This is a genomic window from Mucilaginibacter terrigena (assembly GCF_004168255.1).
In the GTDB taxonomy this organism is placed as follows: domain Bacteria; phylum Bacteroidota; class Bacteroidia; order Sphingobacteriales; family Sphingobacteriaceae; genus Mucilaginibacter; species Mucilaginibacter terrigena.
The window spans coordinates 1-57,671 of sequence record NZ_SEWG01000003.1 but is presented as its reverse complement, the minus strand read 5'-3'; the positions used below and the strand labels follow the sequence as shown (position 1 = coordinate 57,671).

Below are 57,671 nucleotides of genomic sequence, written 5' to 3'. Positions count from 1 at the left end.
CCGCTTTTGTAGTTTGCTCCGCGATGTTCAATATTACATAAGCGCGTTTTGCAACTACCTTAACGGTATGCTGCAGCAACTCTATTTTTTCGCTGTCGCTTAAAACACTTGCTTCGCCCAGCGATCCGCCTAAAATAATGCCGCTTGCCCCGGCTTCTATTTGTGCCTCGATATTTTTATCAAAGGCTTCAAAATCAAGTTTATCATCATCTGTAAACTTTGTGGTTACCGCGGGGAAAACCCCTTTCCAAATTACACTCATATATGCCCCCTCTAAATCTCCTCCGCTGGTTAGCGGAGAGCTTTTTTAATGTTAATATTTACGTTCATACTCAATTCTTTCTTATACACCTTCAGCCGTTTTCAAAGTTCTCTCCTACGGGTAGTCCCGATAGCTATCGGGATGGGTGGGGTTTTACTTACTCAACCTTAACAGCATTACGCCGTGCGGGGCTACCTTAACCGTATAGCTGCTACCGGTGGTTATCACATTTTTCTGGCGCCATACATCGCGTATCTTGGTCAGTCCTTGCAAACCGTTCTCGTTGCGTTTTAGGGTGATGGCTTGATACTTATCTGATGTGTTGAAAATACCTACCGCTTTGCCGTCATCTGCCAGATCTTTTATCCATACCTGGTGATTATCGGTTTTTATGGCCTGTGTTGCTTCTTTGCCCAGTGCATCCTGGTCAATTGCCAATACCTCGTCATTAGTAAGCAGGTTAAGCGTAAATTTGTCCAGCTTACCCATATCGCAGCCAATCAACAATGGCGACGAAAGCAGGCTCCACAAACTAATGTGCGTGTATTGTTCATCAGGAGTTAAGCGGGTATTATGCTGGCTATCTCCCCAGCCCACTTTACCTACAATCAACATATCCGGGTCGTTAAAATATCCGGGCCCGGCATGCGGTGCTGCAGGCATCTGGCTAAAGCCAATATCGGCCATGCTTTTCCAGGTATCGGTAATATCGCCTGTTGTGCGCCAGCTGTTGCCGCCAACCTCGGCGCCCCAGTTCCACACCTCGCCCATGCCGTACTGGCAAAAGCTATACATAATATCGCGCGGAATTTTATCTAATGATGCGCGCATTACCTGGTAAGGCTTTTTCATATCATCAAGTGTAAGGTTTTTTGGCGCTACTTCGGTGTACGAGCACCAATCGTATTTCAAGTAATCTATACCCCAGTCGCCATAGGTTTTGGCATCCTGGTCTTCGTGCTGCCAGCTGCCTAAATAACCACCACAGGTACGCGGGCCGGGCGACGAATAAATGCCCATTTTTAACCCCAGGCTATGTACATAATCGGTAGTGGCCTTCATATCCGGGAACTTTTGGTTGGTTACAATTTCGCCGTTTGCCGCACGGTTTTCGGCCTCCCATCCATCATCAATATTAATATAGTTCCAGCCGTGGGCGCTTAGCTTATCTATCATGGTTTTAGCAGCTACGCGCACCCTTTCGTCATTGATAGATAACCCGAAAGCGTTCCAGCTGTTCCAACCAAGCGCCGGGGTAAGGCCTATCAGGTCGCCAATTTTTATAGTGAATTTTTTTGTGCTGGTTCCCAGGCTGTTTTTGACAGTTATGGTAACAGGGTAGTTACCCTTTTGGTTAACCACACCACTAATTATACCCGTTTTGGCATCAAGCTTTAAACCGTTTGGCAGGCCTTTAGCCATATAAGTAAGCGGTTTTTGCCCGCTGGCAGGCACCAGGTACAGGAAAGGGTTGCCCGGCCTTGCACCATAAACACCGGGGCCGTTAACCTTAGGCGTAAGGGCCGGTGCCGGGGTAAGTATATAGGGCGTACCATCTGTTTTAGTGATGCTTTTGCCCGATCTGTCTTCGGTAAAAGTATAGCTAATTACGTATGATTTTTGCGCCAGACGGGCCACGTTGAAGTTATAGGTAAAAGGTTTGCCTGCTGTAAAAGCGGCATCGTTTGTTTTGTTGTAAATAACGGCGTTGGTTTCGGGGTCGGTTACTTTAAAAGTAAGCTTTCCTTTGTAGGCATAATTGCTGGTTGTGGTAAGTTTAATGGATTTGCTTAGGGTATTACCTGCGCCATAATTAAAATCGGCATCGGTATTAACGCTCACCGGGTCCATTACATCGGCCATAGCCAGGGTAAATTTATCGCCATACAGGCCGCCATCGCCGCCGGTATCAAAAATGCGCACGGCCAGCACATTTTGCTTATCCCATAAAATGGCAGGGTTATTAGCCGCTATGGTATAGCTGCGTGGCCCGTAGTGCCCGGTTTTAATATCGCCCCCGTAACCCCCGTATTTAGCTATCAATTGCCCGTTAAGGTAAACTTCGTCGTTATCGTCAACATCGTTTAGGGTAATGCGTAAGCTATCTTTTAAAAATGCTTTTTCTTTTAATGATGACGGGATAACCAGGTGCAGCCTGTACCAGCCAAAGCCGTTAACATCCGCATAGCCCTGCTTTTCCCAGGTGTGCGCCAGGCTTACGGGTTTCCAGCTGGCATCGTTATAGCCCGGCTGCGCCCATTGTATCGAATCGCCAATGGCAAACTTCCAGCCCTTATCAATGGAAATTTCCTGTGCTGCAGCCCCTGTTATAAAGGCCGCAGCCAGGCAGATCAGTAAAAAAAGTCGTTTCATCATAGCACTATTGGTTTGATTTGGTTTACTGTCAAACTTACATTTTTATATATTACCTCGCTATCAATTCAATATATTTTACCTGCTCAGGGAACCACACCGTCATTTCGCCTTTGCCGCGGTTAGCCCAGCAATAATACGGGATGGCCGTCAGGGTTTTGTTTTGGGTGGTAACCGTTTGTGCCGCCTCGTCGATATTAACACTTTTTACATCGGCCTTTAACACGGTTACGCCATTAAGCAGTGTTGGCTCGTAAGCCGTGGTGAACGTTGTATTTTGCGGGATGATGATGTTACCTGCCTTGCCGTCGTTATCCTTCCACTCGGCGCAGTACATAATGGGGCCGCGCTGCAGGGCTATTTTACCGGCATCATCCGGCAGTTTATCATTGGCGATAACGCGCTGTACATTCATGGGCAGGTTCATTTCTACCTTATCGCCTTTTTTCCATTTGCGGCTGATCACCGCGTAGCCTTTTTCTATTTGATAATTGATGGCTTTACCGTTCAGCTTTATTTCTACCTTTTGATTTACAGGTGTTTGATAACTGTACAGATCTGAAGGGATAGCCTGGTTTTGCGCCCAGCCCGGTATGCGGATCTTTAGGTTAAGGTCCATACTGCTTGCCGGGTCAATAGTAAAGGCCAGCCCTCCATCCCAGGGGTAGTTATTTTGCTGGGTGATCTTTAAGTCCTTATTATTTACTTTCATGTCACCCGTGCCGCTAATGAACAGGTTTACATATATATCCCTGCCATTTTGCGCGTAAATATATCCGGGGATAGATGGCATCAGCCTAACCACATTGGTAGGACAGCACGAACAGGTGAACCATCCGGCGCGCTCCCGCTCAATATCAGGGTGGTTAAAATTATCATGTATCTGCATGGCATTGGTGTAGAAAAACGATTTGCCATCCAGCCCAACGCCCGAGATCAAACCGTTGTAAAGAGTTTTCTCCAACACATCGATATACTTCGATTCGCCATGCAGCAAAAACATACGCTGGTTCCAAAACACGTTGCCAATAGCGGCGCAGGTTTCGTTGTATGCAGTTGCATTTGGCAATTCGTAATTATCGCCAAAGCGCTCTCCATCGCCGACAGCCCCTATACTACCCTGCACGTACATTTTTTTGCCCACCATATTGTTCCATATCTTATCTATAGCGGCCAGGTACTGTTTGTCGCCGGTCAGGGCAGCCACATCGGCCATACCCGAGTACAGGTACATGGCGCGTACGGCGTGGCCTTCGGCCTCGGTTTGATCGATTACGGGTTTATCATCCTGCCAGTAAACGCCGTTTTCGGTAACTATTTTACTCTTTTTATTATACTCCTTATGCCCGCGCTCGTCTATAAAAAACTTGGCCAGGTCCAGGTATTCCTTTTTACCGGTGATGCGGTACAACTTTACCAGGCCCATCTCAACCACCTGGTGGCCCGGTGCCACATGCCTTTTCCCCGGCCCGAAGGTGCGCACCAGCAAATCGGCATTTTTAAGCGCTATATTTAGGAAGTTTCGCTTGCCGGTAGCCAAAAAATGGGCTGCCGCGCCCTCATACATATGGCCTGCATTATATAATTCGTGGCTGTTTTCCTGCTCTTTTTCCCAGCGCTGTTTGCCAAGCCAGGGGCCAACGTGCAGCGGGTCGATGGTGCGGGCGGTGTACAGGTAGCCGTCGGGTTCCTGCGCGTTGCCAATGATGGTGATCATCGAATCTACGTAATGATCAAGCTTTTTATCAGGGTGCAATGCCAGCGAATAGGATGCGCCTTCTATGGTTTTGTAGATATCGGTATCATCAAACGGGTAGGTAGTGCAGAATTTACCTTGGCGCTCGGCCGCCATCTGGAAATTTTTTACCCTGCCGGTGCTCTCACAGCGCGCAAACGAGGCGGGTATGGTTACCGTACGGTTAGTTTCGATGCGCTGGTTCCAGAAACGGTCGGTAAGCTTTACGTTGGTAAAGGTCACCGGCTGTATGGGATAATCCTGTTTTTGGGCGAAGGCGGCGAGGCTACAGCATGTAAAAATTACCAGACAAAACTTTTTCATGGGCGATGAATTTTGAATTTTAAAGCTACCCAAAAGTACAGGAATAATACATCCAAGTACCCGTTTTTTTACCAACTATTGCCCATATATTACCATAATTTATTTATATAAGATAAAAGTAAAGATAAAATATTGGCATTCATCTTTCCATATTCATTTATGCAGATCCTGCCCGTAATTCTTCACCAAAGTTAGATCTGTTCCGGATAAAAAAATTATCATTCTCATTATCAACATAATACAATATAAGATAGTACTATGTATTGCATAATACTATATAAAACATATATCTTTACAGAAATTTAAAATACATCCCAAAATGAAAGCAAAACATTCTTTTAAAATCGCCATACTTGCCGGCTTTTTTTTGATGGCAGGCGGCAGGGTAGCCCTGGCCCAGTGCGACAAAACCGCCACCCTGACCGCATCAGCTACCAGTTACCTGGATGCACAGGGCACCATTATAAAAACGGTAGATGCCGGCGCTGTTATTAGTATTACCAAAACCGACCTGACCATTACCCCCGACAGCGACCACGCCATGAGCGGCAAGATCACCTCTGCAACCTGCGACTGGAAAGTACCTTTTAAAGAAGGCAAAACGGTTGTTAAAGCAGTTATGAGCAAGGATGGCACCGACGAAAAACATGTTACAGTAACCATTGATGGCAAAGATGGCAAGGTGGCCCTGACATTTGAGGCTGAGGAAATGCCGGGGAAAAAGATCCAGGTAGTGGCCGATAAATTTGAATAATTAAACCCTTACATATCAACAAAAATGAAATCGAAATTTACTTTTAGAACATTACTGCTCAATATGTTGCTTTTTGCGGCAGGCAGTACGGCGGCTTTTGCACAATGCGATAAAGCAGTTACTCTAACTTCGTCATCTACCAACTATATTAATCGGGAAGGCGAAGTAAGGACCAAAGACGAAGAAGTTACGGTCACCATCAACAAAACCGAGCTAACCATTATCCCCGGTGATGTCGACAAAAAAATGACGGGCCCTATATCCTCTAATACCTGCGAATGGAAGGTGCCTTTTAAAGAAGGCAAAAGCGTTATTAAAGCCCTGCTTACCCGCGATGGTGCAGACAGGCACGCCACTGTAACCATTGAAGGAAAAGATGGAAAAGTTACCATGACCTTTGAGGCCGAAGAAACAATGGGCAGGAAGATACAAGTAGTTGCCGATAAGTTTGAATAATTAATTGGTATTGCTTTTTTGGATGGCGGGACGATGGAGTGCATCTCCCGCTATTTTTATTTTAGCCTTTACATTGGTAGTAAAATATGTGCCCGGTGATAATTTGTATTAATAAAACCTTATATTAGGATTATAAAATTATAACCCCATATGAAAAGAAAATTTTTTACAACAGCGCTGTTATCATGCTGCCTTATAATATGCCTGGCAGCTGTTTATGCCGATATCAACGGCAAATGGATCGGCTCTATCAACACCCCTGATGGCAATGCTATCCAGGTATCGTACGATTTTAAGGCTGACGGCGAAAAACTTACCGGTACAGCAACATCGCAAATGGGCGAAGTGCCTATTGAAAATGGTAAGATAAAAGGCGACGATTTTTCGTTCAGCGTAAATGTATCAGGTACCGATTATCCGCATAAGGGTAAGGTTTATGCCGATTCGTGCGCTTTAGATATTGATTTTGGCGGCAGCGGTTCGCACTTTATTGTAAAGCGCGCTAAATAGTTCGCTTACATTAAATAACTTAAAGCCCTGCCAACCCGGCAGGGCTTTTTTGCGTATTGTATTTAAACAAGTGCATTTAATGCTTGTTATAAAAATTGCAACGCTTACCTTTGCGCCAAATGTTACAACGTTTAACCGCATACTTATTAATTGTATCCCTGGTGTCGGCCAACTTTTCGCGCTTTTTTATATACGCGGGCTTTGAGCTGAACAGGAACTACATCGCGACGAAACTTTGTGAAAACCGTGATAAACCCCAGCTGCATTGTAACGGTAAGTGCTACTTCATGAAAAAAGTAAAGCAAGCCCAGGAAAAGCAGAACACCGACGAAAGGCAGGCCCAAAAAAACCTGTTCCAGGAAGCTAACTACAGCCAGCCTGCCCGCATCAAATTCTATTCGGTTTTATTATCGGTAACCAAAGTTCCAAACTACCGTATCCAACTGCCGGAGCAATCCCGCAACATCTTCCAACCCCCGAGGCACGCATAAAAACATCTCTATTATTTACTACAGTTTAAGGTGTCGGCTTGTGCCTGTACCTGCTATGCTTTTGCATGCGCTGTAATTTATTTATGCCCCAATGTATTTTGGGTATCCCTTACATTTTTATGAAAATATCTACACTATTATATATAATGCTATGCATTATGCCTGCCCTGTGTTTTGGGCAAGCCAACCTGCACGGCACCGTTACCGATGCCCGAACGCACGAAGCCGTGGCCGGGGTAGTAATAAGCAACGCCGCCAATGGCAAAATGCTTACTACTACCAATGCTAAAGGTAAATTTACCCTACCAACTGATACTGTTAAAACCCTGCGTTTTGCCATGATAGGTTTTAACGATAAAATTTATACTGTTAATGGCGCTGCTTCTATTGAGGTTACACTGGAACCTTCAACCATCGATCTGCAGCAGGTGGTTATCACCGCCAGCCGCCAGCGACAGGCCCGGCAGGATGCGCCAATCGCCATCAGCAAAATAAACGCCACTCAGATCCACGATACCAAAGCAACCGCGCTTTACCAGTTGCTAAATAAGGTTACGGGTGTTTACATGGTAGACCTGGGGAACGAGCAGCATACCATGGCCATCCGCCAGCCCATTACCTACAATGCTTTATATTTATATATGGAGGATGGCCTGCCTATCCGCCCTACGGGGATCTTTAACCATAACTCGCTTTACGAGATAAACATGAGCGGAGTGCGCGATATTGAGGTAATTAAAGGCCCGGCATCGTCGTTATATGGCAGTAACGCCATTGGCGGGGCTATTAATTTTATTACACAGGGGCCGCCTGCCGGCTATGCAGGTAACGTATCGGTTCAGGGTAATAATTTTAATTACCGCCGTGTTGATGCCGACGGTGGCTTCAGCTCCGGCAAGTTTGGGCTGTATGTGGGCGGCTACATTGCCAAACAGCGCGACGGCTGGCAGGATTACAGCGATTTTGACAAATACTCGGGCAATTTTAAAACCACTTATGATTTTGATGCCGCTACGCGATTGACCACATCCGTTGCTTACAACTATCTTAACACACAAACACCTGGTAGTTTGGATAGCGCAAAGTTTTACAGCAGGGCTTACGGTGCAAACCAGCGTTTTACCTACCGTAGGGTAAAAGCCTTCAGGGCCAATACCAAACTGGAACATACCTGGAGCGATAAAAGCAGCAGTTTTATAACCCTGTTTTACCGCAATAATTCTACCGCGCAGCTGCCAAGCTATTACATTTCGGATGTAAGGGATAACGCGGGGAACTACCTCAGCTCGAACGGGCAGGAAAACGACCAAAGTTTTCATAGTTTGGGTTTGCTGGCGCAGCATAGGCAGGACATCGACTTCCTGCATTCGAGGTTGATTGTGGGTGTTTATGCCGATAACAGCCCGAGCAGCTACTACGCTAAGTTTTTGGATATCCAAAAGGATGTGGCCAATAACTTTTACACCGGCTACACCAATACCGGTAATTACATCGATAACTATCGCATCAAATTATTCAATACCGCCGCTTATGCCCAGTACGAGATAAAGCCCACCGAACCCTTACGCATTGTGATGGGTTTACGGTACGACCGCATCCACTATAACTTTACCAACGGTATTGCCGCGGGCAGCACCAAATACAAACAGCAGGAAACGAACGATTTTAATATTGTGGCCCCTAAACTTGGGCTTACCTACAACTTTGGTAACAACAAAGGCTTGTATGCAAATTACAGCGTGGGCTTTCAGCCACCCGAAACCGGCGACCTGTACAGCGCCCGCCAGCTTACCCCACTAAAACAAGCTACTTTTAACAATTACGAAGCCGGCGGCTGGTTCACCGCGCTGAATAAGAAGATTTACGTAGAGGTAACTGTATACGACCTGGAAGGCCGTAACGAGATCATCAACCAGTTGCTGCCCGATAATACCACTCAAAACCAAAACGCGGGCGCAACCCGCCACCGCGGCGTGGAGTATTCGGTAGCTTATGCGCCGGTAAGCGAGCTTAGCTTCAGGTTTAGCGGCACCAATGCCAAACATACTTATGTTGATTACAGCGAGGTGGCAACTAATTTTAGTACAGGCGCAAGTACCGTTACGGTTTACAACGGCAACCGCATGAACAACGCTCCGGCATGGATAGCCAACTCCGAGCTTACCTACAAGCCAGCCTACATTAATGGCTTCAGGATAGCGGGCGAGTGGCAGCACATCAATTCGTACTTTACCAACCCGGCCAATACCAAAACGTATTCGGGTTATGATATTTTTAATTTCCGTACCGGGTTCGATGTAAAAAGCGGTGCGCTTAAGGGCGCCGGGATATGGTTTAACGTATTAAATGTTACCAATAAATTATACGCTACCACGGTGATCAGCAATCAGTATGGCGATACATACACCGCAGCGCCGCCACGGGTTTACACGCTGGGCATCAGTTACTCATTTGCAAAACAATAACATGGCAACAGCAAAACAAAATTTTTATAAATGGCATAGGATATTGGGCTTAACAGCCCTTATCCCTGTTATGATGTGGACGCTGAGCGGCTTATCGCATCCGTTCATGTCAAACTGGTTCAGGCCGTCCATAGCGCTTGAGGTTTACAAACCTGCGCCTGTTAAAACAAAACCTACATTATCTATAAAACAGGTGCTCGATAAAAACGGTATAAACAGCTTTATCAACTTTGGGCAGGTGAGGTTTAATAACGATGCCCGGTACCAGGTTTTGGGCATGGATAGTGTGTACAATTACTATTCGGCCAATACCGGCGCTTTATTGCCAAATGGTGATAAGCTTTACGCTACCTACCTGGCCCGGTATTTTACGCAGGACAGCACCTCCAAAATAAAGTCCATCACCCTGCAAAAAACCTTCGACGGGCATTACCAGCCTATTAACCACCTGCTGCCCGTTTGGAAGGTAGCCTTTGACCGTTCCGACGGTATGGATATTTATATCGAGACCGGGCAAAGCCGCATGGGTACGTTTAACAATAACACCCGTAAGGCGATGCTTACTGTATTTGAGCAGTTGCATACCTGGGAGTTTTTGGCGGATATCGGAGGCGACCAGTTCAGGAATATAGTGCTGCTGGTTATTGTTAGCGTGATGTTTTTATCGCTATTGAGCGGACTTACCATTTACGGCCTGTTCTGGAAAAAGTTTAAGGCGGCAACCCAAAACCGCCGGGCCGATAAACGTAAGGACACGCGCTTTGTGCATCGCTTTCACCGGCAAATTGGGCTGATCGTTTCCTTTGTGATGTTTACTTTCATCATCAGCGGGGCATTTCACCTGGTAGTCAAACTGCATAACGCCGGGGCTGGGCAAAAAACTTATACTCAGCATATAGATAGTAAAAACCTTTTGTTTGATAACATTTTATTGCCCGTTGCAGATACCTCGCTCAAAAACATCAACGTGGTAAAATTTAACGACAGTACTTATTACCAGGTAAGCGATGTAAAGAAGAATGTGCACTACTTTAATACCATAACCGGTACCCGATTGGCTGACGGCGATACGCTATACGCACGGTGGCTGGCAAATATTTACCATGCAGATAACAATGCGGAAAAAGTTTACGGTAAAACCGAGATTACCCAGATCCGCCAGTTTGATAACGAATACGGCTTTATAAACAAGCGCCTGCCCGTGCAAAAGGTAGCCTACCCCAACGGCGAGAGCTGGTATATAGAAACCACCACATCGCAGCTGGCCACAAAAGTTGCGGGTATTGACCGCGCCGAGGGCATTTCTTTTATATTTTTACACAAGTATTTTGGCATGAGTTGGGCCGGCAAAAACATCCGCGATGTGGTAAGCATGCTGGCCGCGCTGGGTGTCCTGGTGGTATCACTTTTCGGCTTTGCCGCGTTTATTAAAAACAAATAATTATGAAAAAAGCATTCATTATATTATCCATCGCAGGGCTGCTCACAGGAGTAGCCGCTTGCGATAACAGCCCTAAAACACCAACCAAAGAGGCTGCCAAACCAAAAGGCAAATATTATTGCACCATGCACCCGGACGTAACAGCCGACAAGCCCGGCACCTGCAGCAAATGCGGTATGGACCTGGTGGAAAGGGATGAGAAGTAAGTTGTAAGTCTGAAGTTCGAAGTCGGAAGTCCGTGGCAGCTGCAGGGTGTTCTGCGAGATACCCCCACAGCAAAAAAAGACGGAAAATGTTCACGTTCACGATACACAACCAGCATGAAAAAAACGTGAACAACTGATAATCAGCAACTTTGTCTTTGAAATACTGTCAGAATAGTGACACCATGGGTTAACAAAATTTTACTATAGATGGCGCGGGATTAGCGCAGCGTACCCAATTGTAATTGAGTTAAGTTCAGCGACGTGGCAATCTCAGCATGGCCTATGAGATTGCCACGCTATCGCTCGCAATGACATAGTTTTATAGCTACTATCTATCCCGAGAGTCACCGGTTCAGGAACCTAAAACAGTCACTCCTCTTTCCAGAACAGGGTGTTGGGGTGAAACTGCTTCCACGAGCGCCAGTATTCCTGGTAGGCCTGTATGCCGGCCAATTGGCTGCCTTTATACGAGCCGGCGGTGCACAGTCCTTTCCAATCCCATATGGATGAAGTTTCGTCATCGGTAAGATGGCCATCCGCATTCACCTGGAAATGCAGCGGCATGCCGTTAACAGTACTGTTCCAGGCGTGGTAGTTCATGCTGTCCTTTTCCATGGCTATCAGCAGGCTGGTATTTTTTATCTTATCGTTATAGGTACGTTTGCGCACCATGGCCCGCCAGTCGTAAGCTTTTGGCTGCCCTTCCACAATTACCCCTATCATCCAGCTTTTGCGCATCAGCGAATCTTTGTTCTTCAGTGTGCTATCCTTATCAACCGCTTGTTTGCGGTCGTAATCCTTCAGGTCGGCATAATCGTTTGTATAGATGGCATCGGGCTGTAATATTTGCGAACCGGGGTATTTGCTTAGCCAGGCGCCCAGGGTTAACTGTTCGTAGGGTACTTCGGCCAGCTGCGCGCCTTTAAGCTTGCCAACCGCGGCTTTACCGGTAGACTGGTACCACCAGGTTTTTGTAGCGTTATCCTCAATAATAGCGTTGTAATGCCTTGCCCCCACCAGCCTGAAGGTTTGGGTATTGCCGTTGATAACGGGATCGTAAACGCGGCCGGTGCGGCACATGGTGCAATAGGTAACCAGTATAGGTTTACCGGCAATATTATCCTGTACCTTATGGTGATAGCCCAAATAAATAATAGGATAAGCTTTGGCCACGCCTTTATATACCACGCCTATAACCAGGTAACTGTGCGGCACGCGGCTTTTTATCGCGTTAGCAAAAGCAACCTTACGGGTTTCCTTAAACATGATCTCGGCCTTATACACCTTGTCGCTATAATAAAAACTTACGAGGCAAAGGGCAAGCACGCCTACTTTTATGGCTTTTTGTTTGGTGGTATCTTTAATAAAGTAAAAAGCCATGTAGGCTAATATCATCACAGCGCCCACAATGCGCAGCGGCTGTACCACCTTTTCGAGGTAGTAACAAAAAGTTATGGCGTTAAGGTCCTGGCTGCCGGGGAAAGGCATCAGCAGGTAAGCATGTATCAGTCCCGGAACAAGGATCAGTATAATACCGGCCCAAAAAAGGGAGGGTTTGGTTTTTTTGTTCATGCTTATCCTTAAAGGCTTGTTATAGTATTGGTTAATCGGGTTTGTAAGCCTAAATTATAAAAGATAATTAATATCCAATAGCCTTAAAGCACCGCTGTTTAATTTATATAATTACACGCCCTGGTACCTTTTCCATTTTTACTTTATGCTTACGCGATTGCGTTTTGATTGCCGTAATTTTATATCAAATATTAAGGAATATGAAGATAGAGATCTGGAGCGACGTGATGTGCCCGTTCTGTTACATTGGTAAACGCAGGTTTGAAGATGCGCTGCAGCAATTCGCGCATAAGGATGAGGTTGAGATAGAATGGAAAAGCTTCCAGCTTAACCCCGGTATGATCACCGACCCATCGGTAAACATCAGCCAATACCTGGCCGACGCAAAGGGCTGGACGCTTGATTACGCCCAGCAGATGAACAACCATGTTACCCAAATGGCCGCCGAAGTTGGCCTTGAATATCATATGGATAAGGCTGTTGTTGCCAACAGTTTTAACGCGCACCGCTTTAGCCACCTGGCCAAAAAGCACGGCCTGGGCGATGCCGCCGAAGAAGCGCTTTTCCGCGCGTATTTTACAGATGGTAAAAATATTGACGATACCGCTACGCTGGCACAATTGGGGACTGGCATTGGCCTTGATGCCGGAGAAATAAATAAAACCCTTGCTACTGATGCCTACGCCGATGATGTAAAACATGATGTTGCCGAAGCACAGTATTTAGGCATACAAGGTGTCCCGTTTTTTGTAATGAACAGCAAATACGCGGTATCGGGCGCGCAGGCGGTACCTGTATTTTCGCAAACGCTTGAAAAAGCCTTTGGCGAGTGGCATGATGAACGGGCAAAACCAAAATTTGATATTATTGAAGGCCCAACCTGCGGCCCCGATGGCGATTGCTGATAATGCCGGTTAAATTTCTGTGAGGTTAACGCTAACTTATATGCTAATCAGCCGTATAAGTGAATTAATTTCTTTTCGGCAACTTAATCAGCACGAAATAAATTATATTTATACCCTAATTAATTTGATAACTATATGAATAAACTCTACTATAAATTATTTGTGGTGCTGTTTTTGGGTGTTGCTATAAGCGGTTGCAAACTGGATGCCCCTGTTTACCCTGCTGATACTATTTATACCCCACCCGCCGGCGGAGGTGGCGGAGGTGGCAATACCGCGAGCAGCAGGACCATTACTTACACGGTTGACGGAAAGTCGACAACGTTAAAAAACAATGTTATTTTCCAGGTTTATACGCCTGAGCAGAAACCACCTGATGGCGCCATACAAATTGCCGGCGGTGCAAGCGTTACAGAGCTATTCTCCCTGTTAGCAAACATTACCGGTAAAGGTACTTTTAACGCCGACATTATTGCCGTAGGCACATCATTGGTTGGCGACGGTACCGTTACGGTAACAGAATACAGCGCTACCGCCAATTCTAAAGGAACTATTGCGGGTACATTCACCGGTGAACTGATCGATATTTCGGGCGATGGTGAGACTAAAAAAACCGTTACGGGTAGTTTCAGTATAAAAATGTAAGCCATTAGGCAGCAGTAATTTCACATAAATAGTTCGTATCTTAGTGTTAGCAAAACACTAAGAGCGAATTTTTGGAATCAACCGCGTCCTATACCTTTTCCCGTACAACCCTGCGCATTGCCGTGGGCGTAATGTTTTTTATGGCGGGTGTATGCTTTGCCAGCTGGGCATCGCGTATAGCAACCATCCAGCAAAATCTTAATTTAAGCGATGCCGGGCTTGGCGGTGTTTTATTTGCACTGCCGGTTGGCTTGATGTGCTCGCTGCCATTTTCGGGCTGGGTAATCACCCGTATAGGCAGCCGTAATTTGCTTATCAGCGCCCTGGTGGTTTACAGCCTCTCGCTGGTGTCGTTAGGCATAGCCGAAAATACCGTTCAGTTAGTTATTTGCCTGCTGTTGTTTGGTTTTTCCAGCAACGCGGTCAATATTTCTGTCAATACCCAGGCAGTAGCCGCCGAAGAATTATACAAACGCCCTATCCTGGCCTCCTTTCACGGCTTATGGAGCCTTGCCGGGTTTACCGGGGCCGCTATAGGCACTTTTATGATAGGTAACCACGTTATCCCGTTCAAGCATTTCAGCCTTATTATGGCTATAGTTTTGATCTCGGTTATCTTTACATCAAGGTATTTAAAGAACGACAAGCCCGCCAGCGCCGGGCCGGTATTTGTAATGCCCGATAACTCGCTGATAAAACTGGGTATCATCGCCTTTTGCTCGATGATATGCGAGGGCGCGATGTTTGACTGGAGCGTTATCTATTTCAAAAAAGTTGTGCTTGCCCAAAACGCTTTGATGGGTGCAGGATATACGGCATTTATGCTTACCATGGCCACCGGCCGCTTTGTTGCCGACCAGTTTGCCCACCGCTTTGGCTTAAAACGCACCCTGCAGATCAGCGGGATGCTCACTGCCACGGGTTTACTTACCGCGGTAGCGTTCCCATATTTATACACTGCCTTGTTTGGGTTTTTATTGGTAGGGTTTGGCGTATCATCGGTAGTGCCGCTGGTTTACAGCGCGGCGGGTAAATCAAAAACCATGTCGCCGGGCGTTGCGCTGGCGGCGGTATCAACCATCGGCTTTATGGGGTTTTTAATCGGCCCGCCAATTATCGGGTTTGTTGCCGGGATTGCTACCCTGCGCGCATCGTTTACACTGATAGCCGCTATGGGCATTTGCGTAACCATATTCGCTACCAAGGCTAAAATTTAACCCTAACCTTCGTTCAGGTCGGCTTCGTTTGGGTTTAAAACATACTCGAAGTTCTCGTACCCGTTATGAAAAATAAATTTTATCCGCTCGTGCGGTAAATTAATATCCAGCGAAATAGCGCCTAAGGTCGACGGCAGGTTATCCCTTATTAATTTCAGGTCGGTTACGTGTGGCATCTCTATCGCGATGTCGCCATCGCGGGGTTCTATCTTCCAGTCCTTAAGGCCGGCGCTTTTTAGTATATCCAACCATTTTTGCTGATACGCGTTCATAAGCTTGTTGTTTGATTGTAGAACAGGCGGGGTAGTATTAAGTTTTTGGAATGTGAGCACCTCTTTGTCATGCTGAACGATAGTGAAGCATCTATTCGCCGACATGCAATTTGAATAAGCACAGTTTGCTAATAGATCCTTCGCTATCGCTCAGGAAGACAAGAAGAATAATGCGCGAATTTAGTGGGCCTCGTAGTTAAACCCCTCCCTGCATTGCACTCATCCCAACTCACCCCTCCCAAGGGAGGGAATTTTGATTTTACTACCTCCCCGGCGTTATATACTTACCGTACACGGCCAGGGGCGCCAGGCGGTTCTCGAACAATATATTGGGGCTATTAAAAAATTTTATAAAATCCTGCTCGCTTACCTGGCCGGGGTATGGGGCGTAGTAATGGTCGGGCCGGCCGTTGCGCCATGCCATAACGTATGATGTTTTATGTTTGGCTATGGTTGGTAGTAATACCTTTGTCCACCAGTCGGCCTGTGGTATTTGCTCATAGCCGGTTTCGGGCAGGCAAACCAGCTTGTGTGTTTTAGCCGCAATTGCATCCAGTATACCTAAACGCATATCCAGTTTCTTTTGATAATCGGGCACGCTTTTGTAGCAATAATTGTCAAAACCAATAAAATCCGCATAATCGTTACCGGGGTAGCGCAGCATAAAATCGGCCTCGCTGTTAAAATCCGCTACTGAGAATACCACAAGCAGGTTATGCAGTTTTTTGGTATTGCGCATGTAATCGATGGTAAAGCGCCAAAGCTCCTTAAATTCTTCGGGGGTGCTGGTATTGGCGCACCACCAGAACCAGTTGCCCGTAAGCTCATGAAACGGCCTGAACAATATGGGGATGGCTTCGCCATCGGCGCCTTTAAGTTCGGCCATGTAATTGGCCCCTTTTTCGAGCCATTTTACATAAACATCGTGGTAAGCGCCGCCGGGCAGCAGGTCCTTAACGGTGCGGTTGGTGGTATCCCAGGCGGTTTTACCGTTGGTAGGGTTATCCATATGCCAGCAAAAGGTGTTGATACCGCCGCGGTCGTAAGCTTCGCGCACCAGTTTTTTCTGCAGCTTAAACGGGATGCCGTTGATATCACGTGTGCTATCGTGCTCTATTTTTGCCAGGTCCCAGCCGTATAATGCGGGGTACGATCCGGTTACGCTCTTTACATCCGACCGGTTTGGCTCATAGCACCAGCCCACACCGTATGCGGTAGCATCGTGATGGCCAAATATGGCCCCGGCACCAACCAGGCGCTGCATACTGTAAAACAGTTGTTTGGTTTCGTGGGTAGCCTGCTTATCGCAGGGGTTATATAATTGTGCCATAGCAGGCAGACTGCAAATTAACAGCATACCGGCAATAACGTAAGTATAAATGTTTTTCATATCGCAAATTTTGATCCTGTTTTAAATTATTTCCCTTCGGCTACTAAAAATACACTTCCGCGGGCAGGTATGGTAACAATTATTCCGCCTGCTATGGCCGCGCTGTTCGCAGCAATGGTTTTATAGCTTGCCGGGCCGCCCGATTCGCCCGTGGGGCCGTTTCCGTTCACGTAAACCTTTCGCGAGAAGGGGGCGTTATCCGTACCGCCGTTTAGCGTGTAATAGTAGTATTTGCTACCGGCCGCAAAGTTTTTGATATTAACAGTAACTACCCTATCCAAACTGCTGCGGTTTACCAGCACCACCCCGGCCTGGCCCGACAGGAACGAAGATCCGTAACTGATAATATCCGGGCTGCCCGTTACCGACGAGCTCACCATGCGGTCGCCAAAGTACTTCTGGAAAAAATACATATAGTAAAACGCGGGCCGCGCGTTCCAGGCGGGTGCGCCGGGCTCGTCGCTTTTATTGCTGAACAGGCCGTGGTCGTTGCCGTTATCCCAGCTGTTAGCCAGATCCCAGCGACTGGCCATGCTGTACTGGTTTTTGATCAATTCGCCCAGCACCATTACCGCGTGTACCCCGGCTACGTTTGATACCATTTGCTTAGAGCCCGTCGAAAAAATATTCCACTCATCCAGCGCTACCGGCTTTTGCGGCAAGCCCGCCTTGTCGAGCGAGTTTTTTACCCAGTTCATCATATCCGAGGTTACATTTGCCGGAGTGGCCAGTATCACTTCGGGCGATGAGTTTTGCATGTAAGGCGTGTAATAGTTATGCACTACATAAAAATCGGGCGAGGTGCCGGATGTCGCCATAGCGTTACTGTTCCAGGTTGGTATTATGGTAGATGTGTTGTTCTTTTCGTCGGCTTCAGTAGTTACCATGCCCAACTTAAAGCCCGTGTTACCCACCTCGGCAGCCGCCTTCCGCATCGAATCGGCAAAGATCTTAAAGTGGATGCCGTAGATAGCGCCATTTAATATCGTCGGCTGCCCATCTTTATTATCCGCAGGGTTTATGCGGTAACCGGCTTCCCAGTTGCCATAATTTTCGTTGCCAACTTCCCAGTATTTGGTGCGGCCATTATCGTACCGTACCCAATCGGCTGCTAAATGTGCGGCGGCCTCGGCGGGCTTATCGCCTGTACCGTAGCGGGCATAACCGTAGTTAACGGTAATTAGCCCGGTGCTGTTGGTTTGCTGCAATACTTTGTAATAATTATCAAGGGTAAAGGTCCAGTCGGCGGTGTTGTTGCCATACCAGTAACCTGCATCGTTTTCCGCGCCGTTAGCATTTAGTAATTTTGCGGGGGCATCATCGGGCGCTTTGTTGCTGCCGTTCCAAAAGTAAATATCAGATAAGCTGCCGCCTGGGAAACGCAGGATATTTGGCGACAGGTCTGTAAGCTGCTGCATCAACACCGGCTGATCTATATACTGCCCCATAAATGGATTGGTGTTATTGCCAAACAGGTTTTTTGATACCTTGGTGATCACCTGGCTTATATCAACCGTAACTACCACCGCGCCTGCCTTAGGTTTTTCAACTGCTTTTGGCGATTCCGGCGTAGCGAATGTTTTGGCCTGCCAGCCATCTAAAAAGAAACCCTGGGTGGATGCAATGGCCGGGTTATTAGGTGGCGTAATTACGGTGGAGCCGCCATTGTTGTTGCCGCCGCCGTTGTTATTGTTGCCATTATTATTTGGGCTGTTATCCTTTTTACAAGATTGCAGCAGGGCAAGGGCGACTAATGCCACCACGCCTGTTTTCAAGAAATGTTTCCTCATTGGGTTACTGTCTGCTTATTCGTTTAATTAATTCGATACATGCCCTGCTATTGTGATAGGGGCATTTCCAGATGCCGGCTTTGTCTTCGGTTTGCATTACGCTGCCATCAGCATACACGCCCCAAAACCATTCACCGTTACTGATATCTAATATGTGTTGCCTAACGAAAGCCCAATTTCGGAGCGACAGCTCAAGATATTCTGTGTTGTTATTTATTTGCCAGGTGTTGTAAAAGCCCACCATAGCTTCGGCCTGTACCCACCAGTGCTTTTCTTTTATCAGGTGGCGTTCGGCTGGTTCGTACTCGTACCAAAGGCCGCCGTCTGTATCTAATCCTTGTTTTGCTGCATCGCTTATGTTGATGCAAACCTGTTTTATTTTTTCTATTAATTGATGATGCCCTATGGCTTCGGCTGCTTCCAGCAAAAGCCAGGTAGCCTCTATATCGTGCCCGTATGATACTGTGTTGCCCTTTTTATTCCAGTCCTCATCAAAAAACAGCACCAAATGATTGGTTTTACTATCGATGATGTGCTCAAGGAAATTATTGATGAGCGTTTCTATCTGCGCACGTAACTCCTCCTGAGGCCAGATGCTGTAAAGCGTGGTATAGGCTTCCAGCACATGCAGGTGAGTGTTCATGCTCTTTTTCTCATTGGCATCCTTGGCGCTCAGGCGCAGGTCAGCTATCGGCTGCCATTCTTTGGTAAATGCCTCTAAATAACCTGTGCGATCTGCATCGTAACTCTTATCAACCAAAAGCCTGTATAGCTCGACCGCGTAATTTTTTGCTTCGGCTGCGCCGGATGCCTTGTAATATTCGCTCAGCGCGTAAATGGTAAATGCCGATGCATATACCTGCTTTTTGGTATCAAGCGGGTTACCCAAATGGTCAACCGTCCAGTACACGCCGCCAAACTGGTGGTCGATGAAATGTTTTATGATGTATTGGTACGCCCTGTCAGCCATAGCCAAATACCTTTCATCCGGGTTTTGGTTATAGGCTGCCGAGAAACTCCACAAGATCCTCGCGTTTAAAACCGACCCTTTGGGTGATGCGGGGATAACGTTGTTATCGTTATCTATCTTACCATAAAAACCGCCATGCTGCCCGTCAACCGTGTTGGCCATCCAGTAATTAAGGATGTTGCCCAACTCGGCGGCCAGTTCCATTTTATAGGTTGCCAGTTGTTGTTCTATGGTATTTACCGCGCCCGTTTCCATCCCCGCTTATTTTTCCTACACCTCTAAAAGGCTTTTATTTTTATTGATGATGCTGTTAATGGTATTCACTGATGCCGCCGAACGCAGGCCATCTGCCGGGGTGTTCAACACGTAATCCAGCAGTTTATCAACCGTGGTAGTAGCCACATGCATGCGCGTATCCGACGATGCATAGTAAATAAACACGGTGCCGTCCTCATCCTCTATCCAGCCATTGCAAAACGCCACGTTTGATACATCGCCAACGCGCTCCATGCCCTCGGGCGCTAAAAAGTAGCCGCCGGGTTTGTGGGTAACTTTGGTCAGGTCTTTAAGGTCGGTCATGAACATGTAAAGCGTGTAGCGCAGGCCTGCAGCGGTGTTGCGCACACCATGTGCCAAATGCAGCCAGCCTTTATCCGTCTTTATAGGTGCCGGCCCTTGGCCGTTCTTGGCCTCGTAAACGGTATGGTATTGTTTGTTATCTATAATAGCTTCGTGGTCAACCACTGCGTTTTCCATGTTATCGCAAAGGCCAAAGCCAATGCCGCCGCCTTTACCCGCGCTGATAAAACCATCCTGCGGGCGGGTGTACAACGCGTATTTGCCATCTACAAATTCGGGGTGTAAAACCACGTTGCGCTGCTGCGGCGAGTTGGTGATCAAATCTGCCAAACGCTCCCAGGTAACCAGGTCTTTCGTACGGGCTATGCCGCAGGCCGCAATGGCCATACTTTGGTCGTGCGCCGGGGCTTCGGGGTCGCGCCTTTCGGTGCAAAACAGTCCGTAGATCCAGCCATCCTCGTGCGCGGTAAGGCGCATATCGTACAGGTTGATATCAGGCTCATTTGTTTCGGGCATGGTGATGGGGTGTTCCCAAAACTCAAAATGGTCTATCCCGTTAGGGCTTTCGGCCACTGCGAAGAATGATTTGCGATCGGCACCCTCTACCCGCACCACCATAATATACTTGCCGTTGAATTTTATAGCGCCCGCGTTAAAAGCGGCGTTTATACCAAAACGCTCCATCAGGTATGGGTTGGTTTCGGGGTCAAGATCGTATTTCCAGCATAGGGGCGCGTGCTGCGCGGTTAGTACCGGGTGTTTATACCGGTCGAAAATACCGTTTCCCGGCCCCTCTATTTCGTTATGTATGGTGGTTAGCTGTGCGTACGCCTCCTCTAATCCCGCTAACCTGCTTTTATATTGCTGTGTCATTTTTATATTAATATTCTTTTAATTTATTCCACCATGTTCTTTTAAGTATTACCATCATTACAGCCAAAATGCCTATGGTTACCAGCAAGGATGTTTTTTGCCACAGCACCAGGTACATAGGCAGTATGGTTAAGCAGCACTGGGCAATGGTACCTACCACCACGTTGAACATGTTTAATTTGAAATTTCTATTGGGCTGAAAGGATGGATCGTTTGCTAACGCGATGTTTTTAACCGGCTCCCAAAAACCCCATGGCCGTACGTTGGTATAAAAGGATTGCAATACGGCCATATCTGTTGGCGGCGCGGCGTACGAACCGATAACCGAGCCCGCCAGCGATACCAGGAAAAGAACCGGGAACCAAAACAGCAACTGGTTTTCGGGAATAACCGCGAATTTTACCAGCGCCGAGAATATCATGGCGGCGGCAATACCGGCAAACATCCCCCAAAAAAAGCCATTGGCATTAAAGCGCCACCAGTGCCATTTAAGCACATTTGATGCGATGTACCCTCCGTAAAGGGCCGATACTATCCATTGCAATACGCTGTTGATGTCCTTTACAAAAAAGCCAAGTATCACCCCCACCGCGACTACTACTATTCCCACCAGGTAATTCATGGTGATGATCTTTTTGGTGGAGGCCGCGGGGTTTACGTATTTGATGTAGATATCATTCACAATATATGCCTGCGCTGCATTCATGGTACCGCTAAAAGTGCTCATGAACGCGCCAAGCAACCCTGCAAGCAGCAAGCCTACCAGGCCTACCGGCAAAAAGTTATTGATAACCGCGGGTAATATCCGTTCAAAATCTATCGCGCCGGCGCCATCAGTAAGGTTCATCTGGCGGTAATAGATAAGGCCTAAAGCGGTTAAACTGATAATTAACGTATAGCGAATGGGCAGCAGGATTACGCTTACAAAACCATTCATTTTGCTGGCCTCCTCGGGCGAGCGGGTGGAAAGGATCTTCTGCATATCATAATTCGGCGCCGGGCCTGCCAGCGCCGCGAAGAATCCCTTAAAGGTCATCATCATAAAGAAATAGGCGAACAACGAGTAGCCGTCGCTTTTTATTTTTTGGTTTACCTCGGTAATAATGCCCGACCAGTTTAGATCCAGGTGCTTGCCAAAAAACGGCGTGTACCAGCCATTGGGCACATTTAAATGGTGGCTGCTTAACTGCCCGGCGGCTATAAAGCCTATCCAAACGCAGGCCACCGTCATGATGCCGTATTTTACCATATCGCCGGTTACAATACTGTGCATGCCGCCAATAATGGAATAAAACATGGCAAACAGCGTGAAAATGATGCCGTATATGTGCGGCACGTATTGCGGCGCTACATCAAAGGGGACATAGCCTTTTATCAGATCCCAGGGCACAAAAATTTCGATGAATTTACCCAGGCCTATAAAGCCGTAGGCCATAAAGCCCAGGCAGCTTAACAGGGCAAATGCTATTACCACCAAATGCGAGCTGGTTACCCCCGCCCCTGTTTTGCCAAACCTGGTGGCCAGCCACTCGGCGCCTGTGGTAGCGTTTGAACGGCGCAGCCAGCGCGACAGGTACATCATCAAAAACACCTGGTTAAACACCGGCCACAGCCAGGGGATCCAGATGCTCTTCATGCCGTAAACAAAGCAAAGGCTCACCATCCACATGGTACCGCTTATATCAAACATATCCGAAGCATCGCTTAAGCCAAGCTTGTACCAGGGCAGGCTTTTACCGCCAAGCATATAGCTATCCTTGTTTTCGCGCGCTTTTTTACGGTACCAAAAGCCAATAAAAATGGTGCTGAGCAGGTACAGTACGATGATGGAAATATCAATCAGCGATAATCTCATTTAACTTAAAAATTAGTATGAATTGGTGCCCGCTAAAATAGATGATTTGTTTACCCTGTTTATAATACTATTTTAACCTTAAATTTATCAATAATGCCAGTTGATCTGCAAAACCTATATAAATATGCGGTTACCGGTGTAAGTTTCCCTGAACTCCTTTGGGATGCAAAACTTTTTACGCTTAAATATGCGGTTGAAGTTTGAGATGTTATTAAAGCCGCATTTGTAGGCAATTTCGGCAACTGTGGTGGTACTGTCTATCAGCATGCGCGAGGCATGGCCAAGCCTGATCTCGTTCAGGCTATCGATAAAGGTTTTACCTGTGCGCTTTTTAATAAACCTGCTGAAGGATGCCTCGGGCATATTGGCTATGCGGGCCACTTCGGCCAGACTTACCTGCTTGTTATAGTTGGTGTTCATAAACTCAAACACCTTTTCAATCCTGCGGCTGTTGTAATAAAACTTCTCGTTGGTAAAGCTCGGGTCCGAAAGGGTTTTCATATTGCGCGAGATAGAGAGATCGTGCAGGATGGAGAGCAGTTCCAGCACACCATCAAAGCCGTTCTTTTTATCAAGCGTTAAAAGCCTGTCCTTAAGCGCGGTAATGGTTTCCGGCGAAAATGCTATGCCCCTTTGCGAACGCTCCAGCATGCTTTTAACAAAACTCAATTGGTTACGGCGCAAAAATTTCTCGTCGAACAGATCCTTGTGGAACTGGATGGTTACTTCGTTTATAGCATCGCTTTTGCACTGGTGCGTAAACCAGGCATGATAAAGGTTTGGCCCTACCAGCACCAGCTCCATATCGTCAATAACCTCGATATGCCCGCCTACCACGCGCTTGGCGCCGCCGGCGTTGATAATAAGGTTCAGTTCGTACTCCTCATGGTAATGAAGCGGAAAATCGAACTTATTTTTTACACGCGAAAAAATAGTAAAGCAATCGCTTGGTGTAAGCGGCGTTATCTCACGCATAACGTTATTTGGCATAGTAATAATTATTGTTTTTTTCGATTATGAATATTGATACGAATTTAACATTAATTGTATAAATATTTATGGTTTTAACACGGCTATCTACCTCACATCAATAATTAACCTAATAAAATGTATTGATAATTAATTAAAGCCCGGCCGGGTTGGGCCACCGGCCGGGGCTTTAAGTGTAAATGTTTATTGCTTAACAAACATTAGGTCATCAATATAAAAGGTCTCGTCCTGGTCGTTAGGGCCTTGTATCCTAAAGCCTATCTGGTTCCAGGTATTCGCGGTACTCCATAATTGCAGGGTGCTAAGCGGGATCTTAAAATACGTCCAAACTTTGGCCGGCACTTTTATCTTATCATAATCATTAAACGATGCAAAACCACCCGCGCTGGCGTTGGTAGATATGTACAGGTCATAGTCGCTGCTTGCGCCTTTTATCCAAAACGTCATATATTGGTAATCAAACGATGCCTTGTTAATATCGTTCCAGCCAAAGCCTAACTGGTGCCAGTTGCCTTTTGCGTAGGTTTTGCCAACTGATGATGTACCCGACTTTGCTTCGGTAGTATAAATTTTACCCCCATCTCCCCAGGAAGCATCACCAAAATTATTGTGATAACCATCGGTAAAAATGGTGAAAGCTTTATCCATGTTCTCGAAGATCTGGGTAGTTGTTATAGGCCCGGTAGAATTTGTAATTACTAATGGGGCGCCATCAACAGTTGCATCGTCGGGCATTTTTATAACCAGTTCTTTTTTGTTTTGCGATACAATGGTAATAGCATCATTGGCACCCAAAAACTTTACAGATGTAACATCGCCAAGGTTGTTACCGGCAATGGTTATTTGCGTATTAGCGGTAAAGTTGTAATTTGATACGCTTGATACCACCGGTAACGCTATCACATTAAACTCAACCAATATTTGTTTGCCAATTTTATTGGTGATAATGATATTTTGCTTGCCGCCATTGGCTGTATCAGGTACGCGGAACAGCAGGGCATTATCGGTATTAAACACCGTGTTGAACGGCGCGGGCACATTGCCTTTTTCAAACACTACCGACTGGATCTCGCCAAGGCCACTGCCGGTAAGCGTTAATATCTCGCCGCCTTTGGCAGAGTCGGGCTTAATTTTATCAGCCTTGGGGCTTGATGATGCCGCAGCCGGCTTGGCATTCTCTTTTGTACACGATGTGATGACCGATGCCGCGAACATAAACGCGAACAGTACCATCCATAATTTAAGTATATTTTTCATGATCAATAATGATTTAATACGTTATCATTTATTTATAATAGTCAACAGCCGGTTCAAGCAGTTTCGGGTCCTGAACGGTCTCGGCCTGCGGTATAGGCAGGAACAATTGCGCTTCGGAATTTAAAGTCGCCTTGAAGCTGGTAAGCTGTCCGTTGCTGTTTAAAGTACCGCGCTCCTGCGATGCTATAATTGTTTTCGCATCGTTAAAGCCCTGGCGCTGTATATCAAACCAATAATCGCCTTCAAAGGCAAACTCCACCTTCCGCTCGTGCAGGATAAGTTTGTTTGTTAAAACGGTTACACTGGTTAAGCCCGCCCTGTTATGCACCCTGTTAAATGCTGCAAGCGCGCCCGCGTCAGATGTTGAACCGCCGCCGGCCAATACAGCCTCGGCATAAATTAACAGCACATCCGCGTAGCGTAAAATATAAGTTGGCATGCTGGTGTGGCCATCTGGTGTAACAGGCTCGTCGGCACCGCGATTAGGGCCTACAATATACTTTTGGATATTTGAGCGTGTGCCGGTAAATATAAAATGGTCATCGGTAGCCCTGCCGGTGGTATCGTAAGTAAAGCCATTAGGAAAGCTTTCGTTCTTCCATAAATCTTTATGGAAGTCCTGCTGCATAACCGACCAGCCGCGCCTTTTATCGGCAGTTTCGTAACCTGTGGCAGGGTCTAACATATCAAACGAAGGCACAACAGCCGAGTAACCGTTACCACCGGTTGGTTTTGGGTGCACAAGCGGTTGCGGTGCCGCGTAGATAGAGAAGCGGTTGCCACCGTTCCAGCCCATTTCTGACAGCCATCTTAAAGAAAACAGGTTCTCTTTATTCTTTTTGTTAGCAATGGCAGAACTGGTAAACATACCGTTATAATCATCATTCAGATCCAGCACACTTTTACCCGGCCCGTTCGAATAATCAATTACCAGCTTAGCTTTGGCAGCTGCGTTGGTGTAATCTTTTAAATACAGGTATATCTTAGCCATCATACCATAGGCTGCGTATTTTGTTACCCGGCCATCCTGTACAGCTACTTCGGGCAGGTTATCCGCAGCTGCCTGCAGGTCTTCTAACGCAAAGCGCAGCACATCTTTCTGGTGATACTTAGGCACCAGGTATGCACCCGGTTTGGTAAGGTCTAAAGGGTTATCAACTATGGGCGCATCGCCAAAAGCGCGGCCAATATAAAAGTATGCGAAACCACGTATAAACCTGGCCTCGGCTATGCCCCTGTCTAAAAACGCTGTATTATCGCCGCCGCCAAGCAGTTCTTTTTTGGCTTTGAAGGTTTGGATAAGTACCGACGCCTGGCCCGCGGCTTTGTAGCACGAGTTCCAGGTGCTTGATACCAAACCATCGGTACCCTGGATATTGAAATTATAAAACGAGTTGTACTGGTCGTTACCCTGTGTACCGGTAACGGTACCGCCTAACAGGTCGCCTACTGATGTAAAAGCTTTGTCGAACCAGTCGCCCCAAACGGCATTGTATAAAATACCGGTAGCGCCATCCACCTGCGTGGCATTGTTATAGTAGTTATCTGTTGTAGGGGCGGTTGTTGATGGGTGGTTAAGAAAATCCTTCTTACACGCAATTCCAAAGCAAGCTATAGCGCCTAACAGGAATATTATCTTTCTTTTCATTTTGCTTATTTTTATAATTAAAACTGAATATTGGTACCAAACGTAAACGTGCGTGGTATTGGGTAGTGGCCGTTATCCACATTCATAAACCCTACTGTGCTGTTAATAGCACCCAACTCAGGGTCGTAGCCCGAGTATTTGGTAAATGTGTACAGGTTTTGTACCGATGCATAAACCCTGACAGACGCTATCTTAAGCCTGTTCATGATGCTTTTAGGGATATTGTAACCCAACGCTACGTTCTGGATACGCAGGTACGACCCGCTCTCAATATACCTGTCAGATATTTTGGTGTTGTTGTTGGTCCACTGGTTATACCTTGGCATGCTCGAGCCGGTGTTTGATTCGGTGTACCTGTCTAACACGGTAACCAGTTGGTTATTGTTAGAGTTGGCCATAGCCTCGGTTTGCCTGCGGGTATAGTTAAAGATCTGGCCGCCATAGCTTCCATAAAGGAATACCGAAAGATCGACCCCTTTATAGCTGAAGGTGTTGGTAAAGCCATAAGTGAATTTAGGGTTAGGGTTACCTATAACACGGGCATCTTTATCGTTGATGATGCCGTTACCATCCAAATCCTTATAGCGGATATCGCCCAGCCATAACGAACCCGGCGCCACATTTAATCCTACAGGGATCGGCCCCGCGGCTAACTCCTCCTGGCTTTTAAATAAACCGTCGGTTACAAAGCCGTAGTAGCTGCCAATTGGGCTGCCCGGCGCGGTAAGCGATACCAGGTTGCTTGCACCGTACTCGTTAAAGATACCTGTTAGCGTAGCTGTAGGGTTATTCAATTTCACCAGCGTGTTTTTGTAATGGCTAAAGGTGATATTGGTTTTCCAGTTAAAATCCTTGTTTTGGATATTGTATGATGTGATACCGATATCGATACCCGTATTGGTCATTTCGCCGGCATTGGTAATTGGCGACTGGATATCGTTCCAGTTAGTACCCAGGCCCGAAAATGACGGCAACTGGCTTGCCAAAAGCATGTTGGTTGTTATTTTTTTATACACGTCGATAGTAACTTCGGCCCTGCTGTTCAGCGTGGTTAAGTCGATACCGGCGTTGTATGTTTTAACAGATTCCCAGCCCAGATCGGGGTTGGCAACGTTGTACGGAAGGCTGCCCGGCCCAAACGGCGCGGTACCAAATAGCTGTATGTTTGATACGAAAGCGTTTGCCGATGTGCTTTGGTTACCTACCTCGCCATAACCTAAGCGCAGTTTTAAGTAGCTCAGGTTTTTCATGTCTTTCATAAAATCTTCGTTAGTTACGGTCCACGATGCAGATACCGCTGGGAACGTACCCCAGCGTTTGCCCGGGCCAAAGCTCGAAGAACCGTCGCGGCGTACAGTACCCGATATGGCGTACCTGTTATTGAAGGTGTACCCGGCACGCGCGAAGTACGATTCCATGCTCCAGGTTCCTGCGCCCGCGCCAATGCCCTGAGTAAGATCGGCAAGGCCCGCGTTTAACGATGGCAGGTTTGCCACCAGGCCGTTACGGTTGGCGTTGATGTAATCGTAGTCAGACCGTTGCACCTCGTGGCCCAATGTAGCGCTAACGCTGTGCTTGCCAAAAGAGCGGTCAAAGTTCAGGAAGTTTTTAACATCCCAGTAAAAGCTTTGGGTGCGTTGCTCGCGGATGCGGCTTGGCGACAGGATCAGGTCGTTGGTGATACTGTTTGTTATTTCCGGCTGGTACGCCCTGCTGCTTTCCAGGTTAAAGTTGTAGTTAAACTCGTTCCTTAATGTTAAGCCTTTTATAATTTTTACTTCGGCATACAGCGCGCCTAATGCTTTGCTGTTGGCCACGCTAACATCGCGGTTTTGTGCAAGCGTAACCGGGTTGTTGGTTAGGTTTATCTGGTAACCGCCAACATTGGCGTTTGTAATATAGTTACCATAAATATCGCGCACGGGCGATACGGGCGTGTTGTATAATACCGTACTGGTTACCGCATCAAACCCGTCGCTTAAGCCAATTTGCTGCTTGCTTTTTGATAAGTTGCTGGTAAAGCCCATTTTTAACCAGTTGTTAACCTGGTGATCTATACTGGCGCGTAGGGTGTACCTGTCAAAGCCCGTTTTAATAAGCGTACCGGTTTGGTTCAAATAACCGCCGCTAAAATAAAACTGCGTTTTTTCGGTACCGCCCGATACTGATAACTGGTGGCTGGTAACCACGCCGCGCTGGTAGATCTCGTCCTGCCAGTCGGTACCGTGGCCTAATACTGATGGATCTCTGAATTCCAGGGTGCTATCCAGCCCGCTGCCGGGTACTGCGCGTACCTCGTTCACCAACGAGTTACGGTACTCGGCGTATTGCCTAAGGTCCATTACCTTCAGCTTTTTAGGGATCTCGGAGAACCCTACATAAGCATCATAATTAAGTTTGCTTGTGCCTGCCTTACCACGCTTAGTATTGATGATGATAACACCGTTTGCGCCGCGCGAACCATAAATGGCCTGCGCCGATGCATCCTTTAAGATGTCGATAGATTCGATATCCGACGGGCTTAGCGTAGCTAAAACGCTCTGGCCTGTTTGCCCCGAGCCACCACCCAGGAAATCCTGGTTTAGGCTGGTGTTGTTATCGCTGCCAAACTGCACACCATCTATTACGTACAATGGCTCGTTTGAGCCCGTAGCGCTGGTTACACCACGCACACGTACCGAAACGCCGCCACCCGGCTGGCCCGAGTTGTTCATTACGGTTACACCGGCAACCTTACCCTGTATGGCCTGGTCGATACCGGCTACGGGCAGGTTTTTGATGTCCTTTTCGCTAACCGATGAAATAGATGAGGTAATATCGGCACGACGGATGCTGCCGTAACCTATTACCACCACCTCGTTAAGCGATGTGTTTGATGATCTTAGGGATACGTTTATAACCGTTTGCCCGTTGATGGCAACCTCGCGGGTTTCCAGCCCTATAAATTTAAACACCAGTGTTTTCGCCGCTGCCCCAACGGTAATGGTATACCTGCCGTTTACATCGGTTACGGCAACGCCCTGGCCATCTTTAACAGATACGGTAGCCCCTGGCAGGGCGCCGGTTTCATCTGTTACTGTTCCTTTGATCACTGTGCCCCCGGTTTGCGCCATGGTTGAAGCACAAATGAAGGAGGAGACAAACAGCAATGCTATTCGTAGAATTTTTCCCATAATAATTTGTTAGTTTTTGGTTGATTTATATTTGATTTTTAATTGGTGTACGCGCTTATAATTGTTAAGTATATGCCTGCGCAAAACGCCGCGACATCCCTTATTGCCGGGCGCGGTAAGCACCCGCTTTGTTAAATAATTATTAAAAACTGGTTAAATGGTTTATATAATCGGCATGCGGCAATTGCTGCCGTTGCGTTATTGATTATTCAGTGGTTAAAATTATATGCTATTAAAAGCCCTGTTGTGGATATATAGGGGTACAAATGTCAACCTTAATTAATTATTTGATTATCAATTAATTAATAACATAGTACGCGTGGTTTTGGGTGATTTAGTTACAAATGTGCACCCGTATAGAAATTATCGATACTTTATAAAGTGGTTAAATAGTATTATGCAATAATTACTGTAGGTGTTAAATTTTGCATAGCGAGGGGTTGTAGTGATTTTATTTCGGGAGAAGATAAATGTGAGGATTTAAAGAATACAGGTAAACAGTACCGACTCCCCGTTAAGGGTAAGCCCGGTAGAAAAAACAGCTATCAAATATCCCGTGCCGTAGGTACGGAACCTGGCCGAATGATAACGGGCTGGAAATGGCCTGTTAAGTTTTGCACCTACGGCGCAAAAAATAATGTAATGCATCTTCTACCGAGCTGTTGCACCTACGGCGCATTTATCGCGGAAAATAAAATATTTCTACGCATATAACTCAGGGAAGGGAATTTTAACGGGTATTTACCTAACCTCTAATTAACTAATCTCTAATCACCAATCAACTAATCCCTCACCTCCGCGTAGCGGGAAGGGATGGTGTTAAACTCCGCCTTAAAGGTTTTAACAAAGTATTTCTGGCTTTTGAAACCTACTTTGTGGCAGATCTGCGAGATGGTAAGGTGGCCGGTTTGCAGCAATTGGGCGGCGCGTTTAAGGCGCATTTGCCGTACCAGCTCATTAGGGGTTTTGCCTGTCATTTGCAGGATCTTTTTATATAGCGTGTAACGGCTCATGCACATTTCGCTGCTCAGCTCCTCTACCGAAAAATTGGGGTTGGAAATGTTATTATCTATCTGCACCAAAACCTTTTTAATAAAAACTTCATCCGGCGAGTCGACATGCATTTCGGTTGGCTTGGCTTCTACCTGTTTCTGGTAGGTTTTGCGCATATTTTCCTGCTGACTAAGGATATTTCTGATCTTCGACAGCAGTATCTCGAAGTTGAAGGGTTTGGTCATGTAGTCGCTGGCGCCGGTGCCCAGGCCTTTAAGCTGCTGCTCCTCGCCTGCCATTGCGGTGAGCAATATTACCGGGATATGGGTTGTACGGGGGTCGTTCTTTATTTTTTGGCAAAGCTCAATGCCGTTCATTTCGGGCATGGCAATATCGCTTACCACCAGGTTGGGGTGCTGGGCCAGGGCTTTTTGCCAGCCTTTTTTGCCGTTCTCGGCCTCGATGATGTTAAACGCGTCCTTTAAGTTGTCCTTAATATAAAAGCGGAAGTCATCATTATCTTCAACCAATAATACGGTTGGCTTTTTGCCGTCGCGGGTTTCCCTTATCCGGGCAACCTTTTGGGTATCTATATTAAACACCGCGTCTTCATGCTGTAAAAGTAAAGGAGTATCAGTAAACAGGCGCTTATCCAACTCCTGCAAAGGCAGTAGTATGGTAAAGCAGCTTCCCTGGTTAAACTCGCTCTCCGCAATAATTTCGCCGCCGTGCAGCCTCACAAACTCCCTTGTGATAGATAAGCCTATCCCGCTGCCCTGGTTTAACATAGAGCCGGGGATATCGTTCTGGAAGAAGGGTTCGAAGATCCTGTCGAGCTTGTTTTTATGGATACCGATACCTGTATCTATCACTTTAAGCTCTAATATCCGCTGCGATGCGGTATCGCCATTTTTAAAGTACACCAGCACACTTACATGGCCACCCGCATGCGTAAATTTATAGGCATTGGAAAGCAGGTTGAATACGATGCGCTCAATTTTATCATGATCGAAACTGGTATGGAACTCGTCCACCTCGGCATCAAACACAAATCCTATACCTTTTTGCTCGGCCACATCGGTAAACGAGTAAGATAGCTCGCGGATAAAACCGATAATATCCCCCGGCCGGGTGTGCAGCTTCAGCTCCTGGTATTCCATCTTACGGAAATCGAGCAGTTGGTTCACCAGGTTTAGCAGGCGTTTGGCATTTCGGTTTACCAGCAACAACTGTTTTTGGATCTCGGGTTCCTGGATCTGTTTAATTATCCTATCCACCGGGGCCATGATCAATGATAGCGGTGTACGGAACTCGTGGCTTACGTTGGTAAAGAATTTTATCTTCATCAGGTCAAGTTCGTGCAGGCGCTGGGTTTCCTCGCGCTCCTTCTCCAGCAGGAATTGCGCACGGATCTTGCGGATGCCCCTGTGACGCAGGTAAAACAGCGCGCCAACAAAAGCAAGGGCGTATAATATATAAGCAAAAGTAGTTTTCCACCAGGGCGGCAAAATGGTTACGCGCAGGGCAATCTCCTTACTTTTCCAAAAGCCGGGGTTTGATGCGCGCACCTTAAATGTATAATCGCCGGCATCTAAGTTGGTGTAAACTATTTTGCGGGTGATATTGTCGGCGGGGATCCAGTTCCTGTCGAAACCCTGCATGGTATACTCAAACTTCACCTTATCGGCATCAAAATAATTAAGGGCGGCAAACTCAATCCCAAAAACATTCTCGTTATACTCTAACGCTACTTCGGGTGTATTGGCAATGGCTTTGGTTAGGATAACTTTACCATAAACCTTTTCGCCAACGGCAACGCTCTTGTTAAACACCTGGAAATCGGTAAATACCAGCGCGGGGATATTTTTGCTGGTTTGCAGGCTGGCCGGCCTAAAAATATTGAAGCCATTACCGCCGCCAAATATCATTTCGCCGCTGCGGGTTTTATACGATGCGTTGGCAGTAAACTCGCGGCCCTGCAAGCCATCCCGTTCGTTGTAGTTAATGAACCTGAAACTTAATTTACCCGCACCATGGGTTACCAATATATTCGAGAGGCCATTTGGCGTACTTGCCCAAATATTATGGTTATCATCCTCGCGCAGCTCAATCACCGTATTATCCGGCAGGCCATCCTTGTGGGTAATATTTGTAAATTTCTGCTTAATTGGGTCCAGCACACTGATACCTTCGCGGGTGCTTATCCATATCAGCCCGCGGCTATCCTCCAAAATATTGTTGGTATTGTTATTTACAATGCTGTTGGGGTTTTTATCGTCGTGGATGTAATGGGTAAACTTGTTGGTTTTTTTGTTGAGCACGTCAACCCCAAAGGAGGTAACCACCCAAAGGTTTTTTCGCTTATCCTCTAACAGCGCGGCTATATAGTTTGAATAGAGCGCCTGCTGATCGCCCTGCTTTAATTTGTAATGTTTAAAGGTATCGGTCTTACGGTCGAGCAGGTTAAGCCCGCCGGCAAGTGTGCCAACCCAAAGGTTGTTGTCAGAATCTTCCAGTATGGACCACACCCGGTCTTCGGACAGGCTGCCCGGCTGCGCATCGTTATGGCGGTAATGCTTAAAGGTTTTGCCATCAAAGCAGTCCAGGCCGCCAAAATAGGTGCCTATCCAAAGCTTTTGATCGTGATCCAGGCACATGCTTACAATTACGTTGTTGGTAAGGCTGTTGGGGTCGGCGGCATTGTGCAGGTATTTTTTAAAGCTGCCATCCTTGCGGTTAAAATAAACCAGGCCGCCGCCGTTGGTACCCAGCCACAGGTTACCGTATTTATCTTCAACAAATTTGTTTACATCGCTAAAACTAAGGCTGCCCGGGTCTGATAAATGGTGCGTATATAGTGGGAACTTGATGATACTTTCGTGATAATAGCTGATGCCACGCTTATAGGTGCCTACCCAAATAATGCCGGTGTCATCCTTATATAATAGTATTATGCTGTTTTGGCCGATGGTTTTAACATCGTCCTCGCGGTTGGTAATGTACTTTATCTTAAAATCCTGCTTGTTCAGCAGGTTTACGCCGCCGTGGTCGGTAGCTATCCAGATGCGGTTTTTATCATCCTGTATCAGGTTTGATACCACGTTGGTATTTAACCCATCGGGCCCGCTGCCTTTATCAATGTGTTTAAAAATGCTTTGGTTTGAATTGAGGTAATATACGCCCGATGAGTAGGTGGGTACAAACGCCCATACATCATCCTGCTTATCAATAAAAACGCGGTAGCCTGTGTTTAGCCCGGCGGGCAGTGCGCTCAATTGCTTCCGGTAGTTTACCCGGTAGTTTACAGGGTTAATCCGCTCTAAAATACCTTTGTTATAAACCAGCCATATATTTCCTTTGGAATCGGAATTAAGATCTATAACAGCGTTGCTGAATATGGAACCACTAACCCCGGCCTTGTAACTGATGTGTATGGTTTTTTTTACTGATGGCTGATAGCGATAGATCCCCGAGCTTGAATTGAGGAACCAAAAATTGCCTGCCCTGTCTTTTTTTACCGCAGTTAGCCCTATAACCGGCACGTTAATCGACTTAAGGTACCCGCTTATATCATGGCTAAACCGCTCGGTTTCGGGGTCGTAAATATTGTAGCCGTTACGGGTTTCAATCCAAAGCTTATTATCGGGGCCCTCGGCAATGGTAACTATAAAATCATCGTTAAGGCTGGTGGTATCACCTTCAATGTGTTTGTAAACCTTAAATTTATAGCCGTCGTATTTGTTTAGTCCCGATAGGGTACCAAACCACATAAAACCCTTGCTATCCTTTAAAATGGTATTTACCTGGTTGTGCGACAGGCCGTTGGTGATATCTAACTTAGAAAACTGGAATTCGTTATTTTGCGAAAAGGCCGTAATAGCGGCAAACAGCGTTAAAATCGCAAGTATGAATCCCTTGTAAGTCATTTTCCCCTCCACAGTAATTTAAATGCGATATCATAGCCTGCAGCAAATGATACTATGGTTTAATTGATAGTGTAATATAATTGGTGTATCAAAAGTACCCAAATTAAAAAGTACCATGTAATACTATTTTTACATTTTCTGATGTTTACTTAACAGCGCATTATACTAACATGCCTGTTTTTAAGCGCAATACAACTATATCAGCTTAGGGTATATGATACTTTTATTTCAAATTTGATAAGTAATAAAATTACAGGCTTTAACTTTAAAAAGTTTACCGTCCTTGCAGGTGCAATTATTACATTCCGCTGAACATCTTTTAAAACAATTTAGGGTGTTGGTTTATCTATATCTTACTTTAGTTATACCTTTGCCACATTAATGGATAGCGTAAATAATACAACCAACCCCGCCCCGTCGCGTATCAAAAAAACGCAGAACAAGTTGGCGGCTTTCTTTTTGATGCTGCACAGGATATATGCCTTTGTAATGCGTTTTTTTAAAGAAGTGTTTTTGCCCCCTTATGAATTTAAAGAGGTAATAAGGCAATGCTATGAAACGGGTGTACGCTCGTTTACGTTAATAACACTAACCGGCTTTATTGTAGGGGTTATCTTCACCAAACAAAGCCGCCCCTCGCTTACCGATTTTGGCGCTACATCGTGGCTGCCGTCGCTGGTATCTATCGCTATTATGAAAGCCCTTGCACCGCTGGTAACCGCCCTTATTGCCGCAGGCAAGGTAGGATCGAGCATTGGGGCCGAACTGGGCTCTATGCGGGTTACCGAGCAAATTGACGCTATGGAAGTATCGGGCACAAAACCTTTTAAATTTTTGGTTTGTACGCGGGTTATTGCAACAACCATCACCATACCCTTGTTAGCTACCTATGTAGCGTTTATTGCCTTGCTGGGTGGTTATTTAAATGTGAGCCAGAACGAAGGCACCACTTACAGCGTTTTTATGGACCAGGCTTTTGAGCCGTTGACCTTTATTGATTTTTGGGCTTCGCTTAGCAAGGCCATAGTATTTGGTTTTACAATTGGCATAGTGGGTTGCTACCAGGGTTACAACTCTACCAAAGGCACCGAAGGGGTTGGTAAAGCGGCTAACGGCGCGGTAGTTACCGCCATGTTTTTGGTGTTTATTGAAGAAGTTTTAATTGTACAGATAGCCGGGTGGTTCCGATAATTATCAAATGGAAAAGCAAAAGGCACATATCGATAAAAATAACACGGTCATCAAGATCCGCGGGGTTGAAAAATCTTTTGCTGATTATGATGTACTGCGCGGGATAGACCTTGACCTTTACCAGGGCGAAAATCTGGTGGTGCTTGGCCGCTCGGGTACGGGTAAATCTGTATTGATCAAGCTGATATCGGGCCTTTTAAGTACCGATGCCGGCACTATAGAAGTTTTGGGCAACGATGTTACTACCATATCGCAGCGCGCGCTGGAAGACCTGCGCATCCGTATAGGGTTTTCCTTCCAAAACAGCGCGCTTTATGACAGCATGACCGTACGAAAAAACCTGGAGTTCCCGCTGGTGCGCAACCGCAAGGGCATTACCCGGGCCGAAATTAATAAAGATGTGGAGAGTGTTTTAGATGCCGTTGGGCTTTCGCAAACCATTAACCAAATGCCGGCCGAGCTTTCGGGCGGGCAGCGCAAGCGTATTGGCATTGCCCGTACGCTGATACTTAACCCCGAGATAATGCTTTACGATGAACCAACCGCCGGCCTGGACCCTATCACCTGTATCGAAATAAACGAACTGATAAACGAGGTACAGCAGCGTTACCATACGTCGTCTATCATCATCACGCATGACCTTACCTGCGCTAAAATGACCGGCGACCGTATTGCCATGCTTTTAGACGGGCAGTTTCAGCGTGTGGGTACCTTTGATGAGGTATTTGCCACCACCGATGAACGCGTAAAACCATTTTTTGATTATAATTTTATACAATAGATATTAGTACCCCTAAATAATGGATACAGCAGAAAATAAAAGATCGATAATAGTAGGCGTTTTCGTCCTGCTTGGCGTAGCCGTTTTTGTGATCGGCGTGCTCACCCTGGGCGGCCAGCAAAAAAGCTTTGTAAAAAGCATCCACATCAGCTCGATATTTAATGATGTTTCGGGATTGAAAAAAGGGAACAACGTTTGGTTCTCGGGTGTAAAAGTGGGCACTATCAAAAACATCACCTTTACAGGCCCGGGCCAGGTTGATGTGGTGATGAGCATTGATGCCAGCACGCAGCAGTACATTCACCGCAACGCGGGTGTACGCATCAGCAGCGATGGTTTGATAGGCAACAAAATTATTGTGATTGACGGCGGCTCGCCGCAGGCCCCGGCCGTACAGGATGGTGATGTGTTGCAGTCGGAGAAGCTATTATCTACCGATGACGTGATGAAAACCCTGCAGCAAAACAACCAGAACCTGCTGGCCATCACTACCGATTTTAAACAATTAAGCAAACAAATACTGGCCGGCAAAGGCACTGTGGGCACTTTATTAGCTGACAGCACCATGGGTATCCAATTAAAGCAAACCATGCTTAATTTGCAGACTGCCACGCAAAACGCGGCCAGGATGTCGGCCCAGCTAAACAACTTTAGCAATAAAATGAACACCAAGGGGGGCTTTGCCGATAACGTACTTACCGATACCATTACCTTTAACAGGATCCGTTCATCGGTTAGCCGGTTGAAAGAAGCGGCTGATAATGCCACCACCCTAACTGATAACCTTACTAAGGCCAGCAACAAGTTAAACACAACCGATAACGCCCTTGGCGTACTTTTAAACGACCCCAAAGCAGCGGTAAAAGTTCAAAACACGATAGATTACCTGCAGCAAAGCTCCATTAAACTAAACGACGACCTGGAAGCCGCGCAGCACAGCTTTTTACTAAAAGGCTTTTTTAAGAAAAAAGAAAAAGCAAAGCAGGATAGTATCAAAAAAGGATTATAAGAATTTGAAAAGCGATGTTGATCATCGCTTTTTTTGTGCGGTTATTCTGGTCGGTCATTGTATTACCGTTAGGCTAAGTTAAATTCCATCTTCTTCAAACCATCCATCCCATCTCCTGTTGTTTTTATACATCAACAGCAATACTATGGGCAATTATAGGAAACCCGTTTGGCAAACTTTAGGATTAGGTGCAGTGGCAGGGATGCGTGCAAGCGCGGCGCCGGCAATTGCCAACTATTACAGCAACGGGTATTATTCCAGTCCGTTAAGCATAGTTAGGTTTGCGCAATCGCCCATTACTACTATAGCAACTTCATTACTATCCGCAGCCGAAAGGGAAAGAAAGCGGGTGGCAAATACAACAGATAGTATAGATATGCGGCAATTGGGCCTGCACGTAGCTTCAGGAGCCTTTGCGGGCGCGGCTATCTTCCGTAAGAACAAGCAAAGTATGCTAAGAGGGATGCTTATTGGGGGCGCAGCCGCATTGTTGACCGGCGTTGCAGGCCATTACCTGCGCAAGCATGCCGATAAACTGCCGGATTTGGCGGGGCAGTTTGCAGGCGCGTTTGGAGATGCTTTCGCTTACAGCAGCGGGGTTAACTTGCTTAAATAATTATTGCCCGGTTAACGTGGGCGGTTGCCGTTTATCGGGCGGCAAGGCCTGATATTTTTTAAAGCAGGTATTTAAATAGTTGGGCAGGCTAAAGTCCTTTGCAGATACTATTTTTGGCGTTGGCGTATACAAATTGATAAAGTTATCCAGATCAATACCGGTTAGGGGCAGATATTGAGCTATGACCTTAGGCTGAAACACCGCCGTTATTTTATCCATTACAGCGTATTTCCTTTCAAGTGCCTGCAACCTGGCACGCTTCTTTTCATCCTTTTTCCAATACCAAAGGCGTAAAACAATACCACCCTTGTAATTCATATCTTTATCCCGCGCATATACAACGGGTTGCCCGTGAAATTGTGGGTCAAAATACGTGTTCAGGCTTTTTGTTTCGGTAACAGATATGTTTACCTGGTCAAGTTCGTGTGTTACGGGCTCCAAAAAAATCTCCTTATCGTGCAGGTCGGTTATCAGTAAGGTATCCGGTTGGTAGGCAAAGCCTTTAAAAACAAGCAGGTCGCCATTTTTTGCGGCGATATTAAAATCGCCGTTGTTATTGGTGACGGTAGTTTTTTTGTTGTTTAAATTATCAACCCTAATGCCTGCCAGGCTTATGCGGGTCTTGTTTTCGAACACCCGCCCTTTAAAAACACCCTGGGTATAGGCTGCAGAGTGTATAAAAAGCGCAATAATAAGCAGGTAACGATGCATGGTTTAAAACTATGTAAACCTATTGAGTTTGACGATGCTGATAGCCTTGTTTAACTTAAATTAACATTTAACAGTAACCCATCCATACTCGTAAGCGTAAAAAACAGTCAGATAAAGAAATTTTTTTAACTACTCTTCCTTTTTTTGATTAGATTTAAAGCACAATAAAACGCTTATACCCGATTAACTATTTACACAACTTGAAACCGCAGTTAACCTCCGCTGAAGCTTCATTACCTGCAATTAAGCAAACCTTGCGTGGGTTATACAACAGCTATGGGGGTATGTTATTGGGGTATATACAAGAGGTGATAAAAGACCGGGCTACGGCAGAACAATACCTTGCCGAGCTTTTTACCGACCTGCGGCCTGCCGAACTGAATGAAATACTGGCCCCGGGCACGAACGTTTTTTGCCGCCTGCAGCTACTGGCCCGTAAAAAACTGGCCGCTTATATAAATAGCGTTGGAGATTGCGCGGATAAACACGGGGCTTCCCCCCCGAAAAACATAGGCGGCAATAAATTTATTGACATGATGAGCCACGAGCAGCAACTGGTGTTTTGCGGGGTACATTACCATGGCAAATCTATAACTGCATTGGCAGCCGAGCTAAACCAACCCGAAGCGGCTATAAGGCAATTATTAAAAGAATCGTTTACCATAATCAGGAATAACCGCGATGATACAGGAGTACATTAACAGCGGCATATTAGAAGCCTACATAACAGGTTCGGCCTCTGAGCAAGAGGTACAGGAACTGCTACGCATGAAGGCCATATATCCTGAAGTAAACACTGCTTTGCAGGAACTGGAAACCGATATGGAGCGCATTGCCCAATATATGGCCGTTACCCCGCCTATCCACACCTGGGATAAGATCTCAGACCATATTGATGAACTGATGCTGCGCCAGACAAGTGCGCCTACCCAGTTCATTGAGCGCGAGGACAACAACTACAAAAATTTTAGCAAACCCGATACCGGCCCGCAATATATAGAGCTTGAGGCCGAATCGAACCACATGAAGGTGCACAAAACCTGGAAGTGGGTATTTATTGCGGTGTTTGTATTAAGTAAGATATTTTTGGCCTGCGCCATTTACTTTTATCTGGAAAACCGGCAGGCACAGCAGCAGCTAAATGATCTAAAGACCGAACTGCACCAGTTAAAAAAATAAGTTTCTTAAACTTTTTGGACCCCAAAAAGTTGTTATAAAAGGAGGCATATTATCATGACAACTTCACAAAAGAAACCAGCCGCAGCAAAAAAAACAACCAGATCATCATCTACCGGTAATACAGAGCTTAAAACCGACCTGCCAATGAGCGAGAAAGACGAGGTGAAAAAAGCCGAAGATCGCACAAGTAAAGGCGCGAAAAAGTAAGAGCAACAGTGGGGTATGCCGAAGTATGTATAGCTGAAAGATCTTGTATTTTACCCGTTTACCAAGTCATTCTTTTTTTGCAGGGCGGCGGCAACGCTGTCTATCAGGTTTTGTTCTGAGAAGGGTTTTAATACCACGCCGCTCATGCCTACGCTCATGTATTTATCGCGGTCTTCTTTAAGCACGTTAGCAGTTAGGGCAAGTATTGGTATCTCTGCCTTTTCGGCCACGCCATTGGCACGGATCACCTGCGTAAATTCGATACCACCCATCTCGGGCATTTCAATATCGGTAAGGATAATATCGTAATGGTTATCTTCAAAAAGCTGCAGCGCCTGGCGGCCATCATAAGCTACATCAAAGGTCATTTTCCATTTCTTAAGGATGGTACTCACCAATAGCACATTAAGCTTATTATCCTCGGCAACCAGGATATGGCAGCCTTCAACAAGTTGTTTAGGGTCGGTAGTTATAACAGCATCTTCAGCTGTAACACATGCACCTGCTTCGGCAATGGTTAACGGCAGCTTAAAGCTGAATATCGAGCCCTTGCCCACCTTGCTGGTTACCTTTATACTGCCTCCCTGCAGCTCAATTATTTTTTTACAGATAGCCAAACCTAAACCTGTACCACCATAGTTAGCCGTTTTTTGCGCCGATGCAACCTGCGAGAACTCATCAAAGATCAACGGCAGATGTTCTTTATCTATACCCAGCCCGGTATCTTTTATATGCACGTTAAGCACCTGCTGCCCTGCTTTACCTTCGGTTAAAAACGCGTTAATGGCTACCTCGCCCTGGCTTGTAAACTTAATGGCGTTGCCAACCAGGTTCATCACCACCTGTTTTAACCTGAAGTAATCGCCCATAAAGCATATATCCTCATCAAAATCCAGCTGATAGCTCAGCGCCAGGTTCTTTTTACCAGCCTGGATCTGCATGCTGTCTACTATTTCCTTAATAGCCGTGTATGGATTAAATGGCGCTGTTTCAAAGCTCATTTTCCCGGTTTCATATTTCGAAAAATCGAGTATCTCGTTCACTACATCCAGCAGCATTTTCGACGAACTGCGAATGGCGTTGGTCTGCTCGGCTTGTGCCGCGCTTAAGTTACTTTGGGTTAACTGTTCCGAAAAACCAATAATAGAGTTTAGCGGCGTACGGATCTCGTGGCTCATACTGGCCAAAAACCGGCTTTTAGATTGCGCGTACTTCTCGGCCATTTCGGTATAAACAACCATCTCTTCCTCGTTACGAAAGATCTTCCAGATGTTATACAGGATGATGATAACCACAGTGGTAAGCAGCAAAAACATCACGCCCGATAACCTTTTAAATTCGTACAACACGGTTGAAAGGCTGGTATTAATCTCATCTTTACTACCGGTTATGTATTGCTGCTCGGCAACTTTGTATTTTTTTAGGCTGCCTATGATCTGGCTTATCAAGCGGTTGTTTATTTCCAGCATTTCGCGCTCGTTTGCGCGCAGCTTGCTGTTGGCATCGTATATTTTATTGTAATACTTATTGTATGCTTGCGCAACTTTAGGGCTGGCTGTCATGGTGGTGATAATGGTATCGGTACGCCTTGCCAACAGCACCGGTTCTTTCACCTCCTCTTTTTTCTTTTTACTGAAAGCAGAGAATAAACGGCCAAAGAATTTCTTTTTAGGTTCGGGCGCTTTGGCTATGGCCTTAATGGTATCAACACTTACTTGGGTTTTTATACGCCTTACAACTGGTTGCTGAACGATGTTATTGTTTTGATCCTTAAGCGCGGCGTTGATCTTTTTGGCCGACCGCATCAGGCTATCAGATAAGGTCATCAGCTTAAAATAGCTGTCGGTTTTTAGTTTTTTCTGGCTTACCAAATTGCCCAGTTCGTCATCATCAGCAGTATTGGGTGTATTTTTGTCATTGGCGTTTATGGTGGTGATAATGCCCCTAACATTTTTTATCTGCCTGGAAAACTCTTTTGAATACCACTTGCGGCCCGTTAACGCGAACATACGACTGCTGTTATCGGCGCTATAAAGCTCAACAATACAGCTATCAATCAGCGCCGAGTTTTCTCTGGCTTTAACCATCTGCTGGAAATTGCTACGTAATTTTTCGGCTTTGTTATAATGAAGGTATAAATAAAAGGCGCTGCCAAATAACACTACAATGAGCATTACAATAAGGGCGTATCTTAAAATAGGTATCTTTTTAACACCAGCGATCATAAAGTGGTTTTTGATATAAATTCAGCATCAATTGCCAATAATTGCAACTGTTAAATTTTGTAGGGTGTTTGCAAGTGTAGTGCCACTATTAATAAATATTCCTTAAAAGAATAAGTTTACCCACAAATTAGCGCACACAAACCAACCATCACTTTTTATAATGTACTGTGCTGTTGTAAATTGTATGCAGTTATGAAAAATATGGACTGTTTTAAAAAGCTTACAGTTATTGACTGCGGCGCGGCGCCGTGTAATAACAGCCACCCGGTAAAAGCCGGGCGACTACATTTGATGTATCTACTTCACCCTTTCAAACACCGGGATCCTGTTCAACGCCACCTCTATTTGAATGGATTTGCCACCTTTGTAAGTTTTACCATCATCGCCTTTCCACGTGCCTTTTGGTAACATTACGCTGCGCGACGGGGCCTTTTTCACTATCGGGGCTACCAGGTATTTATCGCCAAGCATAAACTGATCGATGGTTTTTTCGAAACCCTGATGCGGGAAAACATACTCCATACGGCGGGCAATGGGCTCGGCGGTTTGGGCGGCGTGTTTAAATAATTCATCAATGTAAGGTGTGTATTTCATGCGGGTAGCTACCGCGGCTTTTATAGCATCCATATGAGGTTTATCCAGCACACGCCATGGCGCCAACGAAAATTGCATCATCGGCATTAAAGCATGCACCTGTGCCGAGCGGACGATGAGGTCCTGGTCAAGCGCGGGGTTATCAATAAATGAAAGGTAATCGCCGCCGCCAATCATATCCGGACAGGCAAAGGGGTAGCCTATAAGGCCTGCTGCAGTAACATCGGGTATCAGGCGGCCAACATCATGCCAGTCGTGGTGCTTATCGCCCAGGCGCTCGGCTAAGGGCTGCCCGCCGCGTTTCCACATGGCGCGGTACTCATTAAGCGGGTACAGTAATCCAAATTGCCCCCAAAGCTCGCTTTGCTCGTTCGGCGTTACTTTTTTAAAGGATAACAGGTTAGGCGGATAAAACTGCATATCGCCGGCGTCCAGCTTAAAGCCATCAACGCCATACTCGGTAACCATATAGTCCAGTTGCTTTTTGTACCAGGCCACCGCATCAGGGTTGGTAAAATCCACTTGCGCGCTGTAACCGTTCCACCAGTTTACGATTAAAGGCTTTTTGGCCTTATCCCAGGGCATGTTGGCATCGCCCTCGTTATCCATTGCCACCAGTTTCTTAGCCATCAAGTCGCGAAACTCCACCACATCAGGGCTCACGAAGGGGCATACCCATACCATCACCTTAAAACCCATTTTGTGCAATTGGGCAATCATAGCTTTGGCATCCGGGAAGCGGTCCTTACGAAAGCTGAACTTACCATAATAATCGGCCCAGTTATCATCTATCATCAGCACACCCGGCGGGAAGCCATTGTCTATAATGCCCTGCGCGTACTTCAATATATCCACCTGGTTTTGGTTGTACACCAGCTCTATCCAGGTATTGTATTGCGGTTTTTGCCATAGGATCGGGTCGGGAGCCTGGCCTGTGGCAGCAAAGAATTTTTTACATGCTTCGCGATAGGCATCGCCCAGGCTGTTGCCCGCCTTACCAACAATTATCTCGCTGTGGTTATTGCTGATGGTTAGTTCTGTACCATTTATGGTGAATTTAAAAGGGTCGTTACTCCAGATATACCTGCCGGTGCTTGATAGCAACAGGGGCTGGCATTGGTTACCATGGTTATCGTTATTTAACTCGAATGTAGTACCATCCTTAAAGGGCATTGATGTACCCGATGATACAGCAGCGCCGTACCATTGCTCGCCCTTTTCGAGCGTAAGGGTTTTGGGCGATGGCTGTGCAAAGGCATGTAAACTGATAAATAACACCAGCACGGTGTAGTAAACTTTGCTCATAAATGGTTGATATAATTGGTTAAATTTTAGTACCATACACACATTTGATATAATGTTATTACATTAGTTGCACCGGTTTCTCCCGGCAAGCAATACAATTGTAAACCTCTGAATGTAAAAAACAATGCTGGTTATACTGTTCTGTATAGTACTGCTCATACTTTTGGTTAGCTGGGCAAAGGTTAATCCATTTTTAGCTTTTTTGCTGGTTTCTATTGCCGCCGGCCTAATGCTGGGCATCCCCATTAACAAGGTAACTGCATCGGTACAAAAAGGTATTGGCGATATTTTAGGCGGCTTGCTTATTATTATTTGCCTGGGCGCTATGCTGGGCAAACTGGTGGCAGCAAGCGGTGCAGCCCAAAAAATTGCTGAGGTTTTGGTGAACGCTGTTGGCCAAAAATATATTCAATGGGCTTTGGTTGCCGCGGGTTTTATTATCGGTATCCCCTTATTTTACGGGATAGGTTTTGTGCTGATGGTACCACTGATATTTTCGGTAGTATATAAATATAAGCTGCCGGCGGTTTTCATCGGCCTGCCCATGATCGCGTCGTTATCCGTTACGCATGGGTTTTTACCACCGCACCCCTCACCATCGGCATTGGTGGTATTGTTTCATGCCAACATGGCTACCACTTTTGTTTATGGGCTTATGATTGCCATTCCCGCAATTATCCTTGCAGGCCCGGTATTCGCGCAGTTCCTGAAGAAGATCCCATCAGAACCACTGGCTACCTTCCGCGCCGAAGAAATGCCTGCAGATAAACTTCCCAGTGGGTTTATCAGCTTTTTTACCGCGCTGCTGCCGGTATTGCTTTTGATGCTCACCGCGTTTTTCCCGTACCTGGGTGTTAAAGATCCCGGCGTGCTAAAGGCCATGGCCTTTTTAGGCGATCCATCCATTGTAATGCTTATCGCCCTTATTGTAGCTACCTATACACTCGGCATTAAACAAGGCCGCAGTATGAGTACCATAGCCGTTAACTTTACCGATGCGGTTAAAGATATCTCGCTTATCCTGCTCATTATAGCAGGCTCGGGCGCATTTAAAGAGGTGCTTACTACCAGCGGTGTAAGTAACGAGATTGCCGATAGCCTTAAAAGCTTTAACATGCCGCCGCTGGTTTTAGGATGGGTAATAGCAGCCATTATCCGCATAAGTTTGGGCTCGGCAACGGTAGCTGGATTAACCGCCGCGGGTATTGTTGCCAGTTTGGTGGTATCCGAACATGTAAACCCAAACCTGATGGTACTTTCTATCGGGGCAGGCAGCCTGGCGTTTTCGCACGTTAACGACTCCGGATTCTGGCTGTTTAAAGAATATTTTAACCTGAGTATAAAGGATACGTTCCGGTCGTGGTCGGTAATGGAGAGTTTGGTATCTATTATCGGTCTTGGCGGTGTGCTTATCCTCAACTTATTTGTATAACTATATGAAAAGGATCTTATCAGCATTAATAATTGCTTTAAGCTGCAGCTTTAGCTTGTTCGCGCAGCAACCGGAAGGCACGTTTTTCACCTCGTTTGATGGTACCAAAATTTATTACGAGGTAAAAGGCGAAGGTTACCCGGTGATACTGGTGCATGGGTTTACCGGCACAAGCCAGGGCTGGAAACACGGATCGTTATACCCTGCCCTGCTCAAGGCCGGCTATAAAGTGGTGATACTTGACCAAAGGGGCAACGGACAATCTGACAAACCCCATACCGACGCCGGATATAACAACGATGCCGAAGCAAAAGACGTTATGGGATTAGCAACCAGCCTGGGTTTAAAAAAATATGCTGTGGTGGGCTACTCGCGCGGTTCTATCATTACCTCGCGCTTAGTGGTGCTTGATAAGCGCGTCAACAAAGCCGTAATGGGCGGCATGGGTGCCGATTATACCAACCCCGAATGGCCGCGGCGCATCCACGCCTACAAAGCGCTGATGGGCGACACCACCATACACGATGTGGACGATATGATGGTTTGGATCCGTAAAAATAATTTTGATAACCTGGCGCTGGCCTATCAGCAAAAACACCAGCCAAGTACCAGCAAACATGAACTTGCCAAAGTTAAGATACCGGTGCTGCTTATTGATGGCACGGAAGATACTACCAACGGCGACGTATCCATACTGCAAAAGATGATACCGGGTTCAAAAATGGTTAGTGTGCCCGGCAACCATAATAGTGCAGGCAATACTATACAATTCTCGTCGGCTATACTCGATTTTCTGAAATAAACCTTTGGATTTTCTGCTATAAATATAACTGCATCATCTTCGGCTTGTTATTTGTATCATGTGTTTTGAATACAAAAGCAGATACAAATGAAAAAGTTAATTATATACGGAGGACTGTTGCTTTCCTTAACCAGCACGGTAAATTTTAGCGCACAGGCGCAAGAAAAAAAAGGCATAAGTAAACAAGGTAAAGGTGCTATCATCGGCGGTGCCGGTGGAGCTGTTGCCGGTGCTTTGATAGGTAAAAGCGTAGGTGGCGCCGTTATTGGCGGCGCAATAGGCGCCGGCGGTGGTTACATTATTGGTAACGAAGCCCGTAAACGCGAACAAAAACGAAAACACGCCGCCTGGCTGGAACGCCGCCGTGCATGGAAACGCGCGCACCCCGGTAAGGCATATCCTTATTAATAATATTAAACCCGCGTTAACCGCGGGTTTTTTGTTGGATATAATATCTATTTCTGCACCGGTAATCCTTAAGGCTGTATCCCTATATTTATAACAACATTGATACATCTTTTAGGTAAGGGCGATAATAATATTTCATATTAATATAATTTATTATATTACATTTGACTCAATAGCCGATCATGTCATTGTATTTTCCCTTAAAGCCCATCCAATACGGTATCCATGCCACATTTATTTTACACCGCCCGGATACCTTTTTCAGATATTTTTAGTTTATTTATTATCATTTATGGTAAAGCGTATTTTAGTATTGGATGACAACCAGGACATCCTCGATATTGTCCACGAAACCCTCACTTACGAAAACTTCGAGGTGAAGAGCACCGGCGAGAGCGTGAATGTAATGCCACTGGTGGAAGCCTTTGAGCCTGATCTGGTTATACTTGATTACCGCGTGGCCGGTACCAACGGCGGAGAGCTTTGCCGTAACATAAAAGCGCACCCCAAATTCAGTAATGTACCGGTAATTATATTTTCGGCATATATTAACCGCGAGGCCGACCTTTACGCCTACGGCTGCGATGCCATCATCAACAAACCTTTCGATCTGACAGAACTGGTTGAGAAGGTGAATAATTTGATATCGTAGATTTTTAGAGCAAAAATAAGGACTAAAAGATAACAGACTTTATAAAATGAAAAGCCAACGCAATGTGTTGGCTTTTTCTTTTATCCACGCTGTCATTTCGAACAATAGAGAGAAATCTTGTTCGTTTGACAGGTGGCTGACTTTGCATCTCGAACAAGATTTCTCCTCGTTCCTCGTTCGAAATGACAGTTGAGTAACCTAACAAAAAAGGCCCCGAAAATTCGGGGCCTCTTCATTTATATATCGGGGTAATTATTTTACCTCTTCAAAGTCAACATCTGTTACGTTGTCGGCACCACCTTCAGGTTGGCCACCACCAGCGGGCTGACCTGCGTCGGCTCCCGGTTGCTGACCTGCCTCGGCAGATGCTTTGTACATATCTTCAGATGCGGCAGTCCATGCAGCGTTCAACTCTTCCTGTGCAGGCTCAATAACTGCAAGGTCTTTGGCTGCATAAGCTGTTTTCAATTTCTCTAATCCGGCTTCGATAGCGCCTTTTTTATCGGCAGGGATCTTATCACCGTATTCTTTCAATTGTTTTTCGGTACTAAAGATCAGGGCATCAGCAGAGTTCAGTTTTTCAACTTCTTCTTTTGCTTTTTGATCCGCTTCGGCGTTAGCTTCAGCTTCGTCCTTCATCTTTTTGATCTCGGCATCGGTTAAACCAGACGACGCTTCGATACGGATCTTCTGCTCTTTACCTGTTGCCTTATCTTTTGCAGATACATGTAATATACCGTTAGCATCAATATCGAATGTTACTTCAACCTGAGGTACACCACGAGGTGCAGGAGGTATACCATCCAGGTGGAAACGGCCTATGGTACGGTTACCCGCTGCCATTGGGCGCTCGCCCTGTAATATGTGGATCTCAACAGATGGCTGGCTATCAGATGCTGTAGAGAATGTTTCTGATTTTTTGGTAGGGATAGTAGTGTTCGACTCGATCAGTTTTGTCATTACACCACCCATGGTTTCGATACCTAATGATAACGGGGTAACATCCAGCAACAATACATCTTTAACTTCGCCGGTTAATACACCACCCTGAATAGCTGCGCCAATGGCAACAACTTCATCGGGGTTTACACCTTTTGAAGGCGCTTTACCAAAGAATTTTTGCACCGCTTCCTGTATAGCAGGGATACGGGTTGAACCACCAACTAAGATGATCTCGTCGATATCCGAAGTGCTGTAACCTGCATTTTTCAACGCAGTTTTACAAGGCTCGATGGTACGTTTGATCAGGCTATCGGCCAATTGCTCAAATTTTGCACGGGTTAAAGTTTTAACCAGGTGTTTAGGGCCTTCGGCACCGGCAGTAATGTATGGTAAGTTGATCTCTGTTTGAGTAGAGCTTGATAATTCGATCTTAGCTTTCTCTGCAGATTCTTTTAAACGTTGTAAAGCCATTGGGTCCTTACGCAGGTCAACACCTTCGTCGCTTTTAAACTCATCAGCCATCCAGTCGATGATCACCTGGTCAAAGTCGTCACCACCTAAGTGTGTATCACCATCGGTAGATTTTACTTCGAACACGCCGTCGCCTAACTCCAGTACCGATACGTCATGCGTACCACCACCGCAGTCAAACACCGCAATTTTCATGTCCTTGTGTGCTTTGTCCAAACCGTAGGCAAGGGCAGCAGCAGTAGGTTCGTTAATGATACGGCGAACTTTTAAACCCGCAATTTCACCGGCTTCTTTAGTAGCCTGGCGCTGTGCATCGTTAAAATAAGCCGGTACAGTAATAACCGCTTCGGTAACTTCAGTTCCCAAAAAGTCTTCAGCAGTTTTCTTCATTTTCTGAAGGATCATCGCCGAGATCTCTTGCGGGGTATATTTACGGTCGCCAATTTCAACACGCGGGGTGTTGTTGTCGCCTTTAACAACTTTATAAGGTACACGGCCAACTTCGGTAGTTACCTCGTTGAAATTGTTACCCATAAAGCGTTTGATAGAATAAATAGTTTTTGTTGGGTTTGTAATGGCCTGGCGTTTTGCCGGGTCGCCCACTTTACGCTCACCGTCGTTAACAAAAGCCACAACAGAAGGCGTAGTACGTTTTCCCTCGCTGTTAGCAATAACTACAGGTTCGTTACCTTCCATTACTGATACGCAGGAGTTTGTTGTTCCTAAGTCAATTCCAATTATTTTAGACATATTATGATTTGTTTTTTCTTGATTATTTAATGCTTCCACACCTATTTATCAATGCGTGTGCCAATATGCATTTGGCAGAAAAATTAAAGATCGCGTGTCAGTTAAGCCACAAACCGTCAGCCGCAGTTACTTTGCGGTGACAGGTTGGCAGGATTTTGGGGATGTGAAGAAGCTACTGTCTGCTCTTTTCAAGGACGAATGTTTCAAATTATTACTACTGTACTAATTTGCATATCTTTACCCCAACAAAACAATACCGCCGCTGCTACTTAACACATCAAACAGGCAAACTACATCGCCTGGAATTGCATAACAAACAGTCATCTACCCCGACTGTCCCCTCATTCACTTTTAAGTGACCTGAAATTTTATTGTTATACAAATTCAAAATCAAAAAATGTTTTTTATCGAATCTGAAAGGTTACGGCTGATCCCGTTAACACATGCGCAGCTTTTACTTTGGAAAGTAAGCCGCCACAAAATGGAGCTATCGATGGGTTTAAGCCCTTCCAATATGCTTATCGACCCCATATGGGAAGCCGAAGTGGACGATGCCCTGGAGAATTGGTTTATCCCCAAAACGCTGCTTTATCCCGATAAATTTATGTGGTACAGCAACTGGGAGGCGGTGCTGAAAAGCACCAACACCAGCATTGGTGGCATTGGCATAGGCTACCCCGATGAGAACGGCGAAGCCATTACCGGCTACTCGTTCGACCAAAACCACCAGAACAAGGGTTACGGTACCGAGGCCCTAAAACGTATCTGCGAATGGGGTTTTACCAACGCGGATGTTAAAACCATTTGTGCGGACACCGGCGTGGATAACTTTCCATCGCAAAGGATCCTGACCAAGGCCGGGTTTACCCAAACCAGCATAAATGAAGAAGGGCGGTTTATTTTTAAGCTGCCGCGAAAGTAACAAAATGTCATTTCGAGCGAGCATGAGGTGGGCGGTGCCCAGGGGCGACGAGAAATCTTATACAAGCGACATGTGAACACCATACATCATTGGATGCACGGTGTTCAAGATTTCTCCTCGTTCGGAATGACATTTTTGATTGTAGCGATTACTCCGCCGGTTCTATCCAGTTGCCGTCGCCTTTGATGATGCCGATAAGTTCGTCAAGCGCATTAGCCGAGCTGATATTTTTCTTCACCGCTTGCTTGCCGCGGTATAAGGTTACCTTATCTGTGCCTGAGCCTACATAGCCATAATCGGCATCGGCCATTTCGCCGGGGCCGTTTACGATGCAGCCCATAATGCCAATTTTTAACCCTTTAAGGTGACTTGTGCGGCTGCGGATCATCTGCGTGGTTACCATCAGGTCGAACAGGGTACGCCCGCAGCTTGGGCAGGAGATATATTCTGTTTTGGAAATGCGCGAGCGGGTTGCCTGCAGTATTCCAAAAGCGGTAGAAGTAATAACGCTGGTTGGCACCTGCGGCGCACCTATCCAGATGCCATCGCCAAAACCATCAACTAATAATGCGCCAAGGTCGGTACCGGCAAAAAGTTGTAAGTCTTGAGTCTGAAGTTCTAAGTCATCTTTTTGACTTTCGACTTTTGACTTTTGACTTTTAAAAACATAGCTCCTCTTCACAATCACCGGCACATCCAGTTCCATTTCCTGTAGCTTCAGGAAAAAGGCGCGCTGGTCGGCCATGCCGTGTAGTTCATTGGTTTCCAGTACAAAAACCAGCGATTTATCAAGCGGGATCAGCCCAAACGCTTCGGTATCCAGATCGACGTTTTTAATGCGAACGAGGTTCAATGCTGATGAACGGTTCGCATCAGCGCTTATGTATTCATCAAGCGTAAACAGCGGGTGGCACAACGTTTTATTGGCCAGCTTAATCCACGTGGTATAATTGTATAACTGTTTTAGATTGCCGGGCAACGTAAACGATGGCAGGCTATCGCCCAGGTACACAAAATCCACCGATTGCTCGGCCATGTTGTATTTATCCAGCAATGCCGAATATAGGTAACCTGCATCATTCATCACCGCAGGGTCTTTTAAATTGGCCCGCGACAGGTCAAGCACTACCCTTGGCACCATATGCCCGCCTATAAAAGCGTTGGCTTCATACGTTTCGCGTTTTTTGTATTCGTAGGGGGAGTGGTGCGAGGATTGAGGATCGGGATGCGGGGTCATTATTCTTTCTTCACTCTTCGCTCCGGCAACTTCGCTCCTCAAAGTATATCTTTTCACCAGTGCTATCGCAACCGGCGCTTCGGCTTCGGGTTCTTCGGTAAGGGATACGCGAACAGTATCGCCCAGGCCATCTTCAAGTAAAGTACCTATACCTACGGCCGATTTAATACGGCCGTCCTCGCCGTCGCCGGCTTCGGTTACGCCCAGGTGCAGCGGGTAGTTCATACCCTCGGCAACCATGGTTTGTACCAGCAGGCGGTAAGCTTGTACCATCACCTGCGGGTTACTGCTTTTCATACTCACCACCAAACTGTAATAGCCCAATGTTTCGCACATGCGGATAAACTCCATCGCGCTCTCTACCATGCCCTGCGGCGTATCGCCATAGCGGCTCATGATACGATCACTGAGCGATCCATGGTTGGTGCCAATGCGCATGGCAGTGCCATATTCCTTGCAAATTTTTACCAGCGGTGTAAATTTCTGGAAGATGCGTTCCAACTCGCCGCGGTATTCCAGGTCGGTATATTCTATGGTGTCAAATTTCTTTTTATCGGCGTAATTGCCGGGGTTTACACGTACTTTTTCAACAATACGGGCGGCAACCTCGGCAGCGTTTGGGGTAAAGTGGATATCGGCCACCAGCGGCACATTGTAGCCGCGCAGGCGAAGCTGCTTTTTTATTTCTGCAAGATTGTTTGCTTCTTTGATGCTGGGCGCTGTAATACGCACATACTCGCAGCCGGCATCAACCATGCGAATGGTTTGCTCAACCGTACCTATGGTATCCATGGTATCGGTGGTGGTCATGCTTTGGATGCGGATAGGATTGCTACCGCCCATTGGCACATCGCCGATGGCAACCTCGCGGGTTACAAAACGGGAGTATTCGGTTAGCGAGTTACAGTAACGGCCTTGCAGCATCTTAACAGCATCAGCATTCATGCAGGGATGGAATTAATAAGCTGCAAAAATACGAAAGAAGTTTGAAGTTGGAATTTGTTTGTTGGAAGGTTGATTTCAAATTATAACTCGATATCTAATAAACGAGAACCGTGTACAACACGAATAATATTTATTTGGGTTTCGCTAACAAGCTGATAAATAATACGGTATTTATTTAAAAGCAATTCACGAATAATGGGGTTATTTAGCTCCGGTACAGGTTTGCCGGCTTTAGGATAATTATATAGTACATCAATTTTATCAAAAATACGACTTATAAATCTTCTGGCAATTAAGGTAGAATCCTGCGCAATGTAAGTTTCTATATCTTCAAGATCTGATAAAGCAGATTCAGTTACAATAATGTTTACTGGTTCCACTTAGTCAGGAATTTTTCCTTAACATCATCATAATTATGCACGCGCCCTTCTTTAACATCTTTTAAACCCTTTTCTACTTCCTCAATAAAAAGAAGTTTTTGAATTAGCTTTTCTGCGTCAAACTCATTTTCAAATGAGCCAAGGGCTTCTATCACTGTATCTTTCTTCATAATATCTTTAGCATCTCTAAGGTACAAAATGTTTTATAAATAATTAAACCGAAACTTATTGTGTCATACAGACAAGAATAAAGCTATAATTCCTTATCTTGTGTACTACTAACACGTCTACATGAAAAGAATTATCTGCCCCCTGCTTATACTAAGTATATTCCTATCGTGCAAAAGTAAAACCGGCGATACCGACCAGGATACCACCGCCGCCGGCCGGCTCGACCAATCGCAGGCCCTGCTTCACCAGTTTAAGCCTTTAATAAACGGCGTTTGGGTAAAAAAGGATTATGTTAAAAAAGTAAAGAAAACCAAATCGCCGCTGGAAGCTGTGGAGCATGGTATGGGCGTTACCGTAATGTATATTGATACCGCGCAGCTTAAAGGCGATAGTATTATGGTACCAACCGTTATAAATAACCACGAGGGTACCGATATGGCATTAAGGTTTCAGCCTGGGAAAAACACCACCACTATCGAGCTTGGCGATGATGAACTGAGCTACAAGGTAAAAAATGGCGATACTACATTGATCATCTATAGTTATAACCCAAAAACTAAGGAAACGGCTACCGCGCAATATATTAAGGCTATGCAAACCAAACCTGCGGGCGGCCTGGCCGAGGGCATGAACTATATGATCAACCAGGCTATCCTGTCGGGGAATTACGAGGGTACCGATGGAGCCGGTAAAAAGGTGATAGCTAAGTTTTATGATAACGGTAAGGTATCGGGTTTGCCGGGTTTAACCACCTATTATGTACAGAACGACCATATTGCCGACCCGGAGCACAGCCACGACGAGATCATATTTAACCTTAACACCAAAGATCAAAAAAGCTACTCGTTCATCATCAATAAAAAAACGCTGAGCCTGTACGATAATGCCGAGCAGATAAGATCCAACAAGCCATCGTACAGCCTGAAAAAGAAAAGGGATTAGCCTACTTATCCAGATATTTATAAATAGCGATCAGGTCTTCGTCGCCAAATTGGGTACTGGCTTGTTCAAATGTTTTTAAAGCCGTTTGGCCCAATGGCGTGTTGAGGCCAATATCCTGCGATAGTTGCAGGTCCTTCACAATATTTTTGAGACTGAAAGCAGCTTTGAAATTATTGTTGACGATAGCATCTCCCTTTAATTTGATGTATGGGTTACCGATAGCTGTATTGCTTAAAAGGTTCAGCAAAGTTTCGGGTTCTATTCCATTATTTTTGGCCAGGATAAGGGCCTCGGCCAGGCCTTGCGTGTAAAAGCTAAGCAGCGTATTGATAGCCAATTTGGCCGCGTTGCCCGAGCCGGTTGCCCCAACGTTTTCAGCCAGTTTGCCTATCGTTTCCAATAACGGTTTTACATTTTCAAATACTTCGGCATCGCCACCGGCCATGATAACTAACTGGGCGGTTTCGGCTTGTTTAACACTGCCCGATACCGGTGCATCCAACAGATGATTACCCTGCTGCGTACACAGTTCAGCCATTTCTTTGTTGATTGCCGGTGATACGGTGCTCATGTTGATGATAGTTTTCCCGCTAACATCAGCCCTCAACAAACCATCTTCACCGGTAAATATTTCGCGGATGGCTTTATCGTCGGTAACCATAATGATCACCACGTCAGTTTGCTGTATGAGTTGTTTTGGGGTTGATGCCGTGGCAGCGCCCTGTTGCTTTAGTTCCGCTTCTTTATCTTTATGGCGATTGTAAACCATTAGCGGATACCCCGCTTTTAACAATTGCTGCGACATGGGGTTGCCCATTAAACCAAGGCCTATCCAGCCGATTTTTGTTGTGTTTGTCATGATGGATTAACAGTGTTTTTGGTGACAACGTTTTCGTCGAAGTATTTTTTTACCAGCAGATTAATAAAACGCTTTAAATAGGTCTCGTTCAAAAACACGTTCGACCAATTATCAAATCTTTCACACTGCACTCCGAGATAAAAAAAGTACATGCAAACACCCAACGCAGGCAATAAGCGCTTTTCTTCATCGCTGATGTGAGTGACGGATTCGTATCCGGCTAAAAAGTTTTTTAGTTTTTCATCGCGCCCGGCCTCAATTTTTTCGGTGCTGTGCAATTGCAAAATGTAATAAGCAATATCGTAACACAGCCAGCCGTTGCCGCAAAAATCAAAATCGAATAGGGTAACCCTACCATCTTTGGTAATGTTAAAGTTGTCGAACCAGATATCCATGTGCGTTACGCCTTCTCTTAGTTTACTGGTGTCGGCTTTGCTTATTTCGTTCAAAAGATATTTTTGTGTCGATGCCATCCACTGCATTTCTTCACTATCGGCAGGTAAAAATCCTTTTATCTTATCAAGCGAATCCTGAAGTACAACCTTTGGCGTATAGGCCACTCTTTTCAATTGCAGGTTCTGCGTTACCTGGTGGATGCGCGCCATGGTTTCGCCTGCTTTAAAATGCACAGCGGCATCAAAATTCAGCAGCTTTTCGCCTTCGGCAAAAGAGAACAGCACACCAAAGCGCATGCCCTCGGGAGCATTCAGTTCCTGGATGTAATTGCCTGACTTATCTTTTATAGGGTATGAAACCGAAGTGCCTGCTTCTCGCAGCAAATTCAACAATCTTATTTCTTCAGAGATCTCTAAATGCGTGCGCCAGGCAAGGCTGTAGATCCTGAAGACAGCTTTCCGTTCAATATCCGTAACCAGGTAGCTGTGATTGATGCCGGTTTTAAGCAGCTTGCAAGTGGCTTTCCCGCTAAAGCCATATTTATCCTGCAAAAATAAACCGACGTGAGTGGCCGAAAGAATTGAACTGCTAACAGGGAAATTTTGCATGATAAAAGTTTTGGGGCTGCAAAGAAACAAAAAACGCCACTGCTTTTGCAATGGCGTTTGGTATTATTTAATAGTGGCCTTTTAAGGAAAGCACATAGACCACTTCGTCTTTTACTTCATATACTAATCGATGTTCTTTATTGATCCGTCTCGACCAAGCACCCGAAAGATCATGTTTTAATTGCTCTGGTTGTCCAATACCTTTATAAGGATTATTAACAATAGATTGAAGCAATTCCTTTATTTTCTTAATAACTTGCTTGTTACCGCTTCTATTGAAAAAATCGATATCTGCATCAGCTTGTTTGGTGAAACTTACAATCACAAATCGTCTATATTAACAATTCTTGTTTCACCTTTTTTAACCTGTTCCCTGCTATTCTGAATTTTAGCTACAAAGTCCGGATCATATCCTTTTTCTTCAAAAGATATCTTAAGAGCCTTCATAAACGCCTTTATAGCATTTAACTGCTCTTTATTTTCAGGATGTACAATTAATGTTTCCATATTCAAATTTAAGCATTTTTGGACATTGAGTTTAATCTTAAAACAGAAAAGTTGCAGGCTGTTTTCAACTGCAACTTTTCTGCTAAATAATTTTTTTTCCCTTACACCGCGTCCGAAAGTGAGCTAAATGTAAAGTCCCTTATTTTCATTGGCGGGATCATGTAGCTTCGGTAGCTTTCTACGCTGATGCTGCGCTCGGTTTTGCCAAGGGCTTCCAAGTTGTTAAGCATAATTACCGGGCTCTCGTTAAACCTGAAGTTTTTTACCGGGAACATGATCTTGCCGTTCTCGATATAAAACGTACCATCGCGGGTAAGGCCGGTTAGCAGCAGCGTTTGCGGATCAACCATGCGGATG

General features: G+C 45.9%; 50 protein-coding genes (1 of these 50 running past the window's edge). 23 read left to right on the top strand and 27 right to left on the bottom strand.

The genetic code is table 11. The annotated features are described in order from the left end of the window. The 3 genes from EWM62_RS07425 to EWM62_RS07415 all read right to left on the bottom strand — a co-directional run. Window positions 1-262: the beginning of a dihydrodipicolinate synthase family protein gene (locus tag EWM62_RS07425; RefSeq protein ID WP_129876040.1), read on the bottom strand. The gene continues 686 nt to the left of window position 1, outside the view; the window shows 262 of its 948 coding nt (coding positions 1-262); the start codon lies at window positions 260-262; the stop codon falls past the left edge of the window. 153 nt (window positions 263-415) lie between these two features. After that, a complete protein-coding gene (locus tag EWM62_RS07420; protein WP_129876039.1) occupies window positions 416-2,638 on the bottom strand; it encodes a putative Ig domain-containing protein in 2,223 nt (740 codons plus the stop codon). 49 nt (window positions 2,639-2,687) lie between these two features. Then, entirely contained in the window at window positions 2,688-4,694 is a 2,007-nt protein-coding gene (locus EWM62_RS07415; RefSeq protein ID WP_129876038.1) for a glycoside hydrolase family 127 protein, read from the bottom strand. Between the two features lie 319 nt (window positions 4,695-5,013). Between EWM62_RS07415 and EWM62_RS07410 the strand changes: the two genes are divergently transcribed. The 7 genes from EWM62_RS07410 to EWM62_RS07380 all read left to right on the top strand — a co-directional run bounded on the left by EWM62_RS07410 (window position 5,014) and on the right by EWM62_RS07380 (window position 11,017). After that, window positions 5,014-5,448, top strand: coding sequence for a hypothetical protein (locus tag EWM62_RS07410; protein WP_129876037.1), 435 nt, complete (start codon window positions 5,014-5,016; stop codon window positions 5,446-5,448). Window positions 5,449-5,472: 24 nt separating this feature from the next. Next, entirely contained in the window at window positions 5,473-5,904 is a 432-nt protein-coding gene (locus EWM62_RS07405; protein ID WP_129876036.1) for a hypothetical protein, read from the top strand. Between the two features lie 150 nt (window positions 5,905-6,054). Beyond that, a complete protein-coding gene (locus tag EWM62_RS07400; RefSeq protein ID WP_129876035.1) occupies window positions 6,055-6,414 on the top strand; it encodes a glycoside hydrolase in 360 nt (119 codons plus the stop codon). A 119-nt stretch (window positions 6,415-6,533) separates the two neighbouring features. After that, the gene (locus tag EWM62_RS07395; protein WP_129876034.1) at window positions 6,534-6,905 is read left to right on the top strand and encodes a hypothetical protein; all 372 of its coding nucleotides are present in this window, start codon (window positions 6,534-6,536) and stop codon (window positions 6,903-6,905) included. A gap of 158 nt (window positions 6,906-7,063) precedes the next feature. Beyond that, on the top strand, window positions 7,064-9,370 hold the full coding sequence (locus EWM62_RS07390; protein ID WP_162499803.1) for a TonB-dependent receptor: 2,307 nt from the start codon (window positions 7,064-7,066) through the stop codon (window positions 9,368-9,370). Continuing rightward, the gene (locus EWM62_RS07385) at window positions 9,297-10,811 is read left to right on the top strand and encodes a PepSY domain-containing protein (RefSeq protein ID WP_129876032.1); all 1,515 of its coding nucleotides are present in this window, start codon (window positions 9,297-9,299) and stop codon (window positions 10,809-10,811) included. The genes EWM62_RS07390 and EWM62_RS07385 overlap by 74 nt, the downstream gene beginning before the upstream one ends. Before the next feature lie 2 nt (window positions 10,812-10,813). Then, the gene (locus tag EWM62_RS07380) at window positions 10,814-11,017 is read left to right on the top strand and encodes a heavy metal-binding domain-containing protein (protein ID WP_129876031.1); all 204 of its coding nucleotides are present in this window, start codon (window positions 10,814-10,816) and stop codon (window positions 11,015-11,017) included. Between the two features lie 369 nt (window positions 11,018-11,386). Here the strand turns inward: EWM62_RS07380 and EWM62_RS07375 are convergent, their stop codons facing one another. Next, window positions 11,387-12,589, bottom strand: a complete 1,203-nt coding sequence (locus tag EWM62_RS07375; protein WP_129876030.1) for a DUF3179 domain-containing (seleno)protein — start codon at window positions 12,587-12,589, stop codon at window positions 11,387-11,389. Between the two features lie 200 nt (window positions 12,590-12,789). Here EWM62_RS07375 and EWM62_RS07370 point away from each other — a divergent pair, with 200 nt between their 5' ends. The 3 genes from EWM62_RS07370 (at window position 12,790) to EWM62_RS07360 (ending at window position 15,356) form a co-directional block, all read left to right on the top strand. Further along, complete coding sequence (locus tag EWM62_RS07370) at window positions 12,790-13,494, top strand: DsbA family oxidoreductase (protein WP_129876029.1); 705 nt, start codon at window positions 12,790-12,792, stop codon at window positions 13,492-13,494. Window positions 13,495-13,629: 135 nt separating this feature from the next. After that, window positions 13,630-14,139, top strand: a complete 510-nt coding sequence (locus tag EWM62_RS07365) for a hypothetical protein (protein ID WP_129876028.1) — start codon at window positions 13,630-13,632, stop codon at window positions 14,137-14,139. A gap of 71 nt (window positions 14,140-14,210) precedes the next feature. After that, window positions 14,211-15,356 carry an MFS transporter gene (locus tag EWM62_RS07360; protein WP_129876027.1) on the top strand — a complete coding sequence of 382 codons (1,146 nt, stop codon included), beginning with the start codon at window positions 14,211-14,213 and terminating at the stop codon, window positions 15,354-15,356. A gap of 2 nt (window positions 15,357-15,358) precedes the next feature. Here the strand turns inward: EWM62_RS07360 and EWM62_RS07355 are convergent, their stop codons facing one another. The 11 genes from EWM62_RS07355 to EWM62_RS07305 form a co-directional block, all read right to left on the bottom strand. Then, on the bottom strand, window positions 15,359-15,628 hold the full coding sequence (locus tag EWM62_RS07355; RefSeq protein ID WP_129876026.1) for a hypothetical protein: 270 nt from the start codon (window positions 15,626-15,628) through the stop codon (window positions 15,359-15,361). Window positions 15,629-15,890: 262 nt separating this feature from the next. Further along, window positions 15,891-17,018 (bottom strand): glycoside hydrolase family 26 protein, encoded by a 1,128-nt coding sequence (locus tag EWM62_RS07350; protein WP_129876025.1) that lies wholly within the window; start codon window positions 17,016-17,018, stop codon window positions 15,891-15,893. Between the two features lie 26 nt (window positions 17,019-17,044). Next, window positions 17,045-18,808 carry an alpha-L-arabinofuranosidase gene (locus tag EWM62_RS07345; RefSeq protein ID WP_129876024.1) on the bottom strand — a complete coding sequence of 588 codons (1,764 nt, stop codon included), beginning with the start codon at window positions 18,806-18,808 and terminating at the stop codon, window positions 17,045-17,047. Between the two features lie 4 nt (window positions 18,809-18,812). After that, window positions 18,813-20,033: an AGE family epimerase/isomerase gene (locus tag EWM62_RS07340; RefSeq protein WP_129876023.1), complete on the bottom strand. Its 1,221-nt coding sequence runs from the start codon at window positions 20,031-20,033 to the stop codon at window positions 18,813-18,815. Between the two features lie 15 nt (window positions 20,034-20,048). Then, window positions 20,049-21,230 (bottom strand): glycoside hydrolase family 130 protein, encoded by a 1,182-nt coding sequence (locus tag EWM62_RS07335; protein WP_129876022.1) that lies wholly within the window; start codon window positions 21,228-21,230, stop codon window positions 20,049-20,051. A 7-nt stretch (window positions 21,231-21,237) separates the two neighbouring features. Further along, window positions 21,238-23,085 (bottom strand): sodium:solute symporter family protein, encoded by a 1,848-nt coding sequence (locus tag EWM62_RS07330; protein WP_129876021.1) that lies wholly within the window; start codon window positions 23,083-23,085, stop codon window positions 21,238-21,240. Window positions 23,086-23,199: 114 nt separating this feature from the next. After that, on the bottom strand, window positions 23,200-24,060 hold the full coding sequence (locus tag EWM62_RS07325; protein ID WP_238989302.1) for an AraC family transcriptional regulator: 861 nt from the start codon (window positions 24,058-24,060) through the stop codon (window positions 23,200-23,202). A gap of 198 nt (window positions 24,061-24,258) precedes the next feature. Continuing rightward, the gene (locus tag EWM62_RS07320) at window positions 24,259-25,332 is read right to left on the bottom strand and encodes an IPT/TIG domain-containing protein (RefSeq protein ID WP_129876019.1); all 1,074 of its coding nucleotides are present in this window, start codon (window positions 25,330-25,332) and stop codon (window positions 24,259-24,261) included. Window positions 25,333-25,360: 28 nt separating this feature from the next. Then, window positions 25,361-26,980 carry a RagB/SusD family nutrient uptake outer membrane protein gene (locus EWM62_RS07315; protein WP_129876018.1) on the bottom strand — a complete coding sequence of 540 codons (1,620 nt, stop codon included), beginning with the start codon at window positions 26,978-26,980 and terminating at the stop codon, window positions 25,361-25,363. 17 nt (window positions 26,981-26,997) lie between these two features. Then, window positions 26,998-30,153 (bottom strand): SusC/RagA family TonB-linked outer membrane protein, encoded by a 3,156-nt coding sequence (locus EWM62_RS07310; protein ID WP_238989301.1) that lies wholly within the window; start codon window positions 30,151-30,153, stop codon window positions 26,998-27,000. A gap of 782 nt (window positions 30,154-30,935) precedes the next feature. Beyond that, window positions 30,936-35,072 (bottom strand): hybrid sensor histidine kinase/response regulator transcription factor, encoded by a 4,137-nt coding sequence (locus tag EWM62_RS07305; RefSeq protein ID WP_129876017.1) that lies wholly within the window; start codon window positions 35,070-35,072, stop codon window positions 30,936-30,938. Window positions 35,073-35,534: 462 nt separating this feature from the next. On the opposite strand from EWM62_RS07305, the gene EWM62_RS07300 reads away from it, so the two are divergent. From EWM62_RS07300 to EWM62_RS07285, 4 genes are all read left to right on the top strand, one after another. Then, window positions 35,535-36,263 (top strand): MlaE family ABC transporter permease, encoded by a 729-nt coding sequence (locus EWM62_RS07300; RefSeq protein WP_238989323.1) that lies wholly within the window; start codon window positions 35,535-35,537, stop codon window positions 36,261-36,263. 7 nt (window positions 36,264-36,270) lie between these two features. Continuing rightward, on the top strand, window positions 36,271-37,044 hold the full coding sequence (locus EWM62_RS07295) for an ABC transporter ATP-binding protein (protein WP_129876015.1): 774 nt from the start codon (window positions 36,271-36,273) through the stop codon (window positions 37,042-37,044). A 19-nt stretch (window positions 37,045-37,063) separates the two neighbouring features. After that, window positions 37,064-38,053: an MlaD family protein gene (locus tag EWM62_RS07290; protein WP_129876014.1), complete on the top strand. Its 990-nt coding sequence runs from the start codon at window positions 37,064-37,066 to the stop codon at window positions 38,051-38,053. A gap of 145 nt (window positions 38,054-38,198) precedes the next feature. Further along, on the top strand, window positions 38,199-38,669 hold the full coding sequence (locus EWM62_RS07285) for a hypothetical protein (protein ID WP_129876013.1): 471 nt from the start codon (window positions 38,199-38,201) through the stop codon (window positions 38,667-38,669). On the opposite strand, the gene EWM62_RS07280 is transcribed toward EWM62_RS07285, so the two are convergent. Continuing rightward, a complete protein-coding gene (locus EWM62_RS07280) occupies window positions 38,670-39,380 on the bottom strand; it encodes a hypothetical protein (protein ID WP_129876012.1) in 711 nt (236 codons plus the stop codon). 200 nt (window positions 39,381-39,580) lie between these two features. Here EWM62_RS07280 and EWM62_RS07275 point away from each other — a divergent pair, with 200 nt between their 5' ends. From EWM62_RS07275 to EWM62_RS19275, 3 genes are read left to right on the top strand one after another with little or no spacing between them, the layout of a single operon-like run. Next, window positions 39,581-40,081: an RNA polymerase sigma factor gene (locus EWM62_RS07275; protein ID WP_129876011.1), complete on the top strand. Its 501-nt coding sequence runs from the start codon at window positions 39,581-39,583 to the stop codon at window positions 40,079-40,081. Continuing rightward, window positions 40,062-40,559: a hypothetical protein gene (locus tag EWM62_RS07270; protein WP_129876010.1), complete on the top strand. Its 498-nt coding sequence runs from the start codon at window positions 40,062-40,064 to the stop codon at window positions 40,557-40,559. The genes EWM62_RS07275 and EWM62_RS07270 overlap by 20 nt, the downstream gene beginning before the upstream one ends. A 54-nt stretch (window positions 40,560-40,613) precedes the next feature. Beyond that, window positions 40,614-40,766 carry a hypothetical protein gene (locus EWM62_RS19275; protein ID WP_162499802.1) on the top strand — a complete coding sequence of 51 codons (153 nt, stop codon included), beginning with the start codon at window positions 40,614-40,616 and terminating at the stop codon, window positions 40,764-40,766. 50 nt (window positions 40,767-40,816) lie between these two features. Here the strand turns inward: EWM62_RS19275 and EWM62_RS07265 are convergent, their stop codons facing one another. Both EWM62_RS07265 and EWM62_RS07260 read right to left on the bottom strand, forming a co-directional pair. After that, on the bottom strand, window positions 40,817-42,991 hold the full coding sequence (locus EWM62_RS07265) for an ATP-binding protein (protein WP_129876009.1): 2,175 nt from the start codon (window positions 42,989-42,991) through the stop codon (window positions 40,817-40,819). 297 nt (window positions 42,992-43,288) lie between these two features. Then, window positions 43,289-44,890 (bottom strand): glycoside hydrolase family 31 protein, encoded by a 1,602-nt coding sequence (locus EWM62_RS07260; RefSeq protein WP_129876008.1) that lies wholly within the window; start codon window positions 44,888-44,890, stop codon window positions 43,289-43,291. A 124-nt stretch (window positions 44,891-45,014) separates the two neighbouring features. On the opposite strand from EWM62_RS07260, the gene EWM62_RS07255 reads away from it, so the two are divergent. The 4 genes from EWM62_RS07255 to EWM62_RS07240 all read left to right on the top strand — a co-directional run bounded on the left by EWM62_RS07255 (window position 45,015) and on the right by EWM62_RS07240 (window position 48,184). Further along, window positions 45,015-46,322 (top strand): gluconate:H+ symporter, encoded by a 1,308-nt coding sequence (locus tag EWM62_RS07255; RefSeq protein WP_129876007.1) that lies wholly within the window; start codon window positions 45,015-45,017, stop codon window positions 46,320-46,322. Between the two features lie 4 nt (window positions 46,323-46,326). Beyond that, window positions 46,327-47,124 (top strand): alpha/beta fold hydrolase, encoded by a 798-nt coding sequence (locus EWM62_RS07250; RefSeq protein WP_129876006.1) that lies wholly within the window; start codon window positions 46,327-46,329, stop codon window positions 47,122-47,124. An 87-nt stretch (window positions 47,125-47,211) separates the two neighbouring features. Beyond that, window positions 47,212-47,532, top strand: coding sequence for a glycine zipper domain-containing protein (locus tag EWM62_RS07245; RefSeq protein WP_129876005.1), 321 nt, complete (start codon window positions 47,212-47,214; stop codon window positions 47,530-47,532). Window positions 47,533-47,824: 292 nt separating this feature from the next. After that, window positions 47,825-48,184, top strand: coding sequence for a response regulator (locus tag EWM62_RS07240; protein ID WP_129876004.1), 360 nt, complete (start codon window positions 47,825-47,827; stop codon window positions 48,182-48,184). Between the two features lie 252 nt (window positions 48,185-48,436). Here the strand turns inward: EWM62_RS07240 and dnaK are convergent, their stop codons facing one another. After that, window positions 48,437-50,347 carry a molecular chaperone DnaK gene (gene dnaK / locus EWM62_RS07235; protein ID WP_129876003.1) on the bottom strand — a complete coding sequence of 637 codons (1,911 nt, stop codon included), beginning with the start codon at window positions 50,345-50,347 and terminating at the stop codon, window positions 48,437-48,439. Between the two features lie 397 nt (window positions 50,348-50,744). Between dnaK and EWM62_RS07230 the strand changes: the two genes are divergently transcribed. Next, complete coding sequence (locus EWM62_RS07230; RefSeq protein WP_129876002.1) at window positions 50,745-51,269, top strand: GNAT family N-acetyltransferase; 525 nt, start codon at window positions 50,745-50,747, stop codon at window positions 51,267-51,269. A gap of 148 nt (window positions 51,270-51,417) precedes the next feature. Here EWM62_RS07230 and ispG read toward each other — a convergent pair whose 3' ends face one another. From ispG to EWM62_RS07215, 3 genes are all read right to left on the bottom strand, one after another. Further along, a complete protein-coding gene (ispG, locus tag EWM62_RS07225; RefSeq protein ID WP_129876001.1) occupies window positions 51,418-53,451 on the bottom strand; it encodes a (E)-4-hydroxy-3-methylbut-2-enyl-diphosphate synthase in 2,034 nt (677 codons plus the stop codon). A gap of 80 nt (window positions 53,452-53,531) precedes the next feature. Beyond that, on the bottom strand, window positions 53,532-53,831 hold the full coding sequence (locus EWM62_RS07220) for a type II toxin-antitoxin system RelE/ParE family toxin (protein WP_129876000.1): 300 nt from the start codon (window positions 53,829-53,831) through the stop codon (window positions 53,532-53,534). Next, window positions 53,819-54,001: a hypothetical protein gene (locus EWM62_RS07215; protein WP_129875999.1), complete on the bottom strand. Its 183-nt coding sequence runs from the start codon at window positions 53,999-54,001 to the stop codon at window positions 53,819-53,821. The genes EWM62_RS07220 and EWM62_RS07215 overlap by 13 nt, the downstream gene beginning before the upstream one ends. Window positions 54,002-54,122: 121 nt before the next feature. On the opposite strand from EWM62_RS07215, the gene EWM62_RS07210 reads away from it, so the two are divergent. Next, window positions 54,123-54,944 carry a hypothetical protein gene (locus tag EWM62_RS07210; protein WP_129875998.1) on the top strand — a complete coding sequence of 274 codons (822 nt, stop codon included), beginning with the start codon at window positions 54,123-54,125 and terminating at the stop codon, window positions 54,942-54,944. 1 nt (window position 54,945) lies between these two features. Here the strand turns inward: EWM62_RS07210 and EWM62_RS07205 are convergent, their stop codons facing one another. The 5 genes from EWM62_RS07205 to EWM62_RS07185 form a co-directional block, all read right to left on the bottom strand. Beyond that, window positions 54,946-55,803 carry an NAD(P)-dependent oxidoreductase gene (locus EWM62_RS07205; protein ID WP_129875997.1) on the bottom strand — a complete coding sequence of 286 codons (858 nt, stop codon included), beginning with the start codon at window positions 55,801-55,803 and terminating at the stop codon, window positions 54,946-54,948. After that, window positions 55,800-56,807 carry a phosphotransferase enzyme family protein gene (locus EWM62_RS07200; protein WP_129875996.1) on the bottom strand — a complete coding sequence of 336 codons (1,008 nt, stop codon included), beginning with the start codon at window positions 56,805-56,807 and terminating at the stop codon, window positions 55,800-55,802. The genes EWM62_RS07205 and EWM62_RS07200 overlap by 4 nt, the downstream gene beginning before the upstream one ends. 67 nt (window positions 56,808-56,874) lie before the next feature. After that, on the bottom strand, window positions 56,875-57,132 hold the full coding sequence (locus EWM62_RS07195; RefSeq protein ID WP_129875995.1) for a Txe/YoeB family addiction module toxin: 258 nt from the start codon (window positions 57,130-57,132) through the stop codon (window positions 56,875-56,877). Then, window positions 57,129-57,314 (bottom strand): DUF2683 family protein, encoded by a 186-nt coding sequence (locus EWM62_RS07190; RefSeq protein WP_129875994.1) that lies wholly within the window; start codon window positions 57,312-57,314, stop codon window positions 57,129-57,131. Before EWM62_RS07190 ends, EWM62_RS07195 begins: the two co-directional genes overlap by 4 nt. Window positions 57,315-57,415: 101 nt before the next feature. Then, the coding region (locus EWM62_RS07185) for a metallopeptidase TldD-related protein (RefSeq protein ID WP_238989300.1) at window positions 57,416-57,671 on the bottom strand (256 nt) is incomplete at its 5' end.

Bases quoted from the DNA above. Each gene is read 5' to 3' on its own strand.
- EWM62_RS19275 (WP_162499802.1), top strand. From the start codon at position 40,614: ATGACAACTTCACAAAAGAAACCAGCCGCAGCAAAAAAAACAACCAGA.
- EWM62_RS07420 (WP_129876039.1), bottom strand. From the start codon at position 2,638: ATGATGAAACGACTTTTTTTACTGATCTGCCTGGCTGCGGCCTTTATA.
- EWM62_RS07370 (WP_129876029.1), top strand. From the start codon at position 12,790: ATGAAGATAGAGATCTGGAGCGACGTGATGTGCCCGTTCTGTTACATT.
- EWM62_RS07280 (WP_129876012.1), bottom strand. From the start codon at position 39,380: ATGCATCGTTACCTGCTTATTATTGCGCTTTTTATACACTCTGCAGCC.
- EWM62_RS07390 (WP_162499803.1), top strand. From the start codon at position 7,064: ATGCCTGCCCTGTGTTTTGGGCAAGCCAACCTGCACGGCACCGTTACC.
- EWM62_RS07335 (WP_129876022.1), bottom strand. From the start codon at position 21,230: ATGACACAGCAATATAAAAGCAGGTTAGCGGGATTAGAGGAGGCGTAC.
- dnaK (WP_129876003.1), bottom strand. From the start codon at position 50,347: ATGTCTAAAATAATTGGAATTGACTTAGGAACAACAAACTCCTGCGTA.
- EWM62_RS07325 (WP_238989302.1), bottom strand. From the start codon at position 24,060: ATGCGTGAGATAACGCCGCTTACACCAAGCGATTGCTTTACTATTTTT.
- EWM62_RS07300 (WP_238989323.1), top strand. From the start codon at position 35,535: ATGCTGCACAGGATATATGCCTTTGTAATGCGTTTTTTTAAAGAAGTG.
- EWM62_RS07295 (WP_129876015.1), top strand. From the start codon at position 36,271: ATGGAAAAGCAAAAGGCACATATCGATAAAAATAACACGGTCATCAAG.
- EWM62_RS07405 (WP_129876036.1), top strand. From the start codon at position 5,473: ATGAAATCGAAATTTACTTTTAGAACATTACTGCTCAATATGTTGCTT.
- ispG (WP_129876001.1), bottom strand. From the start codon at position 53,451: ATGAATGCTGATGCTGTTAAGATGCTGCAAGGCCGTTACTGTAACTCG.
- EWM62_RS07315 (WP_129876018.1), bottom strand. From the start codon at position 26,980: ATGAAAAGAAAGATAATATTCCTGTTAGGCGCTATAGCTTGCTTTGGA.
- EWM62_RS07250 (WP_129876006.1), top strand. From the start codon at position 46,327: ATGAAAAGGATCTTATCAGCATTAATAATTGCTTTAAGCTGCAGCTTT.
- EWM62_RS07395 (WP_129876034.1), top strand. From the start codon at position 6,534: ATGTTACAACGTTTAACCGCATACTTATTAATTGTATCCCTGGTGTCG.
- EWM62_RS07310 (WP_238989301.1), bottom strand. From the start codon at position 30,153: ATGGGAAAAATTCTACGAATAGCATTGCTGTTTGTCTCCTCCTTCATT.
- EWM62_RS07270 (WP_129876010.1), top strand. From the start codon at position 40,062: ATGATACAGGAGTACATTAACAGCGGCATATTAGAAGCCTACATAACA.
- EWM62_RS07265 (WP_129876009.1), bottom strand. From the start codon at position 42,991: ATGATCGCTGGTGTTAAAAAGATACCTATTTTAAGATACGCCCTTATT.
- EWM62_RS07340 (WP_129876023.1), bottom strand. From the start codon at position 20,033: ATGGAAACGGGCGCGGTAAATACCATAGAACAACAACTGGCAACCTAT.
- EWM62_RS07330 (WP_129876021.1), bottom strand. From the start codon at position 23,085: ATGAGATTATCGCTGATTGATATTTCCATCATCGTACTGTACCTGCTC.
- EWM62_RS07400 (WP_129876035.1), top strand. From the start codon at position 6,055: ATGAAAAGAAAATTTTTTACAACAGCGCTGTTATCATGCTGCCTTATA.
- EWM62_RS07240 (WP_129876004.1), top strand. From the start codon at position 47,825: ATGGTAAAGCGTATTTTAGTATTGGATGACAACCAGGACATCCTCGAT.
- EWM62_RS07385 (WP_129876032.1), top strand. From the start codon at position 9,297: ATGGCGATACATACACCGCAGCGCCGCCACGGGTTTACACGCTGGGCA.
- EWM62_RS07350 (WP_129876025.1), bottom strand. From the start codon at position 17,018: ATGAAAAACATTTATACTTACGTTATTGCCGGTATGCTGTTAATTTGC.
- EWM62_RS07260 (WP_129876008.1), bottom strand. From the start codon at position 44,890: ATGAGCAAAGTTTACTACACCGTGCTGGTGTTATTTATCAGTTTACAT.
- EWM62_RS07305 (WP_129876017.1), bottom strand. From the start codon at position 35,072: ATGACTTACAAGGGATTCATACTTGCGATTTTAACGCTGTTTGCCGCT.
- EWM62_RS07215 (WP_129875999.1), bottom strand. From the start codon at position 54,001: ATGAAGAAAGATACAGTGATAGAAGCCCTTGGCTCATTTGAAAATGAG.
- EWM62_RS07410 (WP_129876037.1), top strand. From the start codon at position 5,014: ATGAAAGCAAAACATTCTTTTAAAATCGCCATACTTGCCGGCTTTTTT.
- EWM62_RS07415 (WP_129876038.1), bottom strand. From the start codon at position 4,694: ATGAAAAAGTTTTGTCTGGTAATTTTTACATGCTGTAGCCTCGCCGCC.
- EWM62_RS07320 (WP_129876019.1), bottom strand. From the start codon at position 25,332: ATGAAAAATATACTTAAATTATGGATGGTACTGTTCGCGTTTATGTTC.
- EWM62_RS07290 (WP_129876014.1), top strand. From the start codon at position 37,064: ATGGATACAGCAGAAAATAAAAGATCGATAATAGTAGGCGTTTTCGTC.
- EWM62_RS07205 (WP_129875997.1), bottom strand. From the start codon at position 55,803: ATGACAAACACAACAAAAATCGGCTGGATAGGCCTTGGTTTAATGGGC.
- EWM62_RS07285 (WP_129876013.1), top strand. From the start codon at position 38,199: ATGGGCAATTATAGGAAACCCGTTTGGCAAACTTTAGGATTAGGTGCA.
- EWM62_RS07365 (WP_129876028.1), top strand. From the start codon at position 13,630: ATGAATAAACTCTACTATAAATTATTTGTGGTGCTGTTTTTGGGTGTT.
- EWM62_RS07375 (WP_129876030.1), bottom strand. From the start codon at position 12,589: ATGAACAAAAAAACCAAACCCTCCCTTTTTTGGGCCGGTATTATACTG.
- EWM62_RS07245 (WP_129876005.1), top strand. From the start codon at position 47,212: ATGAAAAAGTTAATTATATACGGAGGACTGTTGCTTTCCTTAACCAGC.
- EWM62_RS07380 (WP_129876031.1), top strand. From the start codon at position 10,814: ATGAAAAAAGCATTCATTATATTATCCATCGCAGGGCTGCTCACAGGA.
- EWM62_RS07190 (WP_129875994.1), bottom strand. From the start codon at position 57,314: ATGGAAACATTAATTGTACATCCTGAAAATAAAGAGCAGTTAAATGCT.
- EWM62_RS07355 (WP_129876026.1), bottom strand. From the start codon at position 15,628: ATGAACGCGTATCAGCAAAAATGGTTGGATATACTAAAAAGCGCCGGC.
- EWM62_RS07230 (WP_129876002.1), top strand. From the start codon at position 50,745: ATGTTTTTTATCGAATCTGAAAGGTTACGGCTGATCCCGTTAACACAT.
- EWM62_RS07210 (WP_129875998.1), top strand. From the start codon at position 54,123: ATGAAAAGAATTATCTGCCCCCTGCTTATACTAAGTATATTCCTATCG.
- EWM62_RS07255 (WP_129876007.1), top strand. From the start codon at position 45,015: ATGCTGGTTATACTGTTCTGTATAGTACTGCTCATACTTTTGGTTAGC.
- EWM62_RS07345 (WP_129876024.1), bottom strand. From the start codon at position 18,808: ATGAGGAAACATTTCTTGAAAACAGGCGTGGTGGCATTAGTCGCCCTT.
- EWM62_RS07200 (WP_129875996.1), bottom strand. From the start codon at position 56,807: ATGCAAAATTTCCCTGTTAGCAGTTCAATTCTTTCGGCCACTCACGTC.